Source organism: Marinomonas hwangdonensis, assembly GCF_003721245.1.
Classification (GTDB): Bacteria; Pseudomonadota; Gammaproteobacteria; order Pseudomonadales; family Marinomonadaceae; genus Marinomonas; species Marinomonas hwangdonensis.
Map to the genome: position 1 here is coordinate 1 of NZ_RIZG01000010.1, position 57671 is coordinate 57671.

The window sequence follows — 57671 nt, forward strand, 5'->3', positions numbered from 1 at the left end:
AAACTGTCAACCTATTTTAGGACGACACACTATAGTTTGGTGTCTCCCAAATCTGATTTCGCCGTTGGGGTTGGGTTGATGATGCCGGATATGATGAATCGGAAGATCGGTAACGTATCAATCGCTCGGTTCTTGTCCTTGGTTATGTCAAATATCTCTAAGCGAAAAGGCACTTTGCTCTGTATTTTGCTAACATCTTAGGCATGAAAATTTTCATAAGGAAGCGTTATGCAATATTCGGTTCTTATTACAGGTTGTTCCTCAGGTATTGGACTGGAAGCGGCGAAGAGGCTTCAAGAGCGGAATTTTTTGGTGGTGGCGAGCTGTCGTAAACAAGAAGACGTAGAGGCGTTACGAGCGCAAGGCATTAAACATGTTGTGCAATTGGATTTGGCGGATTCGGCGTCGATAGAAAAGGGCTTGCAAGAAACATTGACGATCACCAATGGCCAGCTTTTTGCTTTGTTTAACAACGGTGCCTACGGTCAGCCGGGGGCGGTAGAAGATTTGCCTGTGGAGGCGCTGCGTGCGCAGTTCGAATCTAATGTCTTCGGCACGCATGAACTGACCATCAAGGTGCTGAAAGTGATGCTGGCCCAAGGATACGGACGTATTGTGAACAACAGTTCGGTACTTGGCTTGGTAGCAGCGCCGTTCCGTGGCGCTTACAACGCCAGTAAGTTTGCCTTAGAAGGCTTGACCGATACCTTGCGTTTGGAATTATTTGATACGCCGATTAAGGTAAGCTTGATCGAACCCGGCCCAATCGAAAGCCGTTTTCGTGCCAATGCCTTGCTGGCGTTGCAAAACAATATCGACATGGAAAACAGCCGCCATAAAAAGGGTTATGAAGACGCTATAGCAAGGTTGAGCAAACAAGGCGTGACGTCGTCGCAAACCTTGCCAGCCAGTGCAGTAGTCAGTAAATTAATTCACGCTTTAGAATCGAACCGACCAAGAGCGCGTTATTACGTCACATTGCCAACCTATGGCGCCGTGTTGATGAAGCGCCTACTGCCAACCTGTTTGTTGGATTGGGTGATGCGCCGTCAAGGCGCGTGATGTCTGAGTTCATGGATTCATTTGAGCAACGTCTTTGAATGCTTGGAATTGGGATAAGTAGACCTTGCCTGTGAGGTGTTGCAAAAATCCGCTGCAGGTGAGGTGGTCCATCACTGGGCCTTTGACTTCTGAAAGCGATAAGGTGATGCCTAAAGCGTCGAGCTCGGCGTTGAGGTTTTCCAGCATTTCTAAGGCGCTGTAATCAATGTCGTTGACGGCGCTGCATTGAATAATCACATGACAGACTTCGCGGCGTTCACTCAATACCGCCATGATGTGGTCTTCTAAAAAAGCCGCATTGGCAAAAAATAAACTTTCGTCAGGGCGCAGACACAGTACCCTGGGAAGGGTTTCTACTTCAAAGCGTTTCACATTACGAAAATGCTCAGTGCCGGCAATCAGTCCGACTTCAGCCACATGCGGTGTCGACGAATGGTGAAGGTGCAGTACGATGGACAGTATCACGCCCGACGCCACGCCCACTTCAACGCCCAAGACTAAAGTAATCACTATGGTCGCCAGTACAGCGTAAAAGTCACTGCGAGAAAAGTCCCAGGTTTTCTTTAAAATGGAAACGTCGACCAGGGTAATGACAGCCACAATAATAGTGGCCGCCAAGGTCGCTTTAGGCAAATAATACAAAGCCGGCGTGAGAAACAAGGAAGCGATCATGATGCCAATAGCCGTCATGATACTGGCCAGCTGGGTGACCGCACCGGCATCAAAATTCACCACAGAGCGAGAAAAACCGCCTGTTACCGGAAAGCCGCCAGATACGCCAGACGCCAAATTCGCCGCGCCCAAGGCAATCAGTTCTTGGTTCGGTTTGACTTTTTCACGGCGTTTCGCCCCTAGGGTTTTGCCCACCGAAATGGATTCCACATAACCAATAATCGAAATCATCAGTGCGGGTAAGGCAAGACTTTTAATCAACTCCAGCGACGGCAGATTAACGCCCAAACTGGGCAATCCGGCCGGAATGTGGCCTGTAATCGCCACGCCTTGCGCATTAAGATCATAACCAAATACCACCCCAAGGCTGAGTAAAACACCCAAAATCGGCGCGGTTTTCGCCAACGAAGCCGCCGTGTTACTCGACAAGCCCAGCGCCATTAGTACAGGTTTTGCGTAGCGCCGCGCCAGCAGCAAAAACGCCACCACGCTGATACCGACCACCAAAGTCGGCAAATTAAACTCGCCAAGGCTGGCGAACAGAGTCTGTAGCTGGGTAACAAGATTATCGCCTTCCGATTGAATGCCAAACACATGCTTCAGTTGGCTCAATGCAATAATGATCCCCGACGCGGAAATAAACCCCGATATAACCGAATGGGACAAAAACTGCGTAATCATGCCCAGCTTCATTGCCCCCATGGCAATCAGTATAGCGCCAGACAACAGCGCTAAGGTAATGGCACCGGTCAAATAGCTGGCACTGCCTTGCTCGGCAATCGCCCCTAAAGACGTCGCCGTCATTAACGACGCCACCGCCACAGGTCCGACCGACAAGCTGGTGCTGGTGCCAAACAAAGCATACAGCACCAAGGGCAAGATGCTGGCGTATAAACCCACTTCAGGTGGCACGCCCGCCAGCATGGCATACGCCAAAGACTGAGGAATCAGCAGCATGGTGACAATAAAAGCCGCCGTGGCGTCCTGAGCAAATTGCCCCTTGTTATACCCCCTCAGCCAAGCAAGGGCGGGGATCAGGTCTGCGATCTTCATAAAAGCGCGTTACACCTAACTTACTTAAAAGCATTCAAAGGGATTTTAAGGTACACGGTGCCATTGTCGTCTGGAGGTGGCATGTGCCCTGCGCGCATATTGATTTGCAGCGATGGCAAAATTAAACGCGGCATGGCGAGGCTTCTATCCCGTGTTTCACGCATGTCGACAAAGTGCGCTTTGCTGATGTCCTGTTTGACATGAATGTTGTGTTCACGTTGCTCAGCGACCGTGGTTTCATAGGCCAATGCCCGACCATTTGGGCAGTAGTCATGGCACATGAAAATCCGATACGCATCGGGCAAGGCAAGAATTTTTTGCACTGAATCGTACAAGGTCGCCGCATCGCCACCGGGGAAGTCTGCCCGCGCTGTGCCGGCATCTGGCATAAATAGGGTATCGCCCACAAAAATGGCATCGCCTAACACATGAGTAAAACACGCTGGCGTATGGCCTGGGGTATGAATGGCCTGACATTCAAGCTCACCCACTTGGTAGGTTTCGCCATCGCGAAATAAATGATCGAACTGGGAGCCATCCATTTTGAATTCGGTACCTTCGTTAAACACCTTGCCGAAAGTGTCTTGCACCACAGTGATCTGCTCGCCAATACCGATTCGACCGCCCAACGCTTTTTGCAAGTAAGGCGCGGCCGACAAATGATCCGCATGGACATGGGTTTCGATCAGCCATTCCACGTTCAGCTTGTGTGCAGTGACGAATTCAATGATTTTGTCTGCGCTTTTTTGGGAAGTGCCGCCAGAGGCATAATCAAAATCCAACACGCTGTCGACAATGGCGCAGTTTGAGGACTGGGGGTCTTTCACCACATAAGAAAAGGTGCTGCTGTCGGCATCAAAAAACGCCGTCACTTCTGGTTGCTTTGTCATACTGTACCTCACTGATAGAGTGAAATTTTATGGTTATGAATATATAACCTATTCTTCTATCAATGATGGTACAGAGGAGGGTGTTTGTCAAATATTAGTTAAAACTAATATTTATTTTCTTGGGTTTCTATCCGGCGCTGTAATTTACAAACGGTCTAGCCCATGCCCATAAAAAGAGGAATTAAAATAGGTACCAAGATACTCATAATAAAGCCGCTGGCGATACACACAGGCACGATCTGCGCCCCATGAAATTTTCCTAAAATGGGCAAGGTGAAATCCATCGCCGTCGCCCCGCAATACCCTACAGACACATGACTGTTCAGTCGTGACAAAAAGGGGATCAGCATCAGCGCCAAAATTTCCCGCGACAAATCCAGCAAAAACGCCGTGGTGCCTAACACGGGATCGCCCAACCCGGTAATCAAGATGCCAGACAAACTGTACCAGCCAAACCCAGACACCACCGCTAAGCCGTGGTTCCAGCTCAAACCTAACACCAGGCTGCCAATCCAACCGGCCAGCAGGGTCGTAAAAATCGTCACCAAGGCGATGATCAAGCCCTGGGCATTCAAAAACAACTTACGCAAATGGTAGTTACTTTGACGCAACTGACAGCCAATCAAAAACAGCAACACATACAATAAACCCGTGACCAGTTCATCGATACCAAATAACCAGTCCTTGGTAAAAATGCCAATCACCACACCGCCAATCACCCAACCAATGGTTTTGACCGCGTCGATCAGCGCATGGCTTTTACTGTCAATCGGGCCTTTGCCTAAGCTGTCGGCATGGGTGCCACCAAAGCGTAAACCGCTCAAGTATAAGCCGGTTAAACTGATCACACTGATCAAAACGAAAAACACCAGTGCCTGATACCCAGCCAACAAAAGTTTACTGGTCAGATCATCGAGCGCGCCGAGACTTAAGCCAATCAGACCTAAAATCACAAACACCAATTGCTCCAGCCCTTTCGCCACGCGGGTAGGAGTAAACACGTTAATATTGACCCAATAACCAAAGAACAAAGCAACGAGTAAGGGGCCGAGCGTAATAAGAATGGTCATGAACCGTCATCCTAGACAAAAAAGCGCCAGCAAAAGCTGGCGCGAGAAAAGTGGTAAAAAAAGGTAACAGAAGGGCGAACAAAGCGGTAGCACCGGATTCACAAATCGTCTCGGAGTAACCGCAAACGTCGCCTAATCAATAATAAAGGTCGCAAACCTTATAGACGCATTTCTATTCCTGCGTCTGTCATGCGTTGCTTGGCTTGTTGAATACTGTACTCACCAAAGTGGAAAATACTCGCCGCCAACACCGCATCGGCCTTTCCTTCGATCACACCATCAACCAGGTGATCTAGGTTACCCACGCCGCCAGAGGCGATCACAGGCACATGAACCGCTTCGCTTATTGCTCGGGTGATGCCCAAATCAAAACCATTTTTGGTGCCGTCACGATCCATACTGGTGAGCAAGATTTCCCCTGCGCCGTATTCCACCATCTTAATTGCCCATTCTACCGCGTCTAAGCCAGTGGGTTTACGACCGCCATGGGTGAAAATCTCCCATTTATCTGGCTCGCCGTCAGCACTGACTTTTTTCGCATCAATGGCAACCACAATGCATTGGGAACCAAAGCGTTGCGCCGCTTCACGGACAAACTCAGGGTTAAACACCGCGGCGGTATTAATGCCCACCTTGTCCGCCCCCGCATTCAACATACGACGAATGTCTTCGCAGGTACGAATCCCGCCCCCCACCGTCAAAGGAATAAACACCTGGCTGGCAATGGCTTCCACCATGTGCACCGTGGTTTCCCTATCGTCTGAACTGGCGGTAATGTCTAAAAAAGTAATTTCATCCGCGCCTTGTTCGTTGTAGCGCTTGGCAACCTCAACAGGGTCACCCGCATCACGAATATCGACAAACTGAACGCCTTTGACCACGCGGCCATTGTCCACATCAAGACAAGGAATGATACGTTTTGCTAAGCCCATGAAATGGCTCCTAATGTCTGTTTTTTTAGCCTATCTATTGTTTGCATGAGCGCTGTTATGGCTTGCCATCCCAGTGAAGGAAGTTTTTATAAAGCTGAAGGCCATCTTTGTGGCTTTTTTCTGGGTGAAACTGCACCGCAAACACATTGTCCCGAGCGATTGCAACACAGAATTCCAAACCATAATCACAGGTACCTGCGACCTCGCTTTTATTCTCTGGCACCACATAAAAACTGTGCACAAAGTAAAAGCGAGCGTTGTCTGGAATGTCCGCCCAAAGAGGGTGGTTTATGGTGTGCTTAACTTGATTCCAGCCCATGTGTGGCACTTTTAATTTGCTGCCGTCGTGGTCGGTGTGTTTTTCACCAAAGAAGAGGGCGTTGCCTTGGAAATGATTCAAACAATCCACGCCGCCGTTTTCTTCGCTGTGTGACATCAAAGACTGAATGCCCACGCAAATCGCAAGAAAAGGCTTTTCCGCCATGGCTTTGCGAATGCTCGGTACCAGGCCCGCATTATGCATTTCACCAATGCAATCACGAATCGCGCCGACACCCGGTAGTAACACACGATCTGCTGCATCAATGACAGCAGGATCGCTTGTCACAATCACGGAGGTGTGTTCATCCGCAACAAACTCTAGCGCCTTAGCAACCGAATGCAGGTTGCCCATGCCGTAATCGATCACCGCCACCGTCGATTTTTTCATAGTGTTCATGTTCACCACGTCCTACAAACAACCTTTCGTTGACGGCATTTGCCCCGCCATGCGCTCATCCACTTCCAACGCCATGCGCAAAGCACGACCGAAAGCCTTAAAAATGGTTTCCGCTTGGTGGTGAGTGTTTTTGCCGCGAAGATTGTCTAAATGCAGCGTCACTTTCGCGTGATTGATGAACCCATGGAAAAATTCAGAAAACAAATCCACATCAAACCCGCCAACCGAACCGCGTGTAAAAGGCACATGCATTTGCAAGCCTGGACGGCCAGAAAAATCGATCACCACGCGAGACAAGGCTTCGTCTAACGGCACGTAAGCGTGACCGTAGCGTTTGATGCCTTTTTTATCGCCCACGGCAATATCAAACGCCTGACCCAGCGTAATGCCCAAATCTTCCACCGTATGATGCGCATCGATGTGAAGGTCGCCCACCGCATGAATGTCTAAGTCAATCAAACCATGACGAGCCACTTGTTCAAGCATATGGTCAAGGAAAGGCACCCCTGTGACGCAGTTAAATTTACCGGTACCGTCTAAGTTAATCGACACCTTAATCTGAGTTTCAAGCGTATTGCGCTCGACGCTGGCAATGCGATCGGACATTGATTAGTTTCTCCACAGTGAGGGTGACGAAGGGTCGCCACTTTTTAGTCGTCTAAAAGTCACCCATTATAGAACGTGGGCTCTTTTGCTTCTATGCTTTGTCTGAGTGTTTTTAATGACTTGTCACTATCGCCTCGATAACGTCATCGCGCACTTAGTGAAAAAGCACCGCAAATGGTATGATACTGACCCTGTGCATGATACGCAGCACAGTTTGTCTTCATAAGGAGTTTGTCATGGTTTGGTTGAAACGATTGTCGTTTTTAGTCGCTGGGATTCTGGCGTTGATCATAGCGTTGTTGGCGTATGTGATGCTGTTTGTAAATCCGAACGATTTTAAAGATCAACTTAAAAACGTCGCTCAACAAAAAGCCAATGTCACTTTGCGTTTAGACGGTGATATCCGCTGGTCGTTTTTTCCTTGGCTGGGGCTTGAGCTGGAAAACATCGGCGTTGCACTAGGCAATGACCCTGAAATTCTCCAATTTGACCGTGCCGAATTTGGCCTAGCCATACTGCCTTTATTTGAACGAAAAATTCAGGTCGACCGCGTCAATTTGGTCAACCTCAGCGCCCGTTTAAACAAAGACGCCAATGGACAAGGCAACTGGCAACTAAATCTTCCTTCATCGGCGTCTAACGACGAGCGCACCCAGTCACCAGTTGCTCAGGGTAGCGCCCAGCCAGCGCCTGAGAGCACCACGACAGACGTCACCACGGCAAACAGCGCTGCTACTTTCCAGCTGCCCGACTTACAATTAGACGAACTGCGCATCGAAAACGCCCAAGTACAATACCGCGATGAGCAAACGCAACAACTGATTAACGCCACCATCAATGTTCAGCTCAATGATGTTCAATGGGACAAAGCTTGGCCGATGGCCATGGACATTGTCTTGACCCAAAGCGATTTAGAAGGCAAGTTGCCAATCCAGGCCAAAGCCAGCCTAAATGCCAACCTAAGCGTTTTCCCAGAGCGTGAATCAGCGTCGCTCGAAGGCTTGGTATTAAATGCAGAAGTCGCCGGCGACTCATTGCCCGTCAGTCCAATCAGCGCCAACCTTAGCGCCATGACGGTAGACCTAGATTTGCCCCAAGAAAACATCATCGCCGACGGACTCGCGCTCAGCGTATTGGGTGTCAATGTCGACGCCAAAGTGCAAGCTTATCAGGTACTCAGTAATCCTCAATTTTCCGCTGTATTATCCGTAGGCGAGTTTAACCCCCGTTATCTGCTGACACGGTTAAACTTACCCCTGCCCGATATGTCAGACGAAACGGCCTTAACCAAAGCGCGCGCTGAGATTCTATTTGAAGGTGACATGGACATGATTACCGCGCAGCCCATTTCCGTCGAAATGGACGACACCAAGATAGAAGCCAATGCCGTCTTGTCCCTGGCGCCGCTGCGTTGGGACGTGAGTATTGCCGGAGCAAACTTAAACCTAGACCGCTACCTTCCGACCCCAGTAGACACACCAGCAGACGCCACAGATAACAGTACACAGACGCCTGGTTCAGGGCCTAACGATGCTGCGACAGCCAATACCGAGCCGGCCAGTACAGAACCGACCGACGCGACAGGGCTCATTCCTGTTGAGCTGATCCGCAGCTTAAACGGCCACATAGGTCTCGTGTTTGAAGACATTACTGTAAAACAGCTAAAAATTGACAAGATCGAGCTGGATTCTACTCAGCTTAATGGGTTGATCACAGTCTCGCCCCTGCAAGCGTCTTTATATCAAGGGCAAGTCTCCGCCCCGGCGCGTCTTGACGTTCGTGGACGTACACCAAGATTTGACATCGCCCCTAGCATCGACGGCGTGCAAATTCAGCCCTTGCTGGTGGACTTCATGGACATGAACAAGATCGCTGGCGCCACCTACTTAAACGGCGAACTGCAAGCCAGCGGCAACCAAATCGACCGCCTAATGGCGTCCTTAAAAGGGGACCTTTTGGTGGAAATCAAAAACGGCGCCCTGATCGGCACCAACCTCACCAAAACCGTTTGTGAAGGCATCTCTGCCGTCCGCAAAGAAACCCTCAATGACAAACAATTCGGTCCAGATACTCCGTTTGAAACCCTGCGCTTTCCGGCGTACATCGTTGACGGAGACATCTCCACACCGGGCCTAAAAATCAGCTCGGCTGGTGTACAAGTCACCGGCAACGGCGTTATCTCACTACCGAACGCCTCTTTAGACTACCAAGCCAACGTCGCCATTGCGGGCAGCGGTATAGACCAAGCCTGCCGCGTCAACGAAAAAATCACCCAACTCGCATTTCCTATTGTCTGTAAAGGGCAATTCAGTGACGACCCAGCAGGCCTTTGCCGTCCCGACATCAAAGGCTTCGGTAAACTCTTCGCCGACCTAGCCAAAGCCGAACTGACCGTCAAACTCGAGGAAGAAAAAGCCCGTCTACAAGAAAAAGCCGACGCAGAAAAAGCCCGTTTAAAAGCCGAGCTGGACGCCAAGATTGAAGCGGAAAAAGCCCGCGTAAAAGCCGACCTAGAAGCAAAACGCAAAGCAGAAGAAGAACGCCTTAAAGACAAACTGCAAGACAAACTAAAAGGCCTATTTCAATGAGTGACCTGCAGCCTGTTGAACATTTTGCGCCGCGTGTTTTGGCTTGGTTTGACCAACACGGGCGTAAAAGCTTGCCGTGGCAAGAAGACAAAACCCCGTATCGCGTGTGGATTTCTGAGATCATGTTGCAGCAAACCCAAGTGACGACGGTCATTCCTTATTACCACAAATTCATGGCCTCGTTTCCCACGGTAGAGGCCCTAGCGGCGGCGGAACAAGACGACGTACTCGCCCATTGGAGTGGACTTGGCTACTACACTCGGGCGCGCAACATGCACAAAGCCGCCAAGATGCTAGTAGAAGAATTCGACAGCGAATTCCCTGCCACCGTTGAAGGCGTGTGTGAACTGCCTGGCATTGGCCGTTCTACCGCGGCGGCCATTTTGTCGATTTCTCGTGGCGTGCAAGCCGCCATACTGGACGGAAACGTCAAACGCGTGCTGGCGCGTTTTCACGCCGTACCAACCTGGCCTGGGGAGAGAAAAACCGAAAACGCGCTTTGGGAGCTGGCCGAACACTACATGCCCAGCGACCGCTGCGGCGACTACACCCAAGCCATGATGGACCTTGGTGCCACCTTATGCACCCGCGCCAAACCACAATGCTTACTCTGTCCGCTGGAAAGAGACTGCCAAGGTCGACTCACTCAAGACCCAACCCAGTTCCCCATCCGTAAGCCCAAAAAAGCCGCCAAGCCAGAAAAAAGCCTACAGCTTCTGGTAATGATCAACCCAGAGCAAAAAATACTGCTCGAAAAACGCCCCTCAACTGGCATCTGGGGAGGGCTGTGGAGCCTGCCAGAACTGGCTTCAGAAGAATCCATCGTGTTGCACACAGAGCAACGCTTTGCCACACAAGTCACCCATGTCATTCCTCTGTCATCTTTTCGTCATACCTTTAGTCACTATCATTTGGACATTTGCCCAAGCCAAGTCCACATCAGCCGCAGCGATAGCGTGATGGAAGAGGGCAAATACCAATGGTTTAACCACCAAGACGCCATGACCCAAGGCCTGCCCGCCCCGGTCAGACTCATCTTGGAACAGGTGAAAACCGACCAAAACACCAAAAGCGAAAGAGAGCACACATGACAGCAAGGTCTCGTACATCACGGATTTTTGACGTATTCACCACATTCTTCATGCTTGGCTTCACCAGCTTTGGCGGCCCCGCGGCGCACCTTGGCTACTTCAACCAGACCTTCATCAAGCAAAAAAAATGGGCCGACGAAACCCAGTACGCCCAATGGGTCGCCCTTAGTCAAATCGTCCCCGGTCCAGGATCCAGCCAAGTAGGCTTTGCCCTAGGTTACCACCGGGCGGGTCTCGCAGGGGGCATAGCCGCCTTTATCGGCTTCACCTTGCCTTCCTTCATCATCATGGTACTGCTCGCTCAATTTGGCAGCCACTGGCAAGACAACAGTCTCTTTACCAACGTTATTCATAGCCTAAAACTGCTGGCCGTCGTCATAGTCGCAGACGCCTGCATCAGCATGTGGTCATCGTTTTGCCGCCGCCGCGTCATGGCCACCATCGCCATACTCAGCGCCGGCGTGTTGGTGGTTTTCTCCCACCACTTCGCCAGCTTACTCGTTCTGTTTAGCGCCGCCCTTGTAGGCGCCTTTATTCCCGCTGGCACCATCACTCAACATGCACCACTGCCAAGCGTATCAATAGGGCGAGCCTGCTTTATTCTCGCCTTACTCCTCTTCATCGCCAGCTTCGCCTTTGACACTGGGCTGATTGGCCTATTTGCCGACTTCTACCAAGCCGGCGCCCTCGTCTTTGGCGGAGGGCACGTTGTCCTGCCCATGCTCGCCAGCATCGCCTCAGACAGCATCAACGACAACAGCCTGCTTGTTGGCTACGCCGCCGCCCAAGCCGTCCCCGGCCCCATGTTCACCATGGCCAGCTTTCTTGGTGCCAGCGTCACACCACACGACAGCAACCCCTGGCTCTGGGCCGGCATCGCCACCCTCGCCATCTTCTCATCCGGCCTACTGCTCATGCTCAGCGCCCAAAACGCCTGGCAAACCCTCGCCAACCACCCACGCGCCCACACCATCATCCAAAGCCTCAACGCCAGCGTCGTCGGCATCCTCATCGCCGCTCTATACCACCCCATCGCCACCAGCAGTATCACCAATCTATGGGACATCGCCCTCGTCACCGCAGGCTTCCTATGGCTAAAATACCAACGCCCCCCCATCCTCATACTCATCACAGCCACTGTATTAACCGGACTACTTTAACCCCATGAATCAAAAACGTAGGTCAGACTTGTAGGTCAGACTTGTAGGTCAGATTAGCCGAGGCACGAGGCGTGTGGGTTGAGTTCCACCAACCGGGGTTCGGTTGGTGGTGGGGTTATTTGTTTTGGTTGGGTCGTTGGTACCAGGGGGAGACCATGTCGGTGATGCCGAAGAGGTTGTTTTGTCTGCCGAGCATTTGGCCGCCGTCGCGGGTGATGGGTTGCCAGTTGAAGTTGCCGCGGCTGTTGGTGGGTTTGAGAGAGAGTGTGTCAAACGGGATAGACAAGTAAAAGCCTTTGGTGAAGCTGCCTTCGCCGAAGTCTTCTGCAGACATGTTGGTTCGGCTGGCATAGGCGCCGACAATCACGCCGCTGTCGTATTGTTTGGAGAAGTCAAAGCGAGCGCCAACATCGGCCGCTAGGAATTTGCCTACGTCCAATCGAAACTGGGTATTGGCCAAGAATTCCCACTGGGGTTGGTAGTAAAAAGACAAGTGCCCTGTGGTGCCTTTGGCGAGTACTCTTGTGTTAGCGGCATAGGCGTTTTCATCGCCAAACACGCCAAAGACCGATTCAGGATCACGTTGGGAAATAGCGTTCACATCGGCACCTATGGCCCAGTTTGAATTGGGTTGGCGGTAGAGAATTTCGGTACCCACCCCAGCAAACATGGTTTCTAAATAGCCACCGTAAACCTGCTGATACCAATTCTGCCCGTAGCGATTAAACCAAGTGAGTTGCAAGGTGTTCATATAAGCGTCATTGTCGCGGACATAAGCACGCACCAAGGTGCGGACACGGTAGTTAGAAGTGCCATCACTCGGGATACTAAACTTGAGTTTGTCATAGTTGTCCACCAAGTTAATAGCCAGTGAGCTGGACAATTCAAGGTTGCGGTTGAACCAATAAGAGCCACCGCCGGTTAAACTTAAACTGTAAAGATAAAAACTTTCAGGGCCGCCAAACGATTGGTTTAAGTGTGGTTTAAAGCCATAGCTTAAGGCTTTAAAGTCATCGTATAGAGGCTGAGTGTTATCCACACCAAAGGGCGTGATTTCTAACGGTGCGTCGGTGACGGCATCCTGAATAGAGGGATTAAAATAAGTCACGTCGGCGATATCGCGATAGCCCTGTGCATCTATGGTGCTGGCTTTGACCGGAATATTTTTAGATTGTTCGACAATGGTATAGCGCGATACCTCGGTGGGGAGGTTATTCGCCAACACAGCGGCGGCTTTTTCCAAGGCAATATCGCGATCACGGTATTTACTTTGCTGCGTTACCAGCGTCACCGTATCCCCTTGTTGATAAACCGTGTCGGTTTTATAGCCCGCAATCTGGTTTAAATCGGCATCGACTTTTTGCCAGTCAACCGCATCCAATGTGGTAGCTTGGTCTGTGCCCATAGTAGGTACTGGGTCATCAATCCAAGGGGTATAAATGGTGTTAAAGTTGGTGGAAAAATTAAAGCCCAACGCCACAGTAGTGCCACGCTGATAGCTCAAACGCACATCCATGCCGTCGGTCAGGGCGTACAAAAGCCCAAAGTTAAAAGGTGAGCGAGGGGTCATGTCCACGCCGCCACGGGTAACCGGAAAGTCTTGGCTATAATCGTTGCCGTCGTATTCCAGTTTTAAGCGTAATGGTTCGAAAGGCGTTTGATATTCGATACCACCAAATAAAGAGGTCCTGCCAGTAAACCAGCGGTTATAATCAATCGAGCCACCGTTGTCACTAAATCCTGAAATACGATTACAAAACCGATCCGCCGCAGTGCACAAGGGATTGCTGATGTTGCCGCGGGTACCGAAATACCCCCAGCCTAAGCCTAGAGTAAAATCAAATTGTCCAAAACCATCGGTGGCCAGATGTTTGGTGGCGGCAATGTATTCACCATCAAATAAGCCTGTGCCCCCTAAATCTTGCAACCCTACTGACACTTCCGGTCGCCAGTGGTTTTCTGTCCATAGTCTTAATTTCGCATCAATGCCTTTATCGGCCAGTTTGGTATCACCACTAAATTCTTCTCGTTCGCTGTAAAGCACGTCTTCCACTTGGGTGTAACGCAAAGTGGTTTCCAGCCAAGGCATGAGCTGCAAAGACACGGTGTAAAATTGATATTCAGGACTGGTATTGTAACCAAAGCTAAATTGACCTTCTGCTGCTACACGGCCGGTAGGCATTTGCAGTAAGCCGACCCCACCGAGGTTTCTTTGTGACGGTGAGAGTTGAGGGCCTTGAAAAGGCAGTGCAAAATACGCCTTGCCCTTTGCATCAGGGTTAGCTCCCGTCTCAGCGAGCAGTACGCCGCTAAGTAAAACGCCACAGCCAGTAACAAAAGGGATCATCAGTAAACGATTAAACGACATTACAGCTCCAAACGAAAAGCAAGCAGTTGAGCGATATTGGCATTCAAATCGCGATACGCATGGGGAAGGTCTTCCAAGCCAACAAAGACCATGGCGCCTGGGCTAAGATAATAACGCGTATCTCGCCATTGCAAATCCGTGACGGGATAAACGCGACGATCTGCTTGAATCACCCATGCCGTATGCATAGGTGGTAAATTCGTGTCGGAAGCCGTATCTCGAGTCAACTCAGCCAAATACTTCGACACATGAAAATCCGCTCGGCTTGGTAACACCACAAGGTCTTCTTTTAACGGGTGTAAGACTCGAATATGGTCAGGGCGCGCTGGCAGCGACAGCCAATAGTCACCGTTAAGCAAGGGATCAAGCCTAGGGTTGACACGAACCTGCACCAGATTATGAGAAATATCTTCATGGTATGCAAAACGCATCGTTATAAGGTGTTTGGCGAGCGTATTAGCCGCTGGTGTATTAAGGTTTTCCAATTGTTTGATCACTTGCTCTTTTTGCTGGTCAACTAGGGACTGTTTACTCAAATCCACCAAGGCCGTGCCAAGTGAATAGGGGATATCGTTCAAAGTCCAAAACGCCGTTTGTCGATGGGCGTCTTGCAAGGCAAGGGAAAAGCGCCCTCCTTCGGGCAACAATAGCTGTTTACCCATAAAACGCTCGGTGTCGGAGGGCGGAGCGGCCATAGGCGCTGGCTCAACAAAAGGACGCACAGCCTGCATTTCCACCCGATCCATATTAGGCCCCAAATACTGGATGCTTTTAATAATGTACGAAGGCACCGTATCGGTGGCGGGTACGCGCCAAAAATGATTGGTGAACTGGGCGTCTAACTGATCAAAGGTAACTGTCTCAGTAAAGTGTTCCACTTCCTCACGCCATAAATCGGTTATTAGCGTTTCCCATCCGAGCGAACGTGTTTCCACGGTCGCGGTAAAACCATATCGATATCCGGGTGACCAGTCATAGGTAACCTTTAGCGGAGAGTCTAACGTATCGCCGGGAAGCGGTAAGTTTCTCGCTATAGAGGAATGCGCCAGCCCTGCCAAATTATTGGTATCAAAGCCATTGGTCTGCACAATGCGCCCATGTTGGGTGACTATGCTGCCAGAGTCTTTGGCGAGCCAGGTGAGCTGATGGGGGGCGCTTTTGTCGTATTGATCCGCAAAGGCCAGCACCACAAAAATCGGCTTGTTGTCATTAATGGTGACTAAGCTGCTAGCGTAAGGAATAGAGGCAATGTATTCCGGCGAGACATTCGCGCCCTTGCTCAATTCCGCAGCGGCTTTAAAGGAGTCGGTAAAACTTTTAAAGTTGGATGAACAGCCTGAAAGGATGAATAAAAAAACACTCGCGCTAAACAAACACACACAACGAGAGAAAGAAAAAGAAGAAAAAAAGACAGGCATGAGAAAGACCAGCAAATAAAACGAAAAAATCGCCTGATGAAAGCATCAGGCGATTCGGGGTATTAATTGGTGTTCGTAGTAACAGAAACCGCAGGAGCGACGTTATCTTGGGCTGTTGCAGCCACCGCGCCTGCAATAGCAGTTGATGCTACCGCTGCTGTGGTAGCCGCTACTGTGCCAGCGGCTGTAGCCGCTGCCGTGGTGGCACCTGCTGCTGCGCTGGTTGTAGCCGCTGTTGTCGTTGCAGCAGTTGTTGTCGCCGCACCGGTTGTAGCCGCGCCAGTTGTTGCCGCACCGGTCGTTGCGCCAGTGGTAGCACCTGTCGCCGCGCCAGAAGTCGCGCCTGTGGTAGCACCCGTTGTTGCACCTGAAGTAGCCCCGGTTGCTGTACCCGAAGTCGCACCAGTAGTCGTACCTGTTGCGGTACCTGTCGTACCAGATGCAGAACCTGTTGCTGAAGTCGTCTCAGCGTAGGCATGGCTAGCTAGGCCAAGCGCTACGATAGTCGCGATCGTCGTAAGTTTCATAATATTTCCTTATCATTTAAACATCGATGTTTGAAGAACACTCTTCAATACTGATTCTAAATTAAGAGCTCAATGAATGTAAGCGTGAAGGCTTGCTTTTTTGTGAATTTTTTGCTCAGTTTTGATGTCGGTTAAGGGCTTTTCTGACGAGGTAAATGGCAGTCGAAGTCTTTTTTCAGCTCTTATATAAGGCATAGGGAATAGGTGAAAAGAGCAAAAGAGACTTTATTTTTTGCCCTAATTCGTACACTATGTGCGGCATATTTAAGATGTACATAAAGGAATGTGAGTCATCAATGCCTCTAATGAAACGAACCACGACCTCTCAAGCTTTTGTCGGTACCTCTTTTCCGTATCTTAAAACCGGCCTAGCGGCCGTTCTGATGTCGCCTATGGCGGGCATGGCTTCCCCGTGGCTAGAAGCCAGCGATCCTTTTTTGCGCTCCTCTTTAGTGCTGTTGTCAGATTCTGGGCAATTATCCGCACCCATTAATCAGTACCCCTTGCGTTGGTCGGCTTTCGCCGACGATTTGGTTTTTTTGGGTCGCAGTAACGATCACAGAGCCATTGCCAACCAAGAGTTGTCCCACTCGTTAAACAACGCCAAACTCAACCGTGGTAATCGCCGCTTAGGGTTGTTAGGCAGCTCAAGGGCCGCAACGCCCCACGGCTACGGTCAGTTTAACGACGACAAGAAAGGCCTTTATACCCATTACGAACAGCTTAATCACGATTTTTCCTACCGTATTTCAGCGCAATACCGAGAATACCAAGGTAATACAGACGTACGTTGGGAAGACAGCTACCTTGCTTACAACGCAGGGCCATGGTTGTGGTCGATTGGCGATCTTGACCGCTGGTGGGGGCCGGGTTGGCAGCATAATCTGACCTTGGGATCTTACGCCAAAGCGGCACCCGATGTGAGTGTCAGCTACCTAGGGCAGCACTCAAGCCTGGGTATGTGGAGTATAGAAAGTCTTGTAGCGTCACCTAGTAACAACCAAGTAGACTACCACAGCGCCACCCGCTTTGTGGCCAAACCCTTTAAACGCGTTGAATATGGTTTGACGTATCAGATGTGGCTCGCGGCTCAAGACAGTGCGTCAAACGACGATCAAATCACCCTAGACGGTAAGTTGACCTTGCCAGCAATAGACGATTTTTACCACAGTGTGTACTTAGAAGCCGCTTCCACCGCAAAAAACACTGAGTTAGGGGCGTGGATGTTAGGTTGGACAGGGGCCTTCCCCGTAGGCGACAGCAGCGTGCGCTTGATACTTGAAACCCAACAAACCACAGCGGATCACAGCAAGACGCCATGGTCTGTTGGTGCCTATCCTTCTATGACAGACGGCGTATCAAACACCAGCTACTTGTTAGAAAACAGTCAGTCTATTGCCGTACACTGGCAGCGCAGCAACGACCACAAGCTCGGCGCAAGTCACCAGACATCGACTCAAAACCAAACAGACTACGACCTAACGCAATTAACCTATCGTTTCCCTGCATTAGCGGGCATGGTGCATTTTGGGGCCAGTTATCAAAGGTCCCACAATCAGCAACATCAAAATGCAACAAACAACAGCCAAACTGCGATATGGTCAGGTTACGAGTTCCGCTTCTGATAAAGGCGCGGGCATTTAGCAGAACAGTAAAACAGCAGAGCAGTAAAATAACAGAGCACTTGATACCTAACGGATTTCCTTTTGACAAACAAAGACCAACACGATGCGACTAGATAAACGATTGATAGCGACTTTCCTGATGATATTGACGAGTCATGCCATGGCATTTACCCCGTCAGCCGCGCAAATTAGCCAGTTTCAAAACTTGCCAAAAAGTCAGCAAGAAGCCCTTGCTCGCCAATATGGCGTGGATCTTGGCAGTATCAGCGCGGGCGCAGGTGCCGGTTCCGCTGCTGAAGCGCCAGCGCAAGTCATCGCCCCCGCTACCCCCGCCGCGACCAAGGTCGCACCGGCGAAAGTCAGCAACAACGGCTTGCCCCTGTTTGGTTACGATGTGCTTAGTGGGGAAAGTAAAGGCTTTACTGTCGTAGACGATTTGCCCGTCCCGGTGGACTATCAAATGGGCCCAGGGGATGTCATAAACGTCCAAATGTTTGGCAAAAACAACCAAAATATCTCGGTCAAAATCGACCGCGATGGCACTATTAGCCTTCCAGAGCTGGGGCCGTTGGCGGTTTCTGGTCAAACCTTTGCTCAGCTGCAACAGCAAATCACCCGAGTGATCAAGCAAAAAACCATAGGGGTGGATGTGTCTGTCACCATGGGCGCCATGCGCACCATGCAAGTCTTCATTGTGGGGGAAGTGGGTCAGCCAGGAGCGTATAATGTCAATGCCCTGACCACCATCACACAAGCCCTGATCTCCAGCGGTGGCATCAACACAAGCGGTAGCCTGCGTGATATACAGCTAAAGCGCAAGGGCCAAATGGTGGCTCGTTTTGATCTATATGACTTGCTGATTAAAGGCGACGCGTCTAAAGACGTGCGCTTGTCAGCGGGGGATACCTTGTTTATTCCTCTGCATCACAACCGTGTCAGCGTCAGTGGCCAGGTCACCCGAGCGGCTGTGTATGAATACCAAGATACCATGACCATCACAGAGCTGCTTGACCTTGCCGGTGGGGCACAGCCTCAGGCCTATCTTTCCCAAGTCAGTCTACGCCGTAGCAATCAGAACGGGGTGCAGCAATACACCCTAGATTTGTCGACCAAGGCGGGTCAGCAATTTCAGGTTGAAGGCGGTGATGAAATACGTCTTAACGCGGTGAGCAGCTCACTGAAAAATGCCATTGCCGTTCGTGGCGAAGTAGCACGCCAAGGGGCGTTGAAGTTCACCCCTGGTATGACCATACGGGATGCCATCGGCAGCATAGACGAAGGGTTAAAAGCCAGTGCTGATCTAAACTACGCCCTGTTAGTGCGTCAGATTAATCAGAAACAAGACATAGAAGTGCATCAGTTTAGTTTGCTAAATGCGCTTAACACGCCCACCTCGGCCGACAACCTAACACTGCAAGAAAAAGACCAAATCTTTGTGTTTGATAACGGACTAGAGCAAGGCTACTGGAATGCCTACAGCAACGCATCGGTGAGTGGTCGTAGCGGCGGTGCCGAAAAAGAACGCGAAGTGATCGACCCAGAAACCGGTGCCACTGTGGTGCGAAACGAAGTCACGGCATTAAACATTGACGACGCCGATACCGTCACCAGCGCCACAGAACAGCGTAAAACCAGCCGTGAAGCCTTGCTCAGACCGATTGTCGAGCGTCTAAAAGAACAAGCCCGTTTTGGTGCCCCTGCACAGCTTATCGAAGTATCCGGTGCCGTGACTTTTCCAGGGGTGTACCCGTTAGCGGTCAATAGCACTCTAAAAACCTTACTCACCGCCGCAGGCGGATTGATGGAAAATGCCTATTTAGACGAAGCGGAACTGTCACGTCGCGCGTTTGGTCAATCGGCGTCTTTGGCCGACCGTATCAATGTCTCGCTTCACAACCTAATGGCAGGGCACTCAAACGTCACCTTGCAAGCCATGGACCATCTGATCGTTAAAACCCAACCAGGTTGGCAAGAAGGCATGGTTGTTGAGCTGCAGGGCGAACTGGTTTTTCCAGGTCGCTACACCTTTCAGCGTGGTGAAACCCTAAAAGACCTCATTGAGCGCGCTGGGGGCTTTACTGAGTTTGCCTACCCAGAGGGGGCCGTACTCAGCCGTGATCGTTTAAAGCGCCAAGAAGCAGAGCGTTTAAAACAAATCAACAATCAGCTGAAGCAAGAGATCAGCAACATGGCGCTCCGTCGCCAAGGCTCAGCCGCGGCCAATGACCCAGCCCAAGCCATTGCGGTGATTAATCAGTTGGAAGATGTTCAGCCTATTGGACGTCTGGTAATAGACCTCAACGCCGCCATGGAAAACGACCCACTGGCGAACATCATGTTAGAAAAAGGCGATAAGCTTTTTATTCCTGCTGTTAACCCTGTAGTCAGTATCGTGGGTGAAGTGCAGTTTGCGTCCCACCACACCTTTAACCCTAGGCTAACCGTAGACGACTACATCACCGCCGCCGGTGGCACCAAACGCCAAGCCGACACAGGCCGTGTGTATGTGGTCAAAGCCAATGGCTCGGTGGAACTGCCCAATAATTCCTTCTGGTTTAGTCGCAGCAGCGACCCACTGGCACAGGGAGACACCATTATAGTGCCAGTCGACACAGACTACCTAGACGGTCTAAGCACGCTGACCACCGCCACCCAAATACTGTATCAAATTGGTGTTGCGTGGAGCGCCATCAAAGACTAAACGCCTAGCCCCCCTATAAACGCCACCCTGTGTGGCATTCATAGGGGGAATTAACACACAGAGTCGCGACAACCCATTTTATGAATGACCAGAACCTAGTAGCACCACAATACCTGCAGCATCACGACGATGAAATTGATCTAAAAGAACTCTTCATCGCCCTTTGGAAGGGTAAGTGGATCATCATACTGCTCACCGCCGTCTTTGCCGTGGGGGGCGTCCTCTATGCCCTATCCATCCCCAACACCTACAAAGCCGAAGCCGTATTAGCCTCAGCCAACGACAGTAAAACCAGCGGCATTGCTTCTCAGCTGGGCGGCCTTGCCTCGCTTGCTGGGATTAACTTAGGTGGCGGTGGATCAGACGGCAAAGCCATCGCCCTTGCTACCTTGCAATCGCGTCAATTTCTCAATGCCTTCGTCAATAAATACGATCTACTTGTCCCCCTTGTGGCTGGCGAAAAATGGGACCCAGCACAAGATAGACTGCTGATTAACCCAGAGATGTACGATGAACAGCAACAAAAATGGGTCAGAGAGGTGCCACCCGGTAAGTCTCCACAACCCACAGACTGGGACGCCTACAAAGAATTTAAGAAAATATTGGCCGTGTCAGAAAGCAAAGACACAGGTCTCGTTACATTGTCTATCACACATTTGTCACCTAGCATTGCTAAGCAGTGGGTAGACCAACTCGTCATTGATTTAAACGCTTGGATAAAAAACAACTCACTTAACGACACCCGTCGTAACATCAGCTACTTAGAAACTCAAATCGAAAAAACCAACATCGCTGACATGCAATCCGTCTTCTACCAACTGATAGAAGAGCAAACTAAAAACCTCATGCTCGCTGAAGTACAAGACGAATTCGCCTTCAAAATCATCGACCCCGCCGTCGTGCCAGAAGAAAAAGTCGGCCCCAAGCGCGCCCTCATCTGCGTACTCGCCGTACTGCTCGGCGGCATGCTCGGCACCGCCATCGTCCTTATACGCTACGCCTTCGCCAAAAAAGACTAACCCTCCAACACACCCGTAGGTCAGACTTGTAGGTCAGATTAGCCGAGGTACGAGGCGTGATCTGACGTTCGAGGTGTGATCCCATGCCCAACGGCACATCACGCTTCGCTAATGGTGCTCTACAAGATCAAGAGCAAATCTCTAAGGTACGATGACGTCACATGTCGGGTGTGCCTGTTCAATCATGTCTTTCAATGTCTGCTTGGCGCGGTCGTCGCCATGTACTAGGTGTACTTTTCCGGGTCGCACTCGCATGCCTTTTATAAAATTCAATAAATCCCGTTGTCCCGCATGGGCGGAGTAGCCGCTGATTTGTTGTACCTTGACTTTGATGGGATAGCGCTCGCCGTCGAACATGACGTAGCCATTCGGTTGATCGTGGTAGCGCAGTATATCCCGCCCTGGTGTGCCGTTGGCTTGGTAGCCGACAAACAAGACGTCGTTGCGTGCATCGCCCAATAAGGCTTTCAGATAATTCACCATACGCCCACCAGCGCACATGCCCGATGCGGCAATGACAATGGCTGGGCGGGTTTGACGTTGCAGGTAAGACACAGTTTTTAGGTGAGTGTCATGATCGTCTATCGTCGTCACTTGTTCAAAACTCAACGGATGCCGCCCGGCATTGACACGGCGCTTAGCCTCCGCATCCCAGTAGGGTTCAAGAGATCGATAAACACGGGTAAAACGGCTCGCAAGAGGGGAGTCGATGATGATATCCATGTCTTCCCATTTTAATGGCACGCCAGAACGGGTGTGGCTCACGGCTTTTTGCTTGTTCTGATGGATAATGTGCTCTAACTCATAGAGCAATTCTTGGGTGCGGCCAATGCTAAACGCGGGGATCAATACCGTGCCTGAATCGCTCAAAGCATGCTCAATACTCTGCTGCAAACGCTTACGCCGAGTCTTACGGTTTTCGTGGTTTCTGTCGCCATAGGTGCTTTCTAACACCAACTGATCGGCCCGATAAGGCGATTTTGGTGCGGGCAACAAAGGCGAGTAGGGCGCGCCTAAATCCCCCGAAAACACCACATCATGATATGGTTTGCCTTGCGATGTTATCTCAGCATTTTTCACCCGAAAAGTCACATACGCGGAGCCCAAAATATGCCCCGCACGGCACAAACGTACCTGCACATTAGACGCTTCTGTCGCCAGCGGAATACTTGCCCACTGTTTGTACTCCAACGGCACCAACTGCGCCGCTAATCGATCCAAACAGGCTTCGATAATACTGGCATTGCGCGTGACGCCAACCTTAAGGGCATCTTCAATCACCAAGGGCAACAGCTCTGCACTGGGTTTCGAGCAATAAATTGGCCCAGTAAATCCAGCAGCCAACAAATACGGCAAACGCCCCACATGATCGATGTGTACATGCGTCACCACCAAGGCCCGCACCGCCGATACATCAAATTCTATCTCTAAACGCTTCGAATCCGCCCCAGCCCCAGACGTCTCCGCCCCCTGAAACAAACCAATGTCCACCAATACTGAATTCTCGTCATCCACAAACAATTCATGACAAGACCCAGTCACACCCTCTACCGCACCGTGATGCTTAATATCCAACATACAAATCCCTCTGTAATAAATTAAAAAATAACCTTATCCCACAACAGCATCCAACCACAACCGTCAGGGGCGTATTGGTTGCCAAAGTGTGGCGGGGGTTGGGCAGTGGGCGATGGGGAAGTAGCCGATGTCGCTGCGGATGCGTTGGCTGACGCTGTGGTGCCAGTGGGGGGAGAGTTCGGGGTTGGGACGGTCGTTTTCTAAGACGCAGCAGTGTCGTGGGGCGAGGGTGAGGTCGCGCCAGAAGCTGAGGTTGCGTTCTTGGTAGTGTATTTTGCCTAGGTGTTTGGGCGCTATGGTGAGCAGTGGTTGCCAATGGGGCGGGTGATTTTTTGCTAGGCGCGTTGTGCGGTAACAGTGTTGTTGGGTTTGTTGTTCGATCCAGTCTATTATGAGGCGTGATACTAGATCTCCTATGCCGTCTTTGCGGTAGCCACCGCCAATATCTGAATGGGCTCCTGCTAGCCATATTTCTAATGCGCGCCCATCTTGGTTCATCAACGTGGGCCGAAAGACGAGGCGTTGTTCGTCTAACGCGACCAGGTGCAAAGCGCGGTGAACGCCGTCTGGTAGTGTGTGTCCATGTTCAAATACCACGTCGGTTTGTGGGCGTTGGTTGGTGTCTAAGTTTGGCCAGCCGATAGAAGCGACTGTGTCTATGACGGCTTCTATGATGATGGGGCGATCAATAAGCGGAGTGATGAGAGCGGCAAAGCGTCTTGCTAAGGCCGCGCCTCGGCTAAAGCCGATTAAGACTATGTGGCGCGTATAGCGGGTATAATGGTGTTTGAAGTCGTGTAAAGCGCGGTTTAAAATATTGGCGACGTGGCCGGATTCAATGGCAAACGCCGCGTTGATTTTTTGTTCCAGCCAATGACCGTAGGTACCGACGCCAGCGTAGTAAAAGCTGCGATGATTTGTCACGCGACCACCCAATAGCATGTGGGATTTCAATACATTGGTGATGCTCGAAACGCTGTGTTCTGGTGCGTAGGCGTCATCTGGGCTATTGTCAGTGCCATCGAAATGAAAAAATAATATCGACATTGTGTGTCCTCCTTGGTTGTCGTGACCCCATCTTCCTGATGATTGGGGATAGCATAACATGGTTTTTTGTCAGTGTGGTGTTTGTGGCTAATCTGATCTACATGGCAAGGTTTTCTTAAGAACCCCCCGAAGGTTTGTTTTGCGAAACGAAGCGGTTCAGGTAAACTGTTCCGCTGTAAAAATAGACACCACCCAGAGGAAGCAATGTCCAATTCAGAACTGTCGAACAGAGTCAACGCCGTCACCCTAACCCATGACGATGAGATCGACCTTAAAGAACTCTTTATTGCCCTATGGAAGGGAAAACTCACCATCATAGCGTGCACTGTGGTGTGTGCCGTTATCGCCGTGGTGTACGCCTTAAACGCTAAGCAGGTGTGGACAACGGAAGCTCTGATTACTACTCCTCAAGTTAGCGATTTTGCCAACTACCAGCGTATGGTCAGTGATTTTCAGCCCGTGTTTGATGTTTACCAAGATGATGGCACCGTACTAGTTAGCGAAAGATTAGACGACATCATATTGCCAGAAACCTTGTTTTCTATTTACATCCAGCAGTTTGAATCACGTGCGAATAAAAAAGCCTATATTGCTCAAAATGCTGAATTTCAGCGTGAATTGAGCGAAGTAAAAGCCAACACCCAAGACAGCATAGAAGAAGAAAACAGAGATAAAGAGGCTGCATTATACAGCGAATGGTATGCTAAATTAGTCGCCACACCAGTGAAGTCTTCTAATCAAAACGTTGACCAATACACGTTACAAGGTCAACTCAGTACAGGTAATGACAGCTACGAATTCTTAAACGGCTACATTAGCTATGTGGCAGAAAAGGCTCGTGCCATCGCCGTTGCAAACGTCTCTTCTGTAATCGCCAGTAAACGCAGTGAAATCATCCAACAACAAACGCTATTTACTGAGCAAGCAAGAGGGCGATTATTAAACGAACGTGCACAGGCGCAATATGCCTTAGAAATCGCCACCGCCGCGGGATTGGATTCTCCACAGCAAAACCTGAATAGCCAAGATTTATTTGCAATCAATATAGGTGCCAACGCCCTCGCTGCAAAAGTAAAGGTCTTAGATAATTTAACCGAGCTCAGCATCATAGAGCCTAAGTTACATCAACTAAACGCCAAATTTGATTTGTTAAATACCTTAACCATAGACCCAAATCTTGCGTTTAATACCTTTCAGTTTATTGAAGCGCCAGAAAAACCCACTAGCCGCACCTCACCTAAACGTCCTCTTATCGCTATATTGGGTGTTTTACTTGGTGGCATGCTAGGCACCGCCATCGTTCTTATCCGCTACGCCTTCGCCGAAAAAGACTAGCCGCCTCTCTTTCCCTTTATTTAAAGTGGAAAGAGATAGTGCTGATCCTCCCCTTTGTGTTTTTAAGGGGAGGGAGCTCAGATCTTCACCCCCCCCCCTTGTCATTTTTAAGGGGGATGCTGGGAGGGGGTGGTAGTCTTAAGTCATCATTGCCCAATTTACCCTCATCATCCAAAAATGTTTAGTAACCCCTCGTTTCACTAACATTTTTTAAACACATTGTTTGCATAATGTCTTAGCCTGAATTATCATCGTTCACCAATTGAACATGGTCAAATAAACAACGGTTAACACCAAACAAGGCAAACACATGGAAAGCTTACTTACACCGCAATACACCACTTCTTTCCATTCCGGCACATCTTTGTTAAATTGCGTCATCAAGGCAATAAAATGCTAACAGATGAATACCGCTACAAAATTCTAAAAGAACTGCAACAAGATCCAGACCTAAGTCAGCGCGAGCTAGCCAAGCGACTGGGCATAAGCCTAGGCAAAGCCAACTTTTGCCTAAAAGCCCTAATTGAAAAAGGCTCGATAAAAGCTGACAACTTTAAAAACAGCGCCAACAAAACCGGTTACTTATACTTACTTACCCCAAAAGGGATAGAAGAAAAAGTCACCCTGACACAGCGCTTCTTACAGCGAAAAATCGCTGAATACGAAGCCCTAGAACAAGAAATAGAACAACTGCGCAGAGAAGTAAAAGCATAAGCGACAAAAAACTGGGTCAGATAAGCCGGGGCACGAAGTGCGATCTGACGATTAAATAGGAATAAAAACACGAGGCGAAAACACAACCCGCCCGTAGGTCAGGTTAGCCGAGGAACGAGGCGTGATCTGACGTTAATAATAAAATCTAGTTAAATTTATTGGATGGAAAATGAAAAAAATTGCAGTAATAGGCTTGGGCTATGTAGGTTTACCACTCGCAGTTGAGTTCGGTAAGAAGCAAGAGGTGGTGGGCTTTGACATCAATCAATCGCGTGTTAATGAACTTCTTGCAGGCAAAGACTCAACTTTGGAAGTAACGCCAGATGAGTTGAGGCAAGCGTCACGGCTTGCATTTTCCTTTAATATTGATGACATCAAAAACTGTAATATTTACATTGTCACTGTTCCTACCCCTATCGATGATGCTAACGCGCCTGATCTTACACCGCTTCGCAAGGCGTCGGCTATGCTTGCTACCGTTATTAAGAAAGACGATGTGGTAATTTACGAGTCGACTGTTTACCCTGGTGCCACCGAAGAAGTGTGCATCCCTATTATTGAAAAAGCCTCGGGCCTGAAATTTAATGTGGACTTTTTTGCCGGCTACTCGCCAGAACGTATTAATCCAGGCGATAAAGTTAATACCCTCACAAAAATCAAAAAAATCACGTCAGGCTCTACCCCTGAAATTGCAAAATTTGTCGATGATCTTTACGGTTCCATTATTACGGCGGGAACCCATTCTGCTAGCTCAATCAAAGTAGCAGAAGCGGCAAAGGTAATAGAAAACACACAACGTGATTTGAATATCGCCATTATAAATGAGTTCGCCAAAATCTTTAATATTTTGAAAATTGATACTCAAGAAGTGCTTGATGCAGCTGGGACAAAGTGGAACTTTTTGCCATTTAAGCCAGGTTTGGTTGGAGGGCATTGCATCAGTGTTGATCCATATTACCTGACCTATAAAGCGAAAGAGGTAGGTTACCAACCTGAAGTCATTTTAGCAGGCCGTCGAATTAACGATGGTATGGGGCAATACACCGCTACTCAATTAGTGAAAGCAGTTTCGAAGCGAAAAATACACGTTGATGAAGCGAAAGTATTAGTTCTTGGCTTTACTTTTAAAGGAGATTGTCCTGATGTTCGAAATACGAAAATCGTTGATATGGTTAAAGAACTAAAAAGCTTTAATATGAATGTGGATGTGTACGATCACTGGGCCAATCCTAATGAAGTCAAACATGAATATGGTATTGAGCTAATAAGCGAACTTAAAAATGGTTACTATGACGCTATTGTTTTAGCTGTAGATCATTCTGACTATAAAAAATGGGGCGAAGAGAAGATTCGCGGTTTTGGCAAAGAAAAACACGTGCTTTATGATGTGAAATACGTCCTATCTTACGGCCAGTCTGATTTGCGTTTATAGTTTTTAATTGTTGATAATTATTATTTAGTGGAATAAAAATGAAACGATTTGCCCTTATTGGTGCTTCAGGTTACATAGCACCTAGACATTTAAAAGCAATCAAAGAAACCGGTAATGATCTAGTGGTTGCAATGGATATCAATGATTCAGTGGGTATTATGGACAGCCATTTTCCGAATGCTGAATTTTTTACTGAGTTTGAGGAATTTGAAGGCTTTGTTGAAGATCAGAAATTAAAAGGCGAAACGATCGACTATGTTGCGATTTGTTCGCCAAATTATCTTCATTTACCACATATGAAATACGCTCTTAAAAATGGCATCGATGTGATTTGTGAAAAGCCGTTGGTGCTTAATGTAGAAGACTTAGACACACTCAAGCTTTATGAAGAAAAATACGGTGCAAAAGTGAACTCAATATTGCAGTTGCGATTGCATCCTTCTATTTTGGCTTTAAAAGAAAAAGTAGCCAATGCGCCAGCGGATAAAATATTTGACGTGGATTTAACGTATCTGACATCACGTGGTAAGTGGTATATGAAATCATGGAAAGGTTTTGATCACAAATCTGGCGGTGTAGCGACCAATATTGGCGTACATTTCTATGATATGTTGCACTTTATCTTCGGTGATATTAAAGCTAACGAAGTACATTACCGTGATGAAAAAACCTCTGCGGGTTATTTAGAATATGAACGTGCACGCGTGCGTTGGTTTTTATCGATTGATGCCAATCATCTACCAGAAAATGCGGTACATGGTGAAAAATCTACTTTTCGAAGCATCACTATCGAAGGCGAAGAGCTGGAGTTTTCGGGCGGCTTTACGGATTTGCATACACAAAGCTACCAGCGTGTATTAGAAGGCAAAGGCTATGGTGTGGAAGATAACCGCGCGGCTATTGAAACTGTTGCCGTTATTCGAAATAAAGCCATCGCGGCCCCCGGAGAATTTGCACATCCTTATCTTTCGAAGGTGCTGTAAAGATGTCAGATTATTTTAAACATGCTAGTGCCATCGTCGATGATGGGGCTCAGATTGGTGCGGGTTCGCGAGTGTGGCATTTTGCACATATCTGTGCAGGCGCAAAGATCGGTGCTGGTGTGTCTTTGGGGCAAAATGTCTTTGTTGGTAATAAAGTCACCATTGGTGATAAGTGCAAAATACAAAACAATGTTTCTGTCTACGATAATGTACATTTAGAAGAAGGCGTATTTTGTGGCCCTAGCATGGTGTTTACCAACGTCTATAACCCACGCTCGTTAATTGAACGTAAAGACCAGTATCTTGACACGATAGTCAAAAAAGGCGCCACGCTCGGTGCAAACTGCACGGTAGTGTGTGGAGTGACCATCGGCGAATATGCGTTTATTGGCGCAGGTGCGGTGGTTAATAAAGATGTGTCTGCTTATGCCTTAATGGTAGGTGTACCCGCGAAACAAATCGGCTGGATGAGTGAGTATGGTGAGCAACTAGATTTGCCTCTATTGGGATGTGCACAAGCCATATGCTCACAAACACAACGTGTTTATCAGCTAAACAATAACATCGTTACCATAGTCGAGTGAAGAAGAATGAAAATAGACTTTGCAAACCTACAACATCAGTATCAGCTATATAAAAAAGAAATTGATTTGGCAATACAATCAGTTTTAGATAAATCAAACTATATAATGGGTGATGAGGTTAGCTTACTTGAGCGGCAGCTAGAGCGTTTCACGAGTACTAAGCATGCGATTACTTGTTCTAATGGTACGGATGCACTAACTTTATCCATGAAAGCTTTAAATATAAGTGCCGGAGATGAGGTTATTACTACTCCTTTTACATTTATAGCAACTGCAGAAACCATAGCTATGTTAGGCGCTATACCTGTATTTGTTGATGTAGAGCCAGACACATTTAATATTGATACAACTAAAATTATCTCTGCAATTACTTCCAAGACGAAAGCAATTATGCCTGTGAGTCTTTATGGGCAGCCATCAAACATGCTTGAAATTTCTGATATAGCAAAATCACACGGTCTGAAAGTGATTATTGACGGTGCACAATGTTTTGGCTCCACTTATCATGGTGAATCTACTGCAAAGTTTGCTGATATATATACAACCAGCTTTTTTCCAGCAAAGCCGCTTGGCTGTTACGGTGATGGTGGAGCAATCTTTACAGATAATGATACTTATGCTGAAAAAATTAGGATGTTACGTGTCCATGGACAAAATGAGCGTTATCATCACAAGTATATAGGCATGACGGGTCGATTAGATACCATTCAAGCTGCTATTTTATTAGCAAAACTACCGCATCACAAAGAAGAAATATTAGCTAGGGATAATGTGGCCCAGTTGTACAACAAAGGTTTAAAAAATATAGTTAAAACACCTGTGGTTCGCAGTGATAGAAAGAGTGCATGGGCTCAGTATACTATTAGAGTTAATAACCGTTCAGAATTTCAAGAGAATTTACTATCTAAAAATATACCAACCTCCATTCATTATCCTAAACCTCTACATCTACAAGAATGTTTTCAATATTTAAACTTGAGCTCTGGTATGTTTCCTATATCAGAAATGCTTTCGAAAGAAGTAATTAGCTTGCCAATGAATCCATTTTTAAAAACTGAAGAAATTGATTATATAGTAGATGCAGTGACTTCTTTTTGTAATGCAGATAATTAACCCAAAGGTTATGGAGTGCTTAATGACTGAATACTTTAAACATGAAAAATCGGTAGTAGAGGAAGGCGCTGAAATTGGTAGTGGTTGTAAGGTTTGGATAAATGCACAGATTCGTTCAGGTGCCATTATAAAAAACAACTGTATTATCTCTAAAGACACTTATATCGATTCAGGTGTACATATTGGAAGCAATTGTAAAATCCAGAATGGTGTGTCCATATACAACGGTGTATTTATTGCAGATGACGTTTTTGTAGGACCTAATGCCGCTTTCACTAATGATAAAATACCGCGTGCATTCAATCATTCTTGGTCAATTACTAAAACAATCGTAAATAAAGGTGCCAGTATTGGCGCGAATGCAACCATTGTTTGTGGTGTTGTTATTGGTGAGTACGCAATGGTGGCCGCTGGTAGTGTAGTGACAAAAGATGTTGAGCCATACAGCCTAGTCATGGGTAATCCTGCAAAACACTACAGCTACGTCGATAAGGACGGTAATAAAGTAGAGGTGAATCAAGATGCTTAATATTGGTCTGATAGGGTATGGTTACTGGGGACCAAATGTAGCTAGAAATTTGCATGTCAACTCAAAAATCTGCCTTAAATGGATTTGTGATAATAAGTATGAGCGTATAGAAAAAGCTAAATCAACCTATATTGCTCAAACGAATTATACACAAGATCATCATATGTTAATGAATGATCCTGAATTAGATGCTGTTGCAATTGCTGTAGAAACTTCTGCTCATTATTATTTAGTAAAACAAGCTCTTTTGGCAGGTAAACACGTTTATGTAGAAAAACCTTTTACATCAACTGTAAAAGAAGCTGAAGAGCTGCATGACCTAGCTACTAAGCTAAACTTAAAAATCCATGTTGACCATATTATGGTTCATCATCCAGTAATAAAGAAAATTGCTGATCTTGTTAATTCAGGAGAGCTCGGTGACATTCTTTACATTGACGCAATGAGAATGAACCTTGGTCAAATAAAAAAAGATGTTAGCGCAATGTGGGATTTGGCAGTTCATGATCTTGCCATTATTGATTTTCTTACTGGTGGTAAAGAACCTTATTTTTTAAGTGCACTTGGTGAAAAATATTACAACCCAAAAGAGAGTCTTTGTTTTTTGACTATGCGTTACCCAGGTTTTATTTCACATATTCAATCAAGTTGGATCTCACCATTAAAAGAGCGAAAGCTTATTGTTGCAGGCACAAGAAAAATGTTAGTTTTTGATGATATTAAGCCATCTGAGAAGCTAGTTGTCTATGACAAAGGGGTGAACATAATAGCAGGGGATTCCGTAGAATATGAAGATTATGCAGTAAAAATCAGGGAGGGAGATATTTTGGTCCCCTTTATCAAGATGAGTGATGCATTGTTTAATAGTATTGATCACTTTAGGGAGTGTATTGAAAAAAATACACAGTCTATTACTGGAACAGATCAAGCGATACGAATACAAAAAATTCTTGAAAGAGCCGATCAGGGAATGAATCAATGAATATAAATCGAGATAGACCAACTATTAAATCAAGTACAATTCTTGTGACAGGTGGAGCTGGCTTTATTGGAAGCCACTTGGTAGACAGGTTGTTATTAGAAGGCGCCAAAGAAGTTATCATTGTTGATAATCTTTTTGTTGGCTCTGAAGATAATATCTGCGATGCTATAAAAAAAGGTGCAGTTTTTTATAAGGATGATATAGAAATTACATCTTCATTAGACTATATTTTTGAAAAACATGCGGTAGATATTGTTTTTAATTGTGCAACGAAAGCTTTAAATTATTCTTTTGTTAATCCTAAAAATGCCTTTGATACAAACGTTAATGGTGTACTAAACATTCTTGAGCACCAAAGAAAAGGTCATTTTAAGACACTCGTACATTTTTCTACATCTGAGGTTTACGGTTCAGCTGTTTATGAGCCTATGGATGAGAATCACCCAATAAGCCCGACAACAACCTATGCTGCTGGAAAAGCTGCTGCGGATATAGCTATCAATAGTTGGGTGAATATGTTCAATGTAGATGCATTTATTGTTAGACCGTTTAATAATTATGGGCCAAGACAAAACTACAGAGGATTTTTAGCTGGTATTATTCCAATAACGGCTTGGCGAATTGCAAATAATATCTCTCCTGAAATACATGGTACAGGTCAACAGACACGCGATTTTATCTATGTCGAAGACACCGTTGATGCCGTAGTAAAGCTGTATTCTATTCTAAGTCCAAGTGAAAGTATTAATATCTCCACTGATGGTCAAATATCAATGAATGAGGTGATTGAAAAAATCATTTCATACTATGATTATCAAGGTGAAATTATTAGAAAAGAAGCTCGTAGCGCTGATGTATCAGCTCATAATGCTAGTAACGAGAAAGTGAAAAATCTTATTAAATATAATTTAACGCCTTTCGATGACGGTTTGGTAAAAACACTAAATTGGTACCATAAAAAATTTACAGGTTAATAATAATGAAAGAAAGAATTAAATTAATAAAGCCATATATAACTTTTGAAGAAATATCATCAGAGCTAGAAGAGGTTTTCAACTCTGGTCAGCTAACTAAAGGACCGCATGTTGCGAAATTTATTAAAAGCTTAACGGATTATACTGGTAGCTCATATGCTATACCTATGACTTCGGCAACAACCGCATTGACAATGTGTCTAAAGGTACTTGGGATAAAAAAAGGAGACAAGGTTGCTATATCTGATTTTTCTTTTCCTGCTACAGCTAATGTGGTGGAAGATGTAGAAGCAACACCGATTTTTATCGATGTAGATAAAAACACCTATAACATGTGTGTTGAAGATTTGCGTAGTAAATTAGATGATAAAGTGAAGGCTGTTATTTTTGTCGATGCACTAGGAAATCCGTCAGGGATAGACGAAATAAAATCAGTCTGTGAAGAGTTTGGAATACCACTAATTGAAGATTCCGCATGCGCTATTGGCAGTTCAGTTAATGGTGTTAAAGTTGGCAGCATAGCAGATTTAACTTGTTTTAGTTTTCATCCTCGCAAACTACTTACTACCGGCGAAGGTGGTGCTATCCTAACTAATAATCATGAATATGCATCTTGGTTAGAAATGAAAGCTAATCATGGTGCTTCAGGTTTACGTGGTAAAGTGTTTGATTTTGTAGACTTTGGTTATAACTATAGGATGAGTGAAATTCAAGCTCTCATGGGTTGGAAACAAATTGTAAAGCTCGATGATATTACCGGACGTCGTAATCTAATTGCAAAAAAATACGCTCAAGGCTTACAACCATTAGGTATGAAGCGACAAGAAGCTACGGAAGGTATATATCACAATATTCAATCACTTGTATTTACTGTTCCTGAAACGATTAAACGTGATGATTTAATAGAATATTTAGCTGAGCACAATATCGAATCAACCCTTGGCACTTATTGCATGAGTGGTACAACCTTCTACTCTAAAAAGTATAATACGATACAGCCAATAGCTCAGTGGCTTGAAAATCACACTATAACGCTTCCTTGTTATGATGGTGTTGATTTGCAAAGAGTAATTAGTGTTATAACTAGTTTTTTTTATTTAAATAGAAAAAAGTAATGGCATATTTAACAAGAGTTTTTCGTTATCTGCGCTTTAGAATGAAAAATAAATATAATCGCCATGTTTCATTCGGTGATTTATTTACAGATCGTTGGGAAACTGCATCTTTTTTAGGGTTTGGCGAAGGAACCTCCTGTTATAACAATGTTTTAGTCTTAGGTAATGTAAAAGTCGGGAAAAATACATGGATAGGGCCAAATGTAGTTTTAGATGGAAGTGGAGGAGAATTAATTATTGGTGATTTTTGCTCTATTAGTTCTGGTGTTCAAATATATACACATGACTCAGTTTCTTGGTCAACTAGCTTAGGTGTAGATACAGTAAGAAAAAGTTCGACTTATATTGGAAATGGTGTGTACATTGGACCAAACACTGTCATTCAAAAAGGAGTGAAGATAGGAGACAAAGCAATTATAGGTGCTATGTCATTTGTGAATAAGGATGTAGAAACTAATCAAAAAGTATTTGGTATTCCTGCAAAGTAGCTAGGCAATAATATGATTTCAATAATTGATTATGGCGTTGGGAATTTAGGTTCAGTAAAAAATATGCTGAAGTACCTTGGTATAGAAAGTAAAATTATTACCACAACTGAAGAGTTGAGTTCTGCTGATAAAATTATACTCCCTGGTGTCGGTAGTTGGGATAATGGCGTAGCTAAGCTAAAAGATAGTGGGTTACTTTCTGTATTGAATCAGAGAGTACTTACTGACAAAGTTCCTGTGCTTGGGATTTGTCTTGGCATGCAAATCTTACTTGATTGCAGCGAAGAAGGAGAGTTACCTGGTTTAGGTTGGATTCCAGGGAAAGTAAAAAAGTTTGACTTTAGCCAAACACTAAAAGAAAACAACTTAAGAATACCGCATATGGGCTGGAATGTTACTCATAATGTGAAAAAAACACAGCTTACTCAATTAATCGATGTTGAAACAAGGTATTATTTTGTGCACTCTTATTATGCGGAAGTTATAAATAAAGAACATGAATTAATGACTTGTCATTATGGCTATGAATTTACTTGCGCCATACATAAAGAAAATATATGGGGTGTTCAATTTCATCCTGAGAAAAGCCATAAATTTGGTATGGCACTAATAAAGTCATTTTCGGAGCTATAATAAAGTGCTTAGAACACGTGTTATGCCCTGTTTGTTATTAAAAGGTAGAGGTTTAGTAAAAACAGTAAAGTTTAAAAACGAGCGCTATGTAGGTGATCCAATTAATGCTGTTAGGATCTTTAATCAAAAAGAGGTGGATGAGTTAGTTTTGTTCGATATTAACTGCACTACTGAAGGCTGCGCTATTAATTACTCATTACTTGAGCAAATTACATCGGAATGTTTTATGCCTGTTTGCTATGGTGGTGGTGTTAAAATGTTAGAAGATTTTCGCAGACTTTTTTCTATGGGTATTGAAAAAGTATCGATAAGTTCTTTACTTTTTGAAAATGCAGATGTAGTAAAGCAGGCGGTCGCAATATATGGTTCGCAAAGTATAGTCGCTACATTAGATATTACCCAATCTAGATTTAGGAAGAAATATCAAGTATGTACCCACTCAAGTAAAAAAATAAAAAATTATACCCCAGTCGAAGCTGCTAAATATGCGTACAGTTTAGGTGTTGGTGAAATTATTGTTAATACCGTACATCGCGATGGTACTTGGCTTGGTTTTGATGAAAACCTGATTAAACAAATTTGCGAAAGTGTGAATATTCCTGTGGTAGCTACAGGTGGAGCCGGTACCTTAAATGATATTAGAGATGTCGTTGTAAATGCCCATGCTTCTGCTGTTGCACTTGGAAGTATGGCAGTATTTCAGGCAAAAGATATGGGTGTTTTAATTAAATTCCCTAAACAAGCAGAACTAACTAAAATTTTATCTTAGGCATTAAATATGACTTATCAAATCTGTACTCGCTGTATTTATGATACCGAAGTTCCCAATATTTTTTTCAATAATCAAGGTATATGTAATTATTGTGTGCAAATCGATGAGCTTTCAGAGCAGTTTCCAAATGACGAGAGAGGTAAGGTTGAGTTACAGCGCTTAGTCGATGAAATGAAAAGAGCAGGTAAAGGAAAAAAGTATGATGCATTAATTGGGGTAAGTGGTGGTTGCGATTCATCTTATCTACTCGACTTAATGACCAAAAAATATGGTTTAAGATTGTTAGCTGTACATTTTGACAATACTTGGAATTCTACCGTTGCGACTGAAAATATTCACTGTATGACTGAAAAGCTAGGAGTGGATCTTTTTACTCATGTTGTAGATGCTTATGAGTTTGATGATTTGATTTTATCGCATTTAAAAGCGGGTGTTAAAGAAATTGAAAATCCAACAGACATTGGTTTAGCTACGACGATGAATCTTGCTGCAGAAAAATATGGTATCAAATATAAAATTGATGGTCACTCTTTTAGAACAGAAGGGTCTGCCCCTATGGGCTGGATTTACATGGATGCTAAGTATATACAGAGTGTGCATAAAGAATTTGGTAGTGTACCGATGAGAACATTTCCCAATTTATGGCTTTCAAAACAATTGAAATGGATGTTGTTTAATCAAATAAAATCTGTAAGGCCATTGTATTATTTACAATATGATAAAGAAGCTGCTAAAGAGATGTTAGCTAGAGAATATGGATGGACGTGGTACGGTGGCCATCATTTAGAAAATAGAACTGCTTCGTTTTTTCATAGCTACTTCTTTCCTAAACGTTGGAATATTGATTTTCGTATTGCTGGATATTCTGCTTACTGTCGTGATGGGCGAATGACTAGAGAAGAAGCCTTAAGCTTAATGAAGAAAGAGCCACATATTGAAGATGGTTTAGTAGAATATTATAAAAAGCGATTAAATCTTTCAGATGAAGAGTTTGAGCATTTAATGAATTTACCTAAAAAATATTATACAGACTTCAAAACGTATAAAAAAACTTTTGAGAGGATGAGGCCGTTTTTCTACTTAATGGCTATGTGGAAGCTAATACCTTGGAGTTTTTATATTAAATATACACTACCTCACAAGGTTGCTAAGGATTTTAAGTGATTCGTTCTGTTTTTCTTAATGGAATTTTTTTTGTTCAAAAGCTTTTATTTAATATTTCTCTGTGTTTTTTTCGTGTTTTTTCTTGGAAAGAAAAAAATGGAATTATAGTTGGCGTTGAAGAAATAGCATCTATACTTTATTCATTAGGTAGTGCGCTAGAAGGTTCTAAGACCGTCAATCTCTGCAAAAACCTTTATTACAATGAAAATTATGATTACTATGTTGGTAAATACAGGTATTCAAAAGTGTTCAGATATTTAATATCCCCAATTTTGTTTGGGTATTTAATTAATAAATTTAAGGTGTTTATCTATATTAGTGGGAATGGATTTTTAATTCCTCATATAGATGGAAGAGAATATGAGTTTAAGAAATTAAAGCAGAATGATTGTAAGATTATATGCTATTTTACTGGTTCAGATATACGCTCATTTAAATTGTTGAACGAATTTGGAAAAAAACATGGCATGGATGTTATAACGACTTTTCAGCCGATATCACATAGAGGTATTGATTCCAAAGAGAAAGAAAATGTTCGTTTTATGTTGGGTCAAGCTGCAGATAATTATGCTTCAGCAATATTTAACCCTTCTACAGATCAAATGGCATACATATCACGGTCATGCTACCCATTTTTGTACTTTGCAGATGAAAAAAAAATAAAATATTTTCCAAATAAATTTAAACAAGAACGTAAGGTCGTACTTCATGCACCGTCATCCCCAATTATAAAAGGTACTCCACTAGTTAGGTCTGCGGTTAAGCAATTGAAAGAAGAGGGCTATAATTTCGACTACATTGAATTAATTGGTGTTTCTAACGAAGTTGTAATGGAGCAGCTTGCTAAAGCACATATAGTACTCAATGAGTTTTATGCATTAGTACCTGGTGTTTTCGGTGTTGAAGCGATGATGAACAATGCTGCTTTACTAACTTCAGCAAATATGGAATTGGAAACTAGTTTGTTTGTCGGTGCCAATGATGCGTGGGTCGTGACCCCGTATTGGTTAGTATATAAAAATTTAAAGGCTGCTTTAGATGCACCTATGGAGATATTGAAAGATCAAGCAGATGCAGGAACGAGATGGGTAGAGCAATATTGTACATATAGCTTTAGTGCCAAATATTTAAATAAAGTGTTGGAAGAAATTGATGATTAAGCAGTTTTTTAAAGACTCTTTTTTTTATACTTTGTCAAATTTATTTACTAAAGGCATTGCATTTATAATGTTGCCTATTTATTTAAGTTATTTGGATAAAGGTGAATATGGTATTTTTGACTATATATCTAGTGTTGGATCTATTTTTAGTGTGGTTGTGACGTTAGAAATAGCTCAATCGGTTATCCGTTTCGCTGCAGAAGAAGTTAATCTTGTTGAGAAGAGTAAGATTATATCTAATGGTTTTTTCTTTACATTATGTACGTATATCGTTTTTTGTACTGTTTTGCATTTAAATTTGGAGGAAGCTTCTGTAGTATTAACTGACAGTCCAAATAACAAAAATATTGCCTCATTAGCTGCAATTTCTTATATGACAAGTGGATTATTGTATTTAAGTGTTGTTATTTATAGGGCTAATCTTAATGTAGGGGCAGCTGTAATTTCTGCTGCGGCTTCCGCCGCTATTTCTGCAATAGTAAGCTTTGTTCTATTAAGTTATTATGGAATGGGAATAAATGGTATTTTGATAGGTTTGATTACAGGTCAGTCAATAGTGTCTGTAGTAAATTATTTTAATCTACGTATTTTCTTAATCTGTAAGCCTGAAATGAATGTCTTAAAGAGTATGATTGTTTTTTCTGCTCCTCTTGTTTTTTCAAGTCTTGGTGTTATGTTAGCTATGTTCTCTGATAGGTTTATGATCAAAGAGATGCTTGGGTTTGATGCCCTTGGCGAATATGGAGTTGCAGCAAAATTTGCTGCAGTAGTAACATTATTAACAGTTGGTTTTCAAAGTGCTCTTGCTCCTTTAGTATATAATCGGTTTAATGATCCTGATACGCCTAAAAACTTAAATAAATTGTTTTTTTACTTCTTTTTAATAGGTTTTGTTTTTATAATTTTTTCATTTATTTTATCTGAAACCATTATTACATTAATAGCTGGTGATGGTTATAACAAAGCGATATCTATACTTCCATTATTAGTAACCTCTGTTTTACTTTCAAATGGCTACTTGTTCTTTCCAGGCTTGTCAATTGCAAAGAAAACACATATCTTGGCTTTTTTGAATATTTTTACCGGAGTACTTAATCTAGTTTTAAATTTATTTTTGATCCCCATTTTTGATGTTTACGGTGCAGCATTAGCAACCATGTTAAGTGCATTAATCGGTTTTATTTTGAATGTTTTTTATTCAGAAAGATATTATCCTATTCTTATTGCTAAAAGTGTTTTAAAATGAATATTGTTACTATCTTAGGTGCTAGACCACAATTTATTAAGGCAGGACCTGTTAGTCGCGAGATTATTACATTACAGCAAACGAATGTTAATATAGAAGAAGTAACAGTTCATACTGGACAGCATTACGACGCCAATATGAGTGATATTTTTTTCGAAGAAATGAAAATCCCTACACCAAATTATTTTTTAGGTATTGGTGGCAAAAGTCATGGTGCTATGACAGGCCAGATGATTGAAAAAATTGAGGATGTTTTGCTCAAAGATAAACCGGATTGGGTAATGGTCTATGGTGATACTAATTCAACCTTGGCTGGTGCTCTAGCTGCTTCAAAATTACAGATTAAAATTGCCCATGATGAAGCAGGGTTACGTTCGTTTAACATGAGAATGCCAGAAGATATTAATAAAATCCTTACAGATAGAGTATGTAACGTATTGTTGTGTCCAACTCAAGCTGCAATGAACAACCTATATAATGAAGCAATAGAGAACTGGAATACCAAAGCAAGTGCATTACTAGTTGGTGATGTTATGCAAGACGATGCACTATTTTACAAAGAGTTAGCGCAAAAGCCAACGCATATACATATTGATACAGAGTTTGTACTATGTACCATTCATCGTGCTGAAAACACAGATAACGCAAAACGGTTGGCTGATATTGTGGCAGCCCTCAATGAAATTTCTAAAGAAAAGCAAGTGGTTTTACCGCTGCATCCGCGCACAAAGAAAATTCTACAAACTGGAAGTTTTATTATTGAGAATCTTACTATTACCGATCCCGTTGCTTATTTGAATATGATTTGGTTACTTGATAACTGCAGTCTTGTAATGACGGATATTGGTGGTTTGCATAAAGAAGCGTATAATTTTTCGGTACCCTGTATAACTATGCGTGATGAAACAGAGTGGGTCAAACTTGTTGAAGCAGGCGTTAATGTTTTAGTTGGGGTGGATAAAATAAAAATTATAAATGCCTATCAATCTATAAGAAATAATTTCTCCGATGAAATCGGTAAACCTGATTTATATGGGAAAGTGTTGGCTTCACAAAAAGCTGTAGAGTATATTTACTTATGAAGATCGTCTATTTGACTTGGGGCGAAACTCCACGAGCCTACGGTGTATTTGGTTCACAGGTGATAGGTCAATTCCTTGAAACGTCTAAGTTGTCACCAGAAGTAGAATTTCATTTTATTTCCGCTGTTCCTATTATTCATAGTGGTTTAATCCGAGAAAAGTGGCATTACTTTAAAGAGTTAAAATCTGTGAAAAGTAAGCTTTCTCCGATTGCATTCCACTGGTTGCCTATTTGGACCTCTCAAAACTTTATCAATTCATCTAAATATAGTTTTGTCTTGATGCATGGTTTGACTCACTTACATCTGAAAGCGAAGTTAAAAAAAATTCAACCAGAGATAGTACACTGTCGTTCTTACCATGCTGCATGGGCTGCCTTAAATGTTAAAATAAAATATGGTTTTACATACAAAATTATTTTTGATGGACGAGGTTTGTGGCCGGAAGAAGTAGCTCTCAAAAAGGACTGGAGTGAACAGTCTATAGACTATCTTTTTTTGAAGTCAATTGAATCGCAGTTGCTTGATAAATGTGATTGTTCCGTTAGTGTTTCTGATACGATGCATGAATATTATACCAATCTTGGCGCTCAAAATGACCATACGATTTATCTTTCCGCAGATACTCGGAAGTTAAAAGTTGAAATTAATGAGTTTGAAGTAAGTGATACGATTCGTTTTTGTTATGTTGGTGCCTTATCCGAAGATACTTGGCATAAGCCTCAGCTATTAGTAGAGCTGTATCGTAAATTAAGATTGCTTTTTCCAAAAACACAATTAACAATAGTTACTACATCTAACTTTTTATTATTGAAACAAGCTTTTTCAGAGTTTCCAACTAAAGAGATTATTTTCACCTCAACAAAAACACGAGAAGAATTAAAACAAGTCCTTAAAAAACAAGATTTTGGCTTAATGACTTATTTCTTGCCAGAAAATGATAAAGAAAAATTGTTAGGTAATATGGTTCTTGCTGTAAAAACAGCTGAGTATTTCGTTGCTGGTTTGCCGATGATTTGCAACGCATACTGTGGTGGTGCTTCAAGTATTATAAAGGAGAATGGTTTAGGAGTAATCTATTACCCAGAGAATATCGACGATCTAACTTTGGAAGAGTTTATTCCTTATTTGAAAGTAAGTGCTCGTGAGAAGTGTCAATCTTTTGCATCAGAAAATTTTGATTACGAGATAAATGCAGAGAACTATAAAGAGCTTTATCAAAGCTTAATGGTGTATAAATGACTAGTTTTCGTCTTTCTTACTTTGGTTTAATTGTTTTTTTTAGTTTTATTATTTTATTGTTAATCTCAAGGGTATTGTTTCCTTTTGCTGATGAGCCTGATTGGATTGCTCGTGCCCCTTTAGTGCTTTTTGGCGATCATTCGTTATGGTCTCCTTATTATATTTTTTCTAATTTTTTAAACCAATTGAACATTGAAAACTCTGTATGTCAGCCCGTTGCTGGTGCTTTGAGTTTTTGGGCAGAAATATCAAGCTCATGCACTGAAAGTTTAGAAGAAATTATAATAAGATTTTCAGTAACACTATTTGTGATTTTGCCAATTCTTTTTATTATTATTTTTAGAAATTTCTTTATTCTATTAATGAATTTAGTTAATTTAAGGCTAAGTAAAGAAGAGTGGAATTATCGTATAGACTCATTAGCTCTTACAATTATTTTTCCTGGTATTCTTTACTATTTAGGTGTCCTTGCTGAAGAGCAGTTTTTTTTAGTTGTTTCGTTATATATATTTTTATTTTGGGGTTTTTGGCTTCCTATTTCTCTTTTATTGATGGTTTTATCTACTATTGATTTTGGTAATACTGTAGTGGTTTTGTTTTTTATATTATCTGTTATGTTTTTTTCAAAAATCCGTAATTATAATAGAAAATTATTCTTTTCTTTTTTTCTATTTTTTTTATTTTTAGCTTATTTTATTGGGTTTAGATTTCTTGAACTGTTTTCTCAAATTTCTTTTCTAGGAGGTAGCTTTTCTTCAAAATCTGATGCTATCTATCAGGTGCTCAATGATAGTGATCTAGTAGAAAAGTATCCTGTGATCTTAAGGCCTATAATTACACTTATGAGCTTTATTTTTATGACTCCTTCGGGGGTTAAAGTGCCAGTTCTGTATGTAGCTATATTTATTTTAATTTTTACATTAACGCTTAAGGTATTTAGGGGTAAAAATAAATTGCTTGATGTTTACTGGTTTGTTCCTTTTTTTTCGACTATTTTTTTTGTCTTTTTGTTTCCAAACTATGCGAACGCAAAGTATTATGTTTTTGTCATGCCTTTTTTAGTTTATGCATCTTTAAATTACTACTCTAGGAATGTTGTTTTTGTTTTTTTTGTAGCTTCGACCCTTCTCGTTTTTTTTCATCTTATACTTTATCGGTTTTGACTTTAGATTTATTAGGCTTTTTTGGGATTTTACATTGAATATAAAAGTTTTTTTAGTTTTTTCTTTAAAGCTGGTGTCTTGACGTTTCATCATTATTCTGATGACATATCAACCAGTTGGCATTTTTTGCATCTGCTATTTATGTAAAGGCGGGGGGGAATGTGTGTTATTGTGAAACGACCACAACTGATGGTGATTAGTTCTGATCAGTATTCAACGACCGCGAAACATCCAGCGTATACGGTAATATCGAGGCAGGCGCTTGGTTTTTTAGGTGCTAGGCCTTCTAATTGACTATATGAACTCAATAAAACACTCAGTATTGCTGAAAGGTTAATAAAATGGAAAAAAATAAATATCCAAAAGTGGCTGTACTGCTTGCAGCCTACAATGGGATGCAATGGATTGAAGAGCAAATAAATAGTATTTTAGCTCAAAAAAATGTTGATGTTACTATTTTCGTTAGCGTTGATTTTTCTACCGATGGTACGGAATTGTGGGTTGAAACTCTAGTAAAAAATACATGGAATGTTGTGTTTCTTACTTATGGTGAGCGCTTTGGTGGTGCTGGTGCTAATTTTTACCGTCTTATTCGAGATGTTGATTTTAAAGGATTTGACTACGTTGCTTTTTCGGATCAAGACGATATATGGCTAGATAAAAAGCTGGATAGAGCTTGTTCTCTAATATCCTCTAGCGTTTGTGATGCTTACTCTTCCGACGTTATTGCTTTTTGGTCAGACGGAAGGCAGCAGCTAATAAAAAAATCTTATCCTCAAAGAAAGTTCGATCATTTCTTTGAGGCGGCCGGTCCCGGTTGTACTTATGTTTTCAGTATTCGCTCAGCTTTGTCTTTTCAAATTTTTGTTAGAAAAACAGATAATTTATCTCAGCTTGTCAGTTTACATGACTGGCTTGCTTATGCTTTTTGTCGGCAAAATGGTTTCACTTGGTTTATTGATGATCAGCCTTTGATGTTATACAGGCAGCATGAAAATAATCAAGTAGGCATTAATGATGGCATTAATGCCTACAAAAAAAGGATTAGTTTAATCAAACAGCGTTGGTACAGAAGTCAAGTTAAAACTATTTCTGAATTAGTTAACCCATGTTTTTCATTAAAATTAAATAGCTATTTTTTTAGAATTTTTAGCTGTTTGTTTTTTCGTCGACGTTTGAGAGATAGGCTTGCGCTCCTGTATATTTTTATATTCGGAATCTATTAATGATAAAATCTATCCTTTTGACTGGCTCAACTGGTTTTGTTGGAGCTAAATTATTAACAAAACTTTCACTTGAAAATGATGTAGTTGTAAAGTGCATTGTGCGTCGTTTAGAGCAAAGTAATGTAGAGCACAGTAATGAAAAGTTGTGTTTTAATATCGGTGACATTGGCTCAAAAGCAGATTACTCATCGGTAATTCCTGATGTTGACGTTGTCATACACCTTGCTGCCCGCGTTCATATCATGAATAACTCATTTTCAGATTCGCTTTCTGAGTTTCGAGCCGTTAACACCGAAGGTACGTTAAACCTCGCTCGCCAAGCCGCTGAGGCGGGTGTGAAGCGGTTTATCTTCTTGAGTTCGATTAAGGTAAATGGTGAATCTACTTCGGGCCGTAAACCCTTTACAGCTTTTGAAATGCGTAATCCAGAAGACCTTTACGGCATGTCTAAATCCGAAGCCGAAGAGAAGTTATTGGCGTTAGGCAAAGAAACAGGCATGGAGATAGTTATTATTCGCCCGCCTTTGGTCTACGGTGAAGGGGTAAAAGCCAATTTTGCGTCTTTGATGAGACTGGTTGGTAAAGATTTCCCCTTGCCGTTTCGAGCGATTAACCAGAATAAACGCAGCTTGGTTTCTGTGTATAATTTGGTGAATTTGATTAAGGTGTGTATTGATCACCCTAAGGCGGCAAATCAAGTGTTCTTGGTATCGGATGATAATGATTTATCCACGGCTCAAATGGTTGCTTTGATGGCCAAGGTTCAGGGTAAAGCAAACTTATCTCTTCCTGTGCCAGTCTGGTGTTTCAAATTGGCTGGTAAGCTTTTTAAGAAAGAGGCTGTGGTGGATCGCTTGGTTGGGTCTTTGCAGCTCGACATCGAGCACACTAAAAAAACGCTTGATTGGGTTCCCCCTTATACAGTTGAGCATGGTTTTCAACTGGCGGCTAAAAAAAACTCGTGATAACTGGATGATAAAATGTTTCGTGTATTAGATTTTGTATTTGCCCTGTTAGGCCTAGTGTGTGGTTTTCCCGTGTTGTTGATTATTTTTATCATCGGTTTGTTTGACACTGGCTCACCTATTTTTCGTCAAGAGCGCGTTGGGCGTAACAAAAAACCATTTGTGCTGGTGAAGTTCCGCACCATGTCGGTGGATACGGCATCGGTGGCGAGTCATTTGGCCTCTACCAGTTCTATTACGCCTTTGGGCGGTTTTTTACGTAAAACCAAATTGGATGAATTGCCGCAGCTTTGGAATGTGTTGAAAGGTGAAATGAGCTTGGTTGGTCCGCGTCCTGGGTTGTTTAATCAAACGGAATTGACTCAAGCACGCGATGCCAAAGGGGTGTTTGCCGTGCGACCGGGTATTACGGGATTGGCACAAATTTCGGATATTGATATGTCTACCCCTAAGTTGCTGGCGGAAACCGATGCTAAGATGATTCAGAGTTTGTCTTTGAAAAATTATTTTGTTTATATCATTAAGACGGTCACGGGCAGTGGGTCTGGTGACAGGGTCAAAGGGTAGTTTTTGTCATTTTTCGCAAACCTTGCATGCGTATTTTTTGCAAATTTAGCGTAAAATGTTATTGCTTAGGTTTGTTGCTGTAGGTCGTGTTTTAGTGCGACATTTTTGTTTTTGGAAGGTTTTGTCGGCCTAAAGGTGATGATTAATCGTCAGATCACGCCTCGTACCTCGGCTAATCTGACCTACAAGACCGGATGGTTGGTTATAGCGTCAGATCACGTCTTGTGTCTCGGCTAATCTGAATCTACAGGGCTAATCTACATTTTTGAGTTTGTGTATACAGGGTTTTTGAGATGGTGAAGCAGTTGGATTTTCTTTGGTCTTTGTCGCGGTTTAATAAACGTTTGATCAGTTTGGCTGTGGATTCATCGTTTGTTTGTCTGGCTTTTTTTTGTGCTTACTGGGCGCGGCTGGGTGAGTTTAGCGCCTTTAAAAGCGATTCGGTTTGGTTTGTTCTGGCCGGTACCGTGTTTGTGACCTTGTTTGTCAATGCTCGGTTGGGTTTATACAGAGCTATTCTACGCTACCTAACTTTTCATGCTTTTACCGCAATTTTGTTTGGTGCTGCAGTGTCTGCCTTAAGTGTTACGACCTTGGCGTATTTCTTTCAGGCGCCGATTCCCCGTACTGTGCCGATTATTTATTTTCCTTTTTTGGTGATGTTGTGCGGTGGTTCGCGTTTGTTGGTCCGTGGTTTGCTGATGCATGCTCCAACAAAAGGTTGTGAGTCGGTTTTGGTGTTTGGGGCTGGGTCTACTGGTCGTCAGTTGGCTTTGGCCTTGCGTCAGGCCTCGAGTTATCGAGTAAAGGGTTTTATCGATCACGATGCGTCTTTGGCCAATACCATCATTCAAGGCACGCATGTGTATAACGTGGATAAAATCGATGAGCTGATTGAAAAATTCCACATTAGTAAAATCTTGCTGGCGATTCCTAGGGCGAGTCGTTCTGAGCGTAAAAAAGTGATTGATCGTTTGTTGCCTTACGCTGTGGAAGTGTTAACCGTGCCTGACTTTGACGATATCGTGACAGGCAAGGCCAAAATCAGTGAGCTGCAAGATGTGGCGGTGGACGATTTGTTAGGCCGTGATGTGGTAGCGCCTGTGGCGTCGCTGATGCAGTCGAACATTGCGGGTAAAGTGGTCATGGTAACGGGCGCCGGTGGATCGATAGGGTCTGAATTGTGCCGTCAAATTGTGGCGCAACAGCCAACGACTTTGGTATTGTTCGATTCGTCGGAATTTGCTGTATACAACATTAATAAAGAACTGGGTGAGTTGTTAGACACCTTGCCCTTTAACGTCACCATAGTGCCTTTAATCGGCTCTGTGCAGCGCATTAACCGCTTGGCGTCGACCATGAAGGCGTTTGGGGTTCATACGGTTTATCATGCCGCCGCTTACAAGCATGTTCCCCTGGTTGAATACAATGTGGTGGAAGGTGTGCGTAATAACGCGTTTGGCACTTATTATTGCGCTAAAGCGGCGATTGAAACAGGTGTTGAGTCCTTTGTATTGATTTCGACCGATAAAGCTGTGCGACCCACCAATGTGATGGGCGCGACCAAACGCATGGCGGAACTGGGCTTACAAGCCTTGGCAGAACAAGAAGCGAAAAAAGCGGCGAAACAAGAAAAATTCACTCGGTTTTGTATGGTGCGTTTTGGCAATGTGCTTGGCTCGTCGGGTTCGGTGATTCCGGTGTTTAAAAAGCAAATTCAGGAAAACCAGCCGATTACTGTGACTCATCCAGACATTATTCGTTACTTCATGACGATTCCGGAAGCCGCGCAGTTAGTTATTCAAGCAGGTGCCATGGGTAAGGGCGGTGACGTCTTTGTGTTAGACATGGGCGAGCCGGTCAAGATCGTTGATTTGGCGACCAACTTGATTCGTTTGTCTGGCTTAGAAGTTAAATCCCCTGACAACCCGAATGGGGATATTGAGATACAGTTTACGGGGTTACGTCCTGGTGAGAAGCTGTTCGAAGAATTGCTCATTGGCGACAACGTTCAAGAAACCCAACACAAACGCATTATGACGGCACAAGAACGCTTCTTGTCTTTATCTGACTTTGAGCAAACTATGGAAAAACTGGACAAAGCCTGCCATGATTTTGACCATGAAGAAGTGCGAGAAATATTGATCACCTCCCCCAGCGATTTTCAGCCAACGGATGGTATCGGTGATTTGGTATGGAATGCCAAACGTGCACTGGATAAAAAGACCGTAGACTCCAACGTCGTCGTGCCCATGCAAAAACGTCATTAAGCGGTTCTTGGTCTGTACATTCTTTGTGGTTTTTGTGCTTTTTGTGGTGAGGTTTTGGTCTGTTTGTCGTTCCTGTTGTGTTAGCTGGCGGTGTGGGTAGTCGGCTTTGGCCTGTGTCTCGTGAGTTTTTCGCGAAGCCGTTTTTGCCCTTGGTGGATGTGTCTTTTAGTCTTTTGCAGCAGACGATGTTGCGGGCGGGGTCTTTGTCTTTAAACATGGCCGATCCTATTGTGGTATGCCATGAAGACCATCGCTTTTTGATTGCCCAGCAACAACAGTCTATTGGTGTCAAAAATGCCCGTATTTTGTTAGAGCCTAAAGGTCGTAATACCGCGCCGGCGATTGCTTTGGCGGCGTTGGAAGCGTTGCGGTGTGCAAAAGACGATGTGATCATCTTGGTGTTGCCTGCGGATCATGTGATTCGTGATATGGCGGCGTTTGAAGTCACGATTAACCAAGCGGTTGAGTTGGCGAAAGACGATGCTTTGGTCACTTTTGGTGTGCAGCCGACTCGCCCGGAAACCGGTTATGGTTATATTCGCTCTGGTGAGCACTTCGCGGTGGCGGAGTTTGTTGAAAAGCCCAATCTTGAAACAGCGCAGGCGTATTTAGATTTGGGTGATTATCTGTGGAACAGTGGGATGTTTTTGTTCCGTGCCAAAGCTTTTTTGGACGAGTTGGCGGTTCATCGTGATGATATTTATCAAGCGGTGAATAAAGCCTATCAGCAGCGGACGGAAGATTTGGATTTTGTGCGTATCGATGCCACTTTGTTTGCGCAATGCCCTGAAGAATCGATTGATTTTGCCGTGATGGAGCATACTAAGAAAGCGAAAGTCGTGCCTTATGCGGGGGATTGGAGCGATATCGGCGCTTGGGATGCCTTGTACGATTACGCGGGTAAAGACGCAGATAATAATGTGCTGCTAGGCGATGTAATGGCCGAAGGGGCGACGAATTGTTTGATTCGTTCTGAGTCGCGTTTGATTGCCGCTGTGGGTGTGCAGGACTTGGTGATTGTCGAGACCGCGGATGCGGTGTTGGTAATGGACAAAAACAACGCCCAAAATGTGAAGAAGATCGTTCAGCGTATTAAAGACGAAGGACGCCAAGAGCATATATATCACACCACGGTTCATCGCCCTTGGGGTACTTACCAAGTGATTGACCGCGGTGAACACCATCAGGTTAAGCGCATTATTGTGAAGCCTAGGGCTAAGTTAAGCGTGCAAATGCATCATCACCGTGCTGAGCATTGGGTGGTGGTGTCGGGCACGGCGAACGTACTCAATGGGGAACGTGACATCCTATTAACTGAAAACGAATCGACCTATATTCCTGCTGGCGTGGTTCATGCTTTAGAAAACTTCACTGACCTTCCTCTAGAAATCATCGAAGTGCAGTCGGGCATCTATTTAGGCGAAGACGACATAGTGCGATTCAGTGATCGTTATGGGCGATAGAATCTAGCTACATCTAAATCGAAATTGATTTTTTAGAAAAGAGACTCATATTGTTTTGAAGAATTTATTTTAATTAACACTGTATTAATAGAGAGTAATTATGAAAATCTTGGTTACCGGTGGTGCCGGTTTTATTGGCAGTGCGGTTGTGCGTTATTTGCTGACTAGTACTCAGTATTCTGTTGTAAACTTGGATAAACTGACTTATGCAGGGAATTTAGAGTCTATTCCTGAGTCGTTGCAGAATGAGCGTTATGCTTTTGAGCCGGTGGATATTTGCGATTCGGTTGAATTGGATCGAGTGTTTCATGTACACCAGCCGGATGTAGTGATGCATTTAGCGGCGGAGAGTCATGTTGACCGTTCTATTGATGGCCCTGGTGATTTTATTCAGACCAATGTGGTGGGGACGTACACTTTATTGGAAGCGAGCCGTAAGTATTGGATGGGGCTGTCTGACGATAAAAAATCCGCGTTTCGCTTTCATCATATTTCCACTGACGAAGTGTATGGGGATTTACCGCATCCTGATGAGGTTGAGGGTGAGTTGCCCCTGTTTACGGAAACCACGCCTTATGCACCGAGTTCGCCTTATTCTGCCAGTAAAGCCAGTTCAGACCATTTGGTTCGCGCTTGGTTACGCACTTATGGCTTACCGACGGTTGTCACTAATTGCTCGAATAACTATGGTCCCTATCACTTTCCTGAAAAGCTTATCCCTCATGTGATTTTGAATGCTTTGTCGGGTAAAGCTTTGCCGGTTTATGGCGATGGTTCGCAAATTCGTGATTGGTTGTATGTGGAAGACCATGCGCGGGCTTTGGTAAAAGTGGCGACAGAAGGCCAAGTCGGTGAGACTTATAACATTGGCGGCCACAATGAAAAGCGCAATATTGAGGTAGTAAAGACGATTTGTGCTCTGTTGGAAGAGCTTGTTCCAACCAAACCACAAGGCGTCAATGCCTATGAAGATTTGATCACGTATGTGAAAGACCGTCCGGGTCATGATGTGCGTTATGCTATTGATGCCAGTAAAATTGCCCATGAACTTGGGTGGAAGCCCGAAGAAACCTTTGAGACAGGTATGCGCAAAACGGTACAATGGTATTTAGACAATCCAGATTGGTGGCAACGCGTGTTAAGCGGTGACTATCAGTTACATCGTATCGGTGAGAACGAATAAGGACTGGGGTATGACAAAACGTAAAGGCATTATTTTAGCGGGCGGCAGCGGTACTCGCTTGCATCCGTTAACCTTGGCTACATCAAAACAACTGATGCCCATTTATGATAAACCAATGATCTATTACCCGTTGTCTGTGCTTATGTTGGCCGGTATTCGTGAAGTCTTAATTATTACCACGCCCGAAGATCAAGCGAGTTTTCAGCATTTGCTAGGCGATGGTCGTCAGTTTGGCGTTGAGTTGACTTATGCGGTACAGCCCTCACCCGATGGTTTGGCGCAAGCGTTTATTATTGGTGAAGATTTCATTGGTGATGACAATGTCGCCTTGGTATTGGGTGATAATATTTTCTTTGGTCAGCATTTTTCTGAAAAATTAAAGCAAGCCTCGTCTCTTGAGAAAGGTGCGACGGTATTTGGTTATCATGTGTCTGATCCTGAACGCTTTGGTGTGGTCGCCTTCGATGAGGCGGGCAAAGCCGTCAGCATTGAAGAAAAACCAGAGAAGCCTAAGTCGCCCTATGCGGTAACAGGGTTGTATTTTTACGACAATGATGTGGTTGAGATTGCTAAAAAGATACAACCTTCTGTACGCGGTGAGTTAGAAATTACCGATGTGAACTTGGCGTATCTGCATCGTGGTGATTTGCATGTGTCTTTACTGGGGCGAGGCTTTGCTTGGCTAGACACGGGAACGCATGATTCTTTGTTGGAAGCGGGTCAGTTTGTGCAAACGGTTGAGCATCGCCAAGGTCTGAAAGTGGCGTGCTTAGAAGAAATTGCTTACCGTCAGAAGTGGATCACCAAAGCCCAGCTGGTGGCTTCTGGCCATGCGCTGAAAAAAACCGGTTATGGTCAGTATTTGCTAAAAGTCGCTGATGGTTATCAGTAAAAGGCCATCAATAAAAGGCTATCTATAAAAGGTAAGTGTGATGAATGTTATCAAAACCACGATCGATGGTGCGTTGATTATTGAGCCTAAGGTGTTTGGCGATGAGCGCGGCTTTTTTTTGGAAACGTTTCAGGCAGAACGTTATAAAGCACTGGCCGGAATTGATTTACGCTTTGTGCAAGATAATCACTCACGTTCTGGTAAAAACGTGCTGCGCGGTTTGCATTTTCAAAAGACCAAACCACAGGGTAAGTTAGTGCGTGTGGTGCGTGGTGAAGTGTTTGATGTGGCGGTCGACATCCGCAGAGGTTCACCTACTTATGGACAGTGGGCTGGGGTAATTTTATCAGAAGAGAACAAGCGTCAGTTTTGGGTGCCACCGGGTTTGGCCCATGGTTTTGTGGTGTTGTCGGACGTGGCGGATTTCGAATATAAATGCACAGATTATTATGACCCGAGCGATGAAGGCTGTCTGATGTGGAATGATCCTACTGTCGATATAGACTGGCCAGAAGGCATTGAACCGATTTTATCGGCCAAAGACAAAGAGGGCCTAACATTGGGTGAATTATTTTAGATGCGTATTTTACTCACCGGTAAAAATGGCCAGCTTGGCCGTTGTTTCCAAGATGTATTAACAGGAACGGATCATGCGTTATTTGCTTATGGTTCGGCTGAATTAAATATCGCTGACGCTCAGCAGGTTGCTGAGGTTGTCCAACAGGTAAAACCGGATATCATTGTTAACGCTGCAGCTTATACCACGGTTGACAAGGCAGAAACTGATTCAGGCAATGCTTACCTGGTGAATGCCACAGGGCCTGAACTGCTTGCCAAGCAAGCGGCTGATTTAGACATTCCTTTTGTGCATGTTTCCACCGATTACGTTTTTGATGGTGAGGCGGTCGAACCCTATTTGCCGACCGATGAGACCAATCCACAAGGGGTTTATGGTGCCTCTAAATTAGCGGGTGAGCGTGCCGTAAAAGCCGCCTGCGAGAAATACATTATTTTGCGGACGGCTTGGGTATTTAGCGAATACGGTAATAACTTTGTGAAGACCATGGTGCGTTTGGCGAGAGAGCGAGATGCATTAAGCGTAGTGGCCGACCAATACGGTTGCCCTACCTACGCGGGTGATTTGGCTAAGGCGATTTTGCACATTTGTGAACAACATGAGCATGACAAGCCCTTAGTTTGGGGGACGTATCATTACTGTGGTGACACGCCGACTAGCTGGCATGGTTTTGCTCGCGCAATTTTTGCCAAAGCCGAGGTGTTGGGTGTTATTGATAAGCGTCCGCAACTGAAGGCGATTAGCTCGGACCAGTACCCTACGCCTGCGAAGCGACCTGAATATTCCGTTATGAAAGATGAGAATTTATCTTTACTTGGAATAACACCTTCAGATTGGTTTGCTGGCTTGCGTTCTGTTTTAAATAGAATATAGCGTACTGTAAACCGTGTCATTGCGATTCGCTGCTCTCTTATATTGCTTACCAGAGCAGCGAATGGTTATGTCAGCGTTTTATATAGCCATTGTCACACACTGATTTGCCTTCTTTTACTTTTCTTTCGTATAACTCGCCACTTATCTTCCAATCCTCATCCCTGTCTTTCGTAGGATGGTGCAGATGGTATTGAATTGTCTGGAATTTTGAGCACTGTAGCTTGACACCAATCAAGGTTAAGCGCCTTTCTATATCCGTATCTTCACCAAACAAGGGGCGAGTAAAATCTTCATCAAATCCGTTTATTTCAATCATCTTTTCTTTGAAGACACTGAAGTTACATCCAAGAACCCCAGTTTTCCGCCAAGAAATAAAAAATGGGAAACGGATAGCTGATTCTAAATGGCCGGTTTTTGTAAATAAAAGTTTCATGAAAGAGAGGTATTTGAAATCTTTTGTTTTGACTAATCTTTCTGACGTTTTAGGATCCAGCATTACCCGTCGACCAAACAGACAAACATTCGGCTTAGCATTTTTAACATGATCTTCCACAAAATTCTTATCAAGGATGCAGTCACCGTCAATAAAAATTAAATACTCACCATCAGCAACACGCATGGCCTTGTTCAATAAGATGTTTTTTCTGAAGCCATTATCTTCTTGGCTGATGTGTTTTATTTCAAAGGGGAAATTTCTTTCCTTTTCCTCTAAAAAATGTTTGACCATTGGTGAACAGTCGTCTTCAGCAATAATGACTTGGAAGTCTCTAAATGTTTGATTTTCTAGCGATTTGAAAATTAATTCGAGGAAGTCAACTCGCTTATAAACCGCAATAATAAGAGATACTTTATTTTTCATCTTTAAGACCTTTTTGGAGAGAGGGTACCTTATCGTTTTCATTTAAAATATACAGTGCGGCAAAGAGTATCAAATAGAATGTCGTTGAGCCATAGGAGTAAAGTTCGCTGTGGAAAAATTGAATAGAAAGAAACGCCAATGAGCTAACTAACGCCGCTAAAGGGTATTTTCTGTCTTCAAACGGTATCTTTTGTATTCTTTTTATAAAGTAAAGCAGGCACACAGCCATGCTTGTTATATAAATAATGAAAAAAATAATCCCTGTTTCGACGTGTATTTGCAAGTAGCTATTATGATAATCCCCCATGTGATGAATCACATAGTGGTATTTTGCTTTATAGGAATCGTCTTGTTTATCATAGAAGTTTTTATACAAAGCACTTGCTTGCTTTGCCCCTGTACCAAAGATAAATTGTTCTTTTGAAAAATCCCACCCCGTCTTCCAGAGATTTAATCTAGTTTTATTAGAAATATCGTTTTGAGTGTCGGCTATAGACGCTATTTGATTTTTAATTGTGTCTATATTGTCGTATGTTTTAAGAAAAGTAACGCTGGATAACATAATTAGTAGTAACAGACTAAACGCTAGCCATCTTTGTTTTAAAAAAAACAACCCTATAATAATAAAACACACCCCAATAAATACGCCTAACCATGCTCCTCGCATTTCTGTCATCAATACCGCCCAAGCAAGAGTAAGCGCCGTGCCGAGTAATATGAGCTTTCCTATATTGGATCTAAGGTTGAAAGTAAAACGAGATTGAATTATGTATGCTAGAGATGCCAGTAGTAAAACAACAAGCATATCAGCTGTTCGACCTATACTATGGAATCCATGAAATCCTCCATAAGGTTGATTTTTATATATTCCATAAAAAATAGCGATAAAGGCAGAGGCATACACCATGATCAATAAGAAAATCATTTCCTTTTTGCTTTTAACAAAACAAGCCAAAGGAAGAATTATAATCATGAACCTAAATTGTTGTAAAAATTCTATAGATCCAATGACACCGTTTTCTGAAAAAAAGCCTAAGATAAAACCTGAGATATAAGGCCCAATAAACAGCCATACATATTTTTTTTCTCTAAAAAATGCTTTGTTAAAAAATGCGATATAGATTATAGAGGTAACGAAAGATAGAAGGAAAAAAATATTTATTAATGCTTTCGATTGAAACGAAATGACAAATAAGAGTGATAAAAAAGTGAGCCCAAGAAATTCTAGGGCCTTTTTTGCTCCCCATCCCTTACTGCTAAACATGCATCTCGCCTTAGAAAACTAAACAGAATTGTGTATAAAATTGGTCATTTATTTTACAGTAAATTGAACAGTGAGGCATCTACTATTACAAGGTTGGATCTGTTTAATTGTATGTGAAGATGGCGATTTCGCACGGCTCAACGAGAAGCTTGATCAATGTGTCCTACGCGTTAGTAGACGCACAAAAAAAGGCCATCGTGTGATGGCCTTTTTTGTTTGTTGATTTCGACTTATTTGGTTTGACTTGTTCGGTTTAATTTTTTAAGTCTGACTTATTCGGTTTAACTGGCAGCGCTTATTCTGTCGCCGCTGTGTCTTCTTTGACTATGTTGTGCAGTTCCACCACAAATTTCAATGCGGCGTGTGGAGGGATTGGGCCTGTGCCACCTGGGCCATAGGCTAGGTCAGCAGGGATGTAGAGTTCGTATTTAGATCCGACTGTCATCAGTTGTAGGCCTTCTGTCCAACCTGGGATGACGCCGTCCAGTGGGAAGGAGATGGATTCGCCGCGCTGGTATGAGCTGTCAAATACGCTGCCGTCTACTAGGCTGCCTTCGTAATCCACTTCTACTGTGTCTGTGGCGCTAGGTTTGTCTCCTGTGCCTTCGGTGATGACTTTGTACAGTAGGCCGGATTCCGTTTTCATCACGCCGTCTTCGGCTTCTTTTTCACTCAACCAGGCGGTCGACGCGGCTTTGGCTTCTTCTGCGGCTTTTTGTTCTTCAAGCTGGGCTTTTTCCATTTGTTCTTGCTGGTAGGCTTGAATGGTCTGTGTGACTTCTTCCATGGTCATTTTGCCGTCTTTACCAGCAAAGGCGTCTTGGAAACCTGCCATAAAGGTCGTCATATCCAGTTCCGCAAAGTCTTGTGCCATGCGTGAGCCAAACATGGTGCCTATGCTGTAGCCTAGGCGTTGTTCTTGTGAATCAAGTTGAATGGCATGGTTGTCTGCGTAGGCAAAAGAAACGGAGGACATGACCAGCGCAGCAATAAGTGTTTTTTTCATAGCTATTTTTTTCATAAGGAAAGGTGTTCCATTATTTGTGGGTTTATCACTTAGTGATGTTATGCATTAAGACGGAATATGACTGCCTGTGTTGTTTAAGAACCAAATTGTACGTCTTGTGTTTTGCAACATCAGATCCGTTGATACTGTTCTATCATAAGGCAGGGCTTGGATGCCAATCTTATGTGATCAGTTTATCAAAGTGACCCCTTCACCTGTACACTTTGTTTGCTGCAAAACACAAGTCGTGTAAGCAGAGTAAGCGGTGTGGGTTTGGGAAAACAATCGGTTTTACATAAGCTTGACAGTGTTTGCAGAAGGGCTTTGGTAAACCTTGGGACTTTTACACCTCACTGACTTTTCTTGCACCTAGGGCGTTAGACGGCGACCCCGTTCAGGGTCGCTGTGGTTATGGGTTACTTTGATTATGGGGCGCCGCGGTTATGTGGGTTAGGAGGCAAAACGGAATTGCTTGATTTTTTGGCTTAGGTCGTTGGTCATTTGGGCGATCATGGCGCTGCCGTCGGAGACTTGTTGGGCGTCTTCGAGGACTTTTTCAGACACTTGACGTATGCCGATGATGTTGTTGTTGATCTCTTCTGCGACGCTGCCTTGCTGTTCTGCTGCGGAGGCAATTTGGTGGCTGCGGTCAGAGACGTCGTCTACTTGGGTGAGCATGTTGTTGAGGTTTTCCGCGGCGACGTGCATGCGGTCGGCGCCGCGTTCTGCTTGCTCTGTGCTGGTGGCCATAGAGGTTGACGCGACTTTCGACTGTTGCTGCAGTTTTTCAATGATGGTGCGAATTTCCACAGTGGAGCCTTGGGTGCGGCTGGCAAGCGAGCGCACTTCGTCGGCGACGACAGCAAAACCGCGGCCCAGTTCACCCGCGCGGGCGGCTTCAATGGCGGCGTTGAGTGCGAGTAAGTTGGTTTGTTCCGAGATATCGCCAATCACGCCCAGTACAGAGTCGATGTTGCCAGTTTGTTGGAGCAATTGAATGATGACGTCGTTGGCGCCTTCGATGTTTTTGGTGAGGCTTTGAATGTCTTCATTGGTGGCGTTCAAGTCTTGGCTGCTTTGGCGGGTGATGACTTGTACTGTCTGAGTGGCGTTGGCGGTGTCTTTAGCGTGCTGCGCCACGTCTTTAATGGAGTAAGACATTTCGTTCATGGCGGTGGCGAGCAACTCGACTTCTTGGAATTGCTGATCCATGCCTTTTTTGGTGTGCAGGCTGTTACTTTGCATCTGGATGCAGACGGCTTGCAGTTCGGTAATAGCGCGATCGACGTCCCCTAGGGTGTCGTTAAGTGCGTTTGACACGCGATTGGCCGCGTTGGCCAAAAGGCCGATCTCATCTCCCCTTTGCATGTCTAAATGCACTGTCATATCGCCTTCTGACAAGCGTTGTAGGTGTTCGGTGACGGTATTGAGTGGTCGGGTGATGTTACGCACGATTAGGATACTGCTGATGATAGCAATCAGTACCAGCAATAATTCAATGCCGGCGGTTTGCTGTGCCGACGCCCAAAAAATAGTCAATACATCGCTGTAAAGCACACCACTGCCAATCACCCAACCCCATGGTTGGTAGCCTTTGACATAGGAGACCTTGTTTTCTGGGCGTTCGACTTGGGGGCCTTTGTAAGCGTATTCCACAAAACCTTCGCCACTTTTTTTCACCTCGGACACCA

The 57671-nt window shown here is 44.3% G+C and carries 51 protein-coding genes (1 of these 51 running past the window's edge); 36 read left to right on the forward strand and 15 right to left on the reverse strand.

The features are described from left to right. Both EBI00_RS16095 and EBI00_RS13705 read left to right on the forward strand, forming a co-directional pair. Positions 1-201: hypothetical protein (locus EBI00_RS16095; RefSeq protein WP_206612589.1), on the forward strand; the 201-nt coding region annotated here is incomplete at its 5' end. A 27-nt stretch (positions 202-228) separates the two neighbouring features. Beyond that, entirely contained in the window at positions 229-1062 is an 834-nt protein-coding gene (locus EBI00_RS13705) for an SDR family NAD(P)-dependent oxidoreductase (RefSeq protein ID WP_123096516.1), read from the forward strand. 9 nt (positions 1063-1071) lie between these two features. On the opposite strand, the gene EBI00_RS13710 is transcribed toward EBI00_RS13705, so the two are convergent. From EBI00_RS13710 to hisB, 6 genes are all read right to left on the reverse strand, one after another. Beyond that, the gene (locus EBI00_RS13710; RefSeq protein ID WP_123096517.1) at positions 1072-2787 is read right to left on the reverse strand and encodes a SulP family inorganic anion transporter; all 1716 of its coding nucleotides are present in this window, start codon (positions 2785-2787) and stop codon (positions 1072-1074) included. A gap of 20 nt (positions 2788-2807) precedes the next feature. Then, positions 2808-3677 carry an MBL fold metallo-hydrolase gene (locus tag EBI00_RS13715; RefSeq protein WP_123096518.1) on the reverse strand — a complete coding sequence of 290 codons (870 nt, stop codon included), beginning with the start codon at positions 3675-3677 and terminating at the stop codon, positions 2808-2810. A 155-nt stretch (positions 3678-3832) separates the two neighbouring features. Next, complete coding sequence (locus EBI00_RS13720; RefSeq protein WP_123096519.1) at positions 3833-4747, reverse strand: LysO family transporter; 915 nt, start codon at positions 4745-4747, stop codon at positions 3833-3835. 158 nt (positions 4748-4905) lie between these two features. Further along, positions 4906-5679 carry an imidazole glycerol phosphate synthase subunit HisF gene (gene hisF / locus EBI00_RS13725; RefSeq protein WP_123096520.1) on the reverse strand — a complete coding sequence of 258 codons (774 nt, stop codon included), beginning with the start codon at positions 5677-5679 and terminating at the stop codon, positions 4906-4908. Between the two features lie 55 nt (positions 5680-5734). Continuing rightward, on the reverse strand, positions 5735-6397 hold the full coding sequence (gene hisH, locus EBI00_RS13730) for an imidazole glycerol phosphate synthase subunit HisH (protein ID WP_123096521.1): 663 nt from the start codon (positions 6395-6397) through the stop codon (positions 5735-5737). 12 nt (positions 6398-6409) lie between these two features. Beyond that, positions 6410-7003, reverse strand: coding sequence for an imidazoleglycerol-phosphate dehydratase HisB (gene hisB, locus EBI00_RS13735; protein ID WP_123096522.1), 594 nt, complete (start codon positions 7001-7003; stop codon positions 6410-6412). A 236-nt stretch (positions 7004-7239) separates the two neighbouring features. Between hisB and EBI00_RS13740 the strand changes: the two genes are divergently transcribed. The 3 genes from EBI00_RS13740 to chrA are packed head-to-tail and all read left to right on the forward strand — an operon-like array spanning position 7240 to position 11842. Next, on the forward strand, positions 7240-9591 hold the full coding sequence (locus EBI00_RS13740; protein ID WP_123096523.1) for an AsmA family protein: 2352 nt from the start codon (positions 7240-7242) through the stop codon (positions 9589-9591). Continuing rightward, on the forward strand, positions 9588-10682 hold the full coding sequence (gene mutY / locus EBI00_RS13745; RefSeq protein WP_206612590.1) for an A/G-specific adenine glycosylase: 1095 nt from the start codon (positions 9588-9590) through the stop codon (positions 10680-10682). Before EBI00_RS13740 ends, mutY begins: the two co-directional genes overlap by 4 nt. Then, on the forward strand, positions 10679-11842 hold the full coding sequence (gene chrA / locus EBI00_RS13750) for a chromate efflux transporter (RefSeq protein ID WP_123096524.1): 1164 nt from the start codon (positions 10679-10681) through the stop codon (positions 11840-11842). The genes mutY and chrA overlap by 4 nt, the downstream gene beginning before the upstream one ends. 115 nt (positions 11843-11957) lie before the next feature. On the opposite strand, the gene EBI00_RS13755 is transcribed toward chrA, so the two are convergent. The 3 genes from EBI00_RS13755 to EBI00_RS13765 all read right to left on the reverse strand — a co-directional run bounded on the left by EBI00_RS13755 (position 11958) and on the right by EBI00_RS13765 (position 16155). Further along, on the reverse strand, positions 11958-14210 hold the full coding sequence (locus EBI00_RS13755; RefSeq protein ID WP_241557046.1) for a YjbH domain-containing protein: 2253 nt from the start codon (positions 14208-14210) through the stop codon (positions 11958-11960). After that, positions 14210-15628 carry a YjbF family lipoprotein gene (locus EBI00_RS13760; protein ID WP_123096525.1) on the reverse strand — a complete coding sequence of 473 codons (1419 nt, stop codon included), beginning with the start codon at positions 15626-15628 and terminating at the stop codon, positions 14210-14212. Before EBI00_RS13760 ends, EBI00_RS13755 begins: the two co-directional genes overlap by 1 nt. A 62-nt stretch (positions 15629-15690) precedes the next feature. Then, positions 15691-16155 carry a hypothetical protein gene (locus EBI00_RS13765; RefSeq protein WP_123096526.1) on the reverse strand — a complete coding sequence of 155 codons (465 nt, stop codon included), beginning with the start codon at positions 16153-16155 and terminating at the stop codon, positions 15691-15693. Positions 16156-16451: 296 nt separating this feature from the next. Between EBI00_RS13765 and EBI00_RS13770 the strand changes: the two genes are divergently transcribed. The 3 genes from EBI00_RS13770 (at position 16452) to EBI00_RS13780 (ending at position 21500) form a co-directional block, all read left to right on the forward strand. Then, positions 16452-17780 carry a capsule assembly Wzi family protein gene (locus EBI00_RS13770; RefSeq protein WP_158600761.1) on the forward strand — a complete coding sequence of 443 codons (1329 nt, stop codon included), beginning with the start codon at positions 16452-16454 and terminating at the stop codon, positions 17778-17780. Positions 17781-17883: 103 nt separating this feature from the next. Next, a complete protein-coding gene (locus tag EBI00_RS13775) occupies positions 17884-20481 on the forward strand; it encodes an SLBB domain-containing protein (protein WP_123096528.1) in 2598 nt (865 codons plus the stop codon). An 80-nt stretch (positions 20482-20561) separates the two neighbouring features. Beyond that, positions 20562-21500 carry a Wzz/FepE/Etk N-terminal domain-containing protein gene (locus tag EBI00_RS13780; protein ID WP_123096529.1) on the forward strand — a complete coding sequence of 313 codons (939 nt, stop codon included), beginning with the start codon at positions 20562-20564 and terminating at the stop codon, positions 21498-21500. 141 nt (positions 21501-21641) lie between these two features. Here EBI00_RS13780 and EBI00_RS13785 read toward each other — a convergent pair whose 3' ends face one another. Then, complete coding sequence (locus EBI00_RS13785) at positions 21642-23078, reverse strand: MBL fold metallo-hydrolase RNA specificity domain-containing protein (RefSeq protein ID WP_123096530.1); 1437 nt, start codon at positions 23076-23078, stop codon at positions 21642-21644. 63 nt (positions 23079-23141) lie between these two features. Then, positions 23142-24125 carry a T6SS phospholipase effector Tle1-like catalytic domain-containing protein gene (locus EBI00_RS13790; protein WP_158600763.1) on the reverse strand — a complete coding sequence of 328 codons (984 nt, stop codon included), beginning with the start codon at positions 24123-24125 and terminating at the stop codon, positions 23142-23144. 204 nt (positions 24126-24329) lie between these two features. Between EBI00_RS13790 and EBI00_RS13795 the strand changes: the two genes are divergently transcribed. From EBI00_RS13795 to rfbD, 28 genes are all read left to right on the forward strand, one after another. Beyond that, on the forward strand, positions 24330-25460 hold the full coding sequence (locus EBI00_RS13795) for a Wzz/FepE/Etk N-terminal domain-containing protein (protein WP_123096532.1): 1131 nt from the start codon (positions 24330-24332) through the stop codon (positions 25458-25460). Between the two features lie 393 nt (positions 25461-25853). After that, entirely contained in the window at positions 25854-26174 is a 321-nt protein-coding gene (locus EBI00_RS13800) for a MarR family EPS-associated transcriptional regulator (RefSeq protein WP_123096533.1), read from the forward strand. A gap of 169 nt (positions 26175-26343) precedes the next feature. Continuing rightward, a complete protein-coding gene (gene tviB / locus EBI00_RS13805) occupies positions 26344-27606 on the forward strand; it encodes a Vi polysaccharide biosynthesis UDP-N-acetylglucosamine C-6 dehydrogenase TviB (RefSeq protein WP_123096534.1) in 1263 nt (420 codons plus the stop codon). Positions 27607-27644: 38 nt separating this feature from the next. Then, positions 27645-28589, forward strand: coding sequence for a Gfo/Idh/MocA family protein (locus EBI00_RS13810; RefSeq protein WP_123096535.1), 945 nt, complete (start codon positions 27645-27647; stop codon positions 28587-28589). A 2-nt stretch (positions 28590-28591) separates the two neighbouring features. Continuing rightward, positions 28592-29173 carry an acyltransferase gene (locus tag EBI00_RS13815; RefSeq protein ID WP_123096536.1) on the forward strand — a complete coding sequence of 194 codons (582 nt, stop codon included), beginning with the start codon at positions 28592-28594 and terminating at the stop codon, positions 29171-29173. A gap of 6 nt (positions 29174-29179) precedes the next feature. Further along, positions 29180-30286 carry a DegT/DnrJ/EryC1/StrS family aminotransferase gene (locus tag EBI00_RS13820; RefSeq protein WP_123096537.1) on the forward strand — a complete coding sequence of 369 codons (1107 nt, stop codon included), beginning with the start codon at positions 29180-29182 and terminating at the stop codon, positions 30284-30286. 22 nt (positions 30287-30308) lie between these two features. Further along, positions 30309-30815 (forward strand): acyltransferase, encoded by a 507-nt coding sequence (locus tag EBI00_RS13825; protein ID WP_206612591.1) that lies wholly within the window; start codon positions 30309-30311, stop codon positions 30813-30815. Next, positions 30808-31797 carry a Gfo/Idh/MocA family protein gene (locus EBI00_RS13830; RefSeq protein ID WP_123096539.1) on the forward strand — a complete coding sequence of 330 codons (990 nt, stop codon included), beginning with the start codon at positions 30808-30810 and terminating at the stop codon, positions 31795-31797. Before EBI00_RS13825 ends, EBI00_RS13830 begins: the two co-directional genes overlap by 8 nt. Then, positions 31794-32771 carry an NAD-dependent epimerase/dehydratase family protein gene (locus tag EBI00_RS13835; RefSeq protein ID WP_123096540.1) on the forward strand — a complete coding sequence of 326 codons (978 nt, stop codon included), beginning with the start codon at positions 31794-31796 and terminating at the stop codon, positions 32769-32771. Before EBI00_RS13830 ends, EBI00_RS13835 begins: the two co-directional genes overlap by 4 nt. Positions 32772-32776: 5 nt before the next feature. Further along, positions 32777-33886, forward strand: coding sequence for a DegT/DnrJ/EryC1/StrS family aminotransferase (locus EBI00_RS13840; protein ID WP_123096541.1), 1110 nt, complete (start codon positions 32777-32779; stop codon positions 33884-33886). Beyond that, positions 33886-34374 carry an acyltransferase gene (locus EBI00_RS13845; protein WP_123096542.1) on the forward strand — a complete coding sequence of 163 codons (489 nt, stop codon included), beginning with the start codon at positions 33886-33888 and terminating at the stop codon, positions 34372-34374. Before EBI00_RS13840 ends, EBI00_RS13845 begins: the two co-directional genes overlap by 1 nt. Positions 34375-34386: 12 nt before the next feature. After that, positions 34387-35007: an imidazole glycerol phosphate synthase subunit HisH gene (hisH, locus tag EBI00_RS13850; protein WP_123096543.1), complete on the forward strand. Its 621-nt coding sequence runs from the start codon at positions 34387-34389 to the stop codon at positions 35005-35007. A gap of 4 nt (positions 35008-35011) precedes the next feature. Then, entirely contained in the window at positions 35012-35776 is a 765-nt protein-coding gene (locus EBI00_RS13855; protein WP_123096544.1) for an AglZ/HisF2 family acetamidino modification protein, read from the forward strand. A 9-nt stretch (positions 35777-35785) separates the two neighbouring features. After that, positions 35786-36943 (forward strand): N-acetyl sugar amidotransferase, encoded by a 1158-nt coding sequence (locus EBI00_RS13860; RefSeq protein WP_123096545.1) that lies wholly within the window; start codon positions 35786-35788, stop codon positions 36941-36943. Then, positions 36940-38103 carry a hypothetical protein gene (locus EBI00_RS13865; RefSeq protein WP_123096546.1) on the forward strand — a complete coding sequence of 388 codons (1164 nt, stop codon included), beginning with the start codon at positions 36940-36942 and terminating at the stop codon, positions 38101-38103. The genes EBI00_RS13860 and EBI00_RS13865 overlap by 4 nt, the downstream gene beginning before the upstream one ends. Continuing rightward, positions 38096-39349: an oligosaccharide flippase family protein gene (locus EBI00_RS13870; protein WP_123096547.1), complete on the forward strand. Its 1254-nt coding sequence runs from the start codon at positions 38096-38098 to the stop codon at positions 39347-39349. Before EBI00_RS13865 ends, EBI00_RS13870 begins: the two co-directional genes overlap by 8 nt. After that, positions 39346-40431, forward strand: a complete 1086-nt coding sequence (gene wecB / locus EBI00_RS13875) for a non-hydrolyzing UDP-N-acetylglucosamine 2-epimerase (RefSeq protein WP_123096548.1) — start codon at positions 39346-39348, stop codon at positions 40429-40431. The genes EBI00_RS13870 and wecB overlap by 4 nt, the downstream gene beginning before the upstream one ends. Continuing rightward, positions 40428-41672: a glycosyltransferase gene (locus EBI00_RS13880; RefSeq protein WP_123096549.1), complete on the forward strand. Its 1245-nt coding sequence runs from the start codon at positions 40428-40430 to the stop codon at positions 41670-41672. The genes wecB and EBI00_RS13880 overlap by 4 nt, the downstream gene beginning before the upstream one ends. Beyond that, a complete protein-coding gene (locus EBI00_RS13885; protein WP_123096550.1) occupies positions 41669-42835 on the forward strand; it encodes a hypothetical protein in 1167 nt (388 codons plus the stop codon). The genes EBI00_RS13880 and EBI00_RS13885 overlap by 4 nt, the downstream gene beginning before the upstream one ends. Positions 42836-43176: 341 nt before the next feature. After that, a complete protein-coding gene (locus EBI00_RS13890) occupies positions 43177-44061 on the forward strand; it encodes a glycosyltransferase (RefSeq protein ID WP_123096551.1) in 885 nt (294 codons plus the stop codon). Then, positions 44061-45026, forward strand: coding sequence for a UDP-glucose 4-epimerase family protein (locus EBI00_RS13895; protein WP_123096552.1), 966 nt, complete (start codon positions 44061-44063; stop codon positions 45024-45026). Before EBI00_RS13890 ends, EBI00_RS13895 begins: the two co-directional genes overlap by 1 nt. A gap of 15 nt (positions 45027-45041) precedes the next feature. Then, entirely contained in the window at positions 45042-45593 is a 552-nt protein-coding gene (locus tag EBI00_RS13900; RefSeq protein ID WP_123096553.1) for a sugar transferase, read from the forward strand. A 293-nt stretch (positions 45594-45886) separates the two neighbouring features. Then, positions 45887-47863 (forward strand): polysaccharide biosynthesis protein, encoded by a 1977-nt coding sequence (locus tag EBI00_RS13905; RefSeq protein ID WP_174714930.1) that lies wholly within the window; start codon positions 45887-45889, stop codon positions 47861-47863. A 59-nt stretch (positions 47864-47922) separates the two neighbouring features. Continuing rightward, entirely contained in the window at positions 47923-49326 is a 1404-nt protein-coding gene (locus EBI00_RS13910) for a mannose-1-phosphate guanylyltransferase/mannose-6-phosphate isomerase (RefSeq protein ID WP_123096554.1), read from the forward strand. 100 nt (positions 49327-49426) lie between these two features. Further along, on the forward strand, positions 49427-50509 hold the full coding sequence (gene rfbB, locus EBI00_RS13915) for a dTDP-glucose 4,6-dehydratase (RefSeq protein WP_123096555.1): 1083 nt from the start codon (positions 49427-49429) through the stop codon (positions 50507-50509). A gap of 10 nt (positions 50510-50519) precedes the next feature. Further along, positions 50520-51401, forward strand: coding sequence for a glucose-1-phosphate thymidylyltransferase RfbA (gene rfbA / locus EBI00_RS13920; RefSeq protein WP_123096556.1), 882 nt, complete (start codon positions 50520-50522; stop codon positions 51399-51401). Positions 51402-51441: 40 nt separating this feature from the next. Then, positions 51442-51978 carry a dTDP-4-dehydrorhamnose 3,5-epimerase gene (rfbC, locus tag EBI00_RS13925; protein ID WP_123096557.1) on the forward strand — a complete coding sequence of 179 codons (537 nt, stop codon included), beginning with the start codon at positions 51442-51444 and terminating at the stop codon, positions 51976-51978. Next, entirely contained in the window at positions 51979-52851 is an 873-nt protein-coding gene (rfbD, locus tag EBI00_RS13930; RefSeq protein ID WP_123096558.1) for a dTDP-4-dehydrorhamnose reductase, read from the forward strand. A 70-nt stretch (positions 52852-52921) separates the two neighbouring features. On the opposite strand, the gene EBI00_RS13935 is transcribed toward rfbD, so the two are convergent. From EBI00_RS13935 to EBI00_RS13950, 4 genes are all read right to left on the reverse strand, one after another. Beyond that, a complete protein-coding gene (locus EBI00_RS13935) occupies positions 52922-53710 on the reverse strand; it encodes a glycosyltransferase (protein ID WP_158600767.1) in 789 nt (262 codons plus the stop codon). Beyond that, positions 53700-54974 carry an O-antigen ligase family protein gene (locus tag EBI00_RS13940; protein ID WP_123096560.1) on the reverse strand — a complete coding sequence of 425 codons (1275 nt, stop codon included), beginning with the start codon at positions 54972-54974 and terminating at the stop codon, positions 53700-53702. Before EBI00_RS13940 ends, EBI00_RS13935 begins: the two co-directional genes overlap by 11 nt. A 295-nt stretch (positions 54975-55269) precedes the next feature. Then, positions 55270-55995 (reverse strand): BamJ family beta-barrel-assembly machinery protein, encoded by a 726-nt coding sequence (locus EBI00_RS13945; protein ID WP_123096561.1) that lies wholly within the window; start codon positions 55993-55995, stop codon positions 55270-55272. Positions 55996-56430: 435 nt separating this feature from the next. Next, positions 56431-57671, reverse strand: partial view of a methyl-accepting chemotaxis protein gene (locus tag EBI00_RS13950; RefSeq protein ID WP_123096562.1) — the 3' portion only. Its footprint extends 385 nt past the window's final position; 1241 of the gene's 1626 nt are visible here — the last part of the coding sequence; its start codon lies beyond the right edge, outside the window; it ends in the stop codon at positions 56431-56433.

Excerpts from the sequence above, each read along its gene's own strand:
- EBI00_RS13800 (WP_123096533.1), top strand. The coding sequence starts at position 25,854 with ATGCTAACAGATGAATACCGCTACAAAATTCTAAAAGAACTGCAACAA.
- EBI00_RS13820 (WP_123096537.1), top strand. The coding sequence starts at position 29,180 with ATGAAAATAGACTTTGCAAACCTACAACATCAGTATCAGCTATATAAA.
- EBI00_RS13755 (WP_241557046.1), bottom strand. The coding sequence starts at position 14,210 with ATGTCGTTTAATCGTTTACTGATGATCCCTTTTGTTACTGGCTGTGGC.
- hisH (WP_123096543.1), top strand. The coding sequence starts at position 34,387 with ATGATTTCAATAATTGATTATGGCGTTGGGAATTTAGGTTCAGTAAAA.
- EBI00_RS13815 (WP_123096536.1), top strand. The coding sequence starts at position 28,592 with ATGTCAGATTATTTTAAACATGCTAGTGCCATCGTCGATGATGGGGCT.
- mutY (WP_206612590.1), top strand. The coding sequence starts at position 9,588 with ATGAGTGACCTGCAGCCTGTTGAACATTTTGCGCCGCGTGTTTTGGCT.
- EBI00_RS13895 (WP_123096552.1), top strand. The coding sequence starts at position 44,061 with ATGATAAAATCTATCCTTTTGACTGGCTCAACTGGTTTTGTTGGAGCT.
- EBI00_RS13890 (WP_123096551.1), top strand. The coding sequence starts at position 43,177 with ATGGAAAAAAATAAATATCCAAAAGTGGCTGTACTGCTTGCAGCCTAC.
- hisB (WP_123096522.1), bottom strand. The coding sequence starts at position 7,003 with ATGTCCGATCGCATTGCCAGCGTCGAGCGCAATACGCTTGAAACTCAG.
- hisH (WP_123096521.1), bottom strand. The coding sequence starts at position 6,397 with ATGAACACTATGAAAAAATCGACGGTGGCGGTGATCGATTACGGCATG.
- EBI00_RS13945 (WP_123096561.1), bottom strand. The coding sequence starts at position 55,995 with ATGAAAAAAATAGCTATGAAAAAAACACTTATTGCTGCGCTGGTCATG.
- EBI00_RS13940 (WP_123096560.1), bottom strand. The coding sequence starts at position 54,974 with ATGTTTAGCAGTAAGGGATGGGGAGCAAAAAAGGCCCTAGAATTTCTT.
- EBI00_RS13760 (WP_123096525.1), bottom strand. The coding sequence starts at position 15,628 with ATGCCTGTCTTTTTTTCTTCTTTTTCTTTCTCTCGTTGTGTGTGTTTG.
- EBI00_RS13720 (WP_123096519.1), bottom strand. The coding sequence starts at position 4,747 with ATGACCATTCTTATTACGCTCGGCCCCTTACTCGTTGCTTTGTTCTTT.
- EBI00_RS13740 (WP_123096523.1), top strand. The coding sequence starts at position 7,240 with ATGGTTTGGTTGAAACGATTGTCGTTTTTAGTCGCTGGGATTCTGGCG.
- EBI00_RS13710 (WP_123096517.1), bottom strand. The coding sequence starts at position 2,787 with ATGAAGATCGCAGACCTGATCCCCGCCCTTGCTTGGCTGAGGGGGTAT.
- rfbC (WP_123096557.1), top strand. The coding sequence starts at position 51,442 with ATGAATGTTATCAAAACCACGATCGATGGTGCGTTGATTATTGAGCCT.
- EBI00_RS13840 (WP_123096541.1), top strand. The coding sequence starts at position 32,777 with ATGAAAGAAAGAATTAAATTAATAAAGCCATATATAACTTTTGAAGAA.
- EBI00_RS13705 (WP_123096516.1), top strand. The coding sequence starts at position 229 with ATGCAATATTCGGTTCTTATTACAGGTTGTTCCTCAGGTATTGGACTG.
- EBI00_RS13885 (WP_123096550.1), top strand. The coding sequence starts at position 41,669 with ATGACTAGTTTTCGTCTTTCTTACTTTGGTTTAATTGTTTTTTTTAGT.
- EBI00_RS13785 (WP_123096530.1), bottom strand. The coding sequence starts at position 23,078 with ATGTTGGATATTAAGCATCACGGTGCGGTAGAGGGTGTGACTGGGTCT.
- EBI00_RS13935 (WP_158600767.1), bottom strand. The coding sequence starts at position 53,710 with ATGAAAAATAAAGTATCTCTTATTATTGCGGTTTATAAGCGAGTTGAC.
- EBI00_RS13830 (WP_123096539.1), top strand. The coding sequence starts at position 30,808 with ATGCTTAATATTGGTCTGATAGGGTATGGTTACTGGGGACCAAATGTA.
- EBI00_RS13775 (WP_123096528.1), top strand. The coding sequence starts at position 17,884 with ATGCGACTAGATAAACGATTGATAGCGACTTTCCTGATGATATTGACG.
- EBI00_RS13790 (WP_158600763.1), bottom strand. The coding sequence starts at position 24,125 with ATGTCGATATTATTTTTTCATTTCGATGGCACTGACAATAGCCCAGAT.
- EBI00_RS13765 (WP_123096526.1), bottom strand. The coding sequence starts at position 16,155 with ATGAAACTTACGACGATCGCGACTATCGTAGCGCTTGGCCTAGCTAGC.
- rfbA (WP_123096556.1), top strand. The coding sequence starts at position 50,520 with ATGACAAAACGTAAAGGCATTATTTTAGCGGGCGGCAGCGGTACTCGC.
- hisF (WP_123096520.1), bottom strand. The coding sequence starts at position 5,679 with ATGGGCTTAGCAAAACGTATCATTCCTTGTCTTGATGTGGACAATGGC.
- EBI00_RS13870 (WP_123096547.1), top strand. The coding sequence starts at position 38,096 with ATGATTAAGCAGTTTTTTAAAGACTCTTTTTTTTATACTTTGTCAAAT.
- EBI00_RS13835 (WP_123096540.1), top strand. The coding sequence starts at position 31,794 with ATGAATATAAATCGAGATAGACCAACTATTAAATCAAGTACAATTCTT.
- EBI00_RS13880 (WP_123096549.1), top strand. The coding sequence starts at position 40,428 with ATGAAGATCGTCTATTTGACTTGGGGCGAAACTCCACGAGCCTACGGT.
- rfbD (WP_123096558.1), top strand. The coding sequence starts at position 51,979 with ATGCGTATTTTACTCACCGGTAAAAATGGCCAGCTTGGCCGTTGTTTC.
- tviB (WP_123096534.1), top strand. The coding sequence starts at position 26,344 with ATGAAAAAAATTGCAGTAATAGGCTTGGGCTATGTAGGTTTACCACTC.
- chrA (WP_123096524.1), top strand. The coding sequence starts at position 10,679 with ATGACAGCAAGGTCTCGTACATCACGGATTTTTGACGTATTCACCACA.
- EBI00_RS13780 (WP_123096529.1), top strand. The coding sequence starts at position 20,562 with ATGAATGACCAGAACCTAGTAGCACCACAATACCTGCAGCATCACGAC.
- wecB (WP_123096548.1), top strand. The coding sequence starts at position 39,346 with ATGAATATTGTTACTATCTTAGGTGCTAGACCACAATTTATTAAGGCA.
- EBI00_RS13770 (WP_158600761.1), top strand. The coding sequence starts at position 16,452 with ATGCCTCTAATGAAACGAACCACGACCTCTCAAGCTTTTGTCGGTACC.
- EBI00_RS13795 (WP_123096532.1), top strand. The coding sequence starts at position 24,330 with ATGTCCAATTCAGAACTGTCGAACAGAGTCAACGCCGTCACCCTAACC.
- EBI00_RS13905 (WP_174714930.1), top strand. The coding sequence starts at position 45,887 with ATGGTGAAGCAGTTGGATTTTCTTTGGTCTTTGTCGCGGTTTAATAAA.
- rfbB (WP_123096555.1), top strand. The coding sequence starts at position 49,427 with ATGAAAATCTTGGTTACCGGTGGTGCCGGTTTTATTGGCAGTGCGGTT.
- EBI00_RS13810 (WP_123096535.1), top strand. The coding sequence starts at position 27,645 with ATGAAACGATTTGCCCTTATTGGTGCTTCAGGTTACATAGCACCTAGA.
- EBI00_RS13825 (WP_206612591.1), top strand. The coding sequence starts at position 30,309 with ATGACTGAATACTTTAAACATGAAAAATCGGTAGTAGAGGAAGGCGCT.
- EBI00_RS13715 (WP_123096518.1), bottom strand. The coding sequence starts at position 3,677 with ATGACAAAGCAACCAGAAGTGACGGCGTTTTTTGATGCCGACAGCAGC.
- EBI00_RS13860 (WP_123096545.1), top strand. The coding sequence starts at position 35,786 with ATGACTTATCAAATCTGTACTCGCTGTATTTATGATACCGAAGTTCCC.
- EBI00_RS13900 (WP_123096553.1), top strand. The coding sequence starts at position 45,042 with ATGTTTCGTGTATTAGATTTTGTATTTGCCCTGTTAGGCCTAGTGTGT.
- EBI00_RS13845 (WP_123096542.1), top strand. The coding sequence starts at position 33,886 with ATGGCATATTTAACAAGAGTTTTTCGTTATCTGCGCTTTAGAATGAAA.